This window comes from Pseudomonas corrugata (assembly GCF_001269905.1).
Classification (GTDB): Bacteria; Pseudomonadota; Gammaproteobacteria; order Pseudomonadales; family Pseudomonadaceae; genus Aquipseudomonas; species Aquipseudomonas corrugata.
This window is the reverse complement of sequence record NZ_LHVK01000024.1, coordinates 1-49,181: the sequence shown is the minus strand read 5'-3', so window position 1 is coordinate 49,181 and position 49,181 is coordinate 1. Positions and strand designations below refer to the sequence as shown.

At 59.9% G+C, this 49,181-nt stretch carries 35 protein-coding genes; 20 read left to right on the top strand and 15 right to left on the bottom strand.

The features are described from left to right. The 4 genes from AD665_RS23955 to AD665_RS23940 form a co-directional block, all read right to left on the bottom strand. The coding region (locus AD665_RS23955; protein WP_080996621.1) for a M10 family metallopeptidase C-terminal domain-containing protein at positions 1-3,403 on the bottom strand (3,403 nt) is incomplete at its 3' end. A gap of 118 nt (positions 3,404-3,521) precedes the next feature. Beyond that, positions 3,522-4,835, bottom strand: coding sequence for a TolC family outer membrane protein (locus AD665_RS23950; protein ID WP_053194158.1), 1,314 nt, complete (start codon positions 4,833-4,835; stop codon positions 3,522-3,524). Between the two features lies 1 nt (position 4,836). After that, a complete protein-coding gene (locus AD665_RS23945; RefSeq protein ID WP_024781038.1) occupies positions 4,837-6,156 on the bottom strand; it encodes an HlyD family type I secretion periplasmic adaptor subunit in 1,320 nt (439 codons plus the stop codon). 25 nt (positions 6,157-6,181) lie between these two features. After that, complete coding sequence (locus tag AD665_RS23940) at positions 6,182-7,891, bottom strand: type I secretion system permease/ATPase (RefSeq protein WP_024781039.1); 1,710 nt, start codon at positions 7,889-7,891, stop codon at positions 6,182-6,184. Positions 7,892-8,363: 472 nt separating this feature from the next. Here AD665_RS23940 and AD665_RS23935 point away from each other — a divergent pair, with 472 nt between their 5' ends. From AD665_RS23935 to AD665_RS23920, 4 genes are all read left to right on the top strand, one after another. Next, positions 8,364-9,128: a substrate-binding periplasmic protein gene (locus tag AD665_RS23935; protein WP_024781040.1), complete on the top strand. Its 765-nt coding sequence runs from the start codon at positions 8,364-8,366 to the stop codon at positions 9,126-9,128. A 239-nt stretch (positions 9,129-9,367) separates the two neighbouring features. Continuing rightward, positions 9,368-10,621 carry a multidrug efflux RND transporter periplasmic adaptor subunit MexE gene (gene mexE, locus AD665_RS23930; protein ID WP_024781041.1) on the top strand — a complete coding sequence of 418 codons (1,254 nt, stop codon included), beginning with the start codon at positions 9,368-9,370 and terminating at the stop codon, positions 10,619-10,621. 15 nt (positions 10,622-10,636) lie between these two features. Then, on the top strand, positions 10,637-13,816 hold the full coding sequence (locus AD665_RS23925; protein WP_024781042.1) for an efflux RND transporter permease subunit: 3,180 nt from the start codon (positions 10,637-10,639) through the stop codon (positions 13,814-13,816). Further along, complete coding sequence (locus tag AD665_RS23920; RefSeq protein WP_024781043.1) at positions 13,813-15,249, top strand: efflux transporter outer membrane subunit; 1,437 nt, start codon at positions 13,813-13,815, stop codon at positions 15,247-15,249. The genes AD665_RS23925 and AD665_RS23920 overlap by 4 nt, the downstream gene beginning before the upstream one ends. 172 nt (positions 15,250-15,421) lie before the next feature. Here AD665_RS23920 and AD665_RS23915 read toward each other — a convergent pair whose 3' ends face one another. Further along, positions 15,422-15,838 (bottom strand): eS1 family ribosomal protein, encoded by a 417-nt coding sequence (locus tag AD665_RS23915; RefSeq protein ID WP_024781044.1) that lies wholly within the window; start codon positions 15,836-15,838, stop codon positions 15,422-15,424. A gap of 359 nt (positions 15,839-16,197) precedes the next feature. Between AD665_RS23915 and AD665_RS23910 the strand changes: the two genes are divergently transcribed. From AD665_RS23910 to AD665_RS23900, 3 genes are all read left to right on the top strand, one after another. After that, complete coding sequence (locus AD665_RS23910) at positions 16,198-17,256, top strand: tetratricopeptide repeat protein (RefSeq protein WP_024781045.1); 1,059 nt, start codon at positions 16,198-16,200, stop codon at positions 17,254-17,256. Positions 17,257-17,506: 250 nt separating this feature from the next. Continuing rightward, positions 17,507-19,009, top strand: a complete 1,503-nt coding sequence (locus tag AD665_RS23905; RefSeq protein ID WP_024781046.1) for an ATPase domain-containing protein — start codon at positions 17,507-17,509, stop codon at positions 19,007-19,009. Then, complete coding sequence (locus AD665_RS23900) at positions 19,009-20,676, top strand: response regulator (protein WP_392397809.1); 1,668 nt, start codon at positions 19,009-19,011, stop codon at positions 20,674-20,676. Before AD665_RS23905 ends, AD665_RS23900 begins: the two co-directional genes overlap by 1 nt. Before the next feature lie 193 nt (positions 20,677-20,869). Here AD665_RS23900 and AD665_RS23895 read toward each other — a convergent pair whose 3' ends face one another. The 5 genes from AD665_RS23895 to AD665_RS23875 are packed head-to-tail and all read right to left on the bottom strand — an operon-like array spanning position 20,870 to position 27,413. Then, positions 20,870-21,247 (bottom strand): response regulator, encoded by a 378-nt coding sequence (locus tag AD665_RS23895; protein ID WP_024781048.1) that lies wholly within the window; start codon positions 21,245-21,247, stop codon positions 20,870-20,872. Then, positions 21,240-22,520, bottom strand: a complete 1,281-nt coding sequence (locus tag AD665_RS23890) for a hybrid sensor histidine kinase/response regulator (RefSeq protein ID WP_053194156.1) — start codon at positions 22,518-22,520, stop codon at positions 21,240-21,242. The genes AD665_RS23895 and AD665_RS23890 overlap by 8 nt, the downstream gene beginning before the upstream one ends. A 5-nt stretch (positions 22,521-22,525) precedes the next feature. After that, positions 22,526-23,113 carry a chemotaxis protein CheB gene (locus AD665_RS23885; protein ID WP_053194154.1) on the bottom strand — a complete coding sequence of 196 codons (588 nt, stop codon included), beginning with the start codon at positions 23,111-23,113 and terminating at the stop codon, positions 22,526-22,528. Further along, positions 23,110-23,925 carry a CheR family methyltransferase gene (locus AD665_RS23880; RefSeq protein ID WP_053194153.1) on the bottom strand — a complete coding sequence of 272 codons (816 nt, stop codon included), beginning with the start codon at positions 23,923-23,925 and terminating at the stop codon, positions 23,110-23,112. The genes AD665_RS23885 and AD665_RS23880 overlap by 4 nt, the downstream gene beginning before the upstream one ends. After that, on the bottom strand, positions 23,925-27,413 hold the full coding sequence (locus tag AD665_RS23875; protein WP_053194152.1) for a response regulator: 3,489 nt from the start codon (positions 27,411-27,413) through the stop codon (positions 23,925-23,927). The genes AD665_RS23880 and AD665_RS23875 overlap by 1 nt, the downstream gene beginning before the upstream one ends. A 256-nt stretch (positions 27,414-27,669) precedes the next feature. Here AD665_RS23875 and AD665_RS23870 point away from each other — a divergent pair, with 256 nt between their 5' ends. From AD665_RS23870 to AD665_RS23825, 10 genes are all read left to right on the top strand, one after another. Continuing rightward, a complete protein-coding gene (locus tag AD665_RS23870; RefSeq protein ID WP_024781053.1) occupies positions 27,670-28,041 on the top strand; it encodes a response regulator in 372 nt (123 codons plus the stop codon). Positions 28,042-28,118: 77 nt separating this feature from the next. Continuing rightward, a complete protein-coding gene (locus AD665_RS23865) occupies positions 28,119-29,420 on the top strand; it encodes a glycosyltransferase (protein ID WP_053194150.1) in 1,302 nt (433 codons plus the stop codon). Between the two features lie 115 nt (positions 29,421-29,535). Continuing rightward, positions 29,536-30,441: an AraC family transcriptional regulator gene (locus AD665_RS23860; protein ID WP_024781055.1), complete on the top strand. Its 906-nt coding sequence runs from the start codon at positions 29,536-29,538 to the stop codon at positions 30,439-30,441. Positions 30,442-30,780: 339 nt separating this feature from the next. After that, positions 30,781-32,091, top strand: a complete 1,311-nt coding sequence (locus AD665_RS23855) for an ABC transporter substrate-binding protein (protein WP_024781056.1) — start codon at positions 30,781-30,783, stop codon at positions 32,089-32,091. 177 nt (positions 32,092-32,268) lie between these two features. Continuing rightward, positions 32,269-33,201 (top strand): carbohydrate ABC transporter permease, encoded by a 933-nt coding sequence (locus AD665_RS23850; RefSeq protein WP_024781057.1) that lies wholly within the window; start codon positions 32,269-32,271, stop codon positions 33,199-33,201. Positions 33,202-33,211: 10 nt separating this feature from the next. Next, a complete protein-coding gene (locus tag AD665_RS23845) occupies positions 33,212-34,042 on the top strand; it encodes a carbohydrate ABC transporter permease (RefSeq protein ID WP_024781058.1) in 831 nt (276 codons plus the stop codon). Between the two features lie 98 nt (positions 34,043-34,140). Further along, on the top strand, positions 34,141-35,244 hold the full coding sequence (locus AD665_RS23840) for an ABC transporter ATP-binding protein (RefSeq protein ID WP_024781059.1): 1,104 nt from the start codon (positions 34,141-34,143) through the stop codon (positions 35,242-35,244). 15 nt (positions 35,245-35,259) lie between these two features. Beyond that, entirely contained in the window at positions 35,260-36,735 is a 1,476-nt protein-coding gene (locus AD665_RS23835; RefSeq protein WP_053194146.1) for a mannitol dehydrogenase family protein, read from the top strand. Positions 36,736-36,864: 129 nt separating this feature from the next. Then, positions 36,865-38,352 carry a xylulokinase gene (gene xylB / locus AD665_RS23830; protein ID WP_024781061.1) on the top strand — a complete coding sequence of 496 codons (1,488 nt, stop codon included), beginning with the start codon at positions 36,865-36,867 and terminating at the stop codon, positions 38,350-38,352. 12 nt (positions 38,353-38,364) lie between these two features. After that, the gene (locus AD665_RS23825; RefSeq protein ID WP_024781062.1) at positions 38,365-39,303 is read left to right on the top strand and encodes a carbohydrate kinase family protein; all 939 of its coding nucleotides are present in this window, start codon (positions 38,365-38,367) and stop codon (positions 39,301-39,303) included. A 104-nt stretch (positions 39,304-39,407) separates the two neighbouring features. Here AD665_RS23825 and AD665_RS23820 read toward each other — a convergent pair whose 3' ends face one another. The 4 genes from AD665_RS23820 to AD665_RS23805 all read right to left on the bottom strand — a co-directional run bounded on the left by AD665_RS23820 (position 39,408) and on the right by AD665_RS23805 (position 42,917). Further along, positions 39,408-39,686 carry a DUF1652 domain-containing protein gene (locus AD665_RS23820; RefSeq protein WP_024781063.1) on the bottom strand — a complete coding sequence of 93 codons (279 nt, stop codon included), beginning with the start codon at positions 39,684-39,686 and terminating at the stop codon, positions 39,408-39,410. A 385-nt stretch (positions 39,687-40,071) separates the two neighbouring features. Continuing rightward, positions 40,072-41,079, bottom strand: a complete 1,008-nt coding sequence (ilvA, locus tag AD665_RS23815) for a threonine ammonia-lyase, biosynthetic (RefSeq protein ID WP_080996620.1) — start codon at positions 41,077-41,079, stop codon at positions 40,072-40,074. A 314-nt stretch (positions 41,080-41,393) separates the two neighbouring features. Next, positions 41,394-42,542, bottom strand: a complete 1,149-nt coding sequence (locus tag AD665_RS23810; RefSeq protein ID WP_024781064.1) for a PQQ-dependent sugar dehydrogenase — start codon at positions 42,540-42,542, stop codon at positions 41,394-41,396. 33 nt (positions 42,543-42,575) lie between these two features. Beyond that, entirely contained in the window at positions 42,576-42,917 is a 342-nt protein-coding gene (locus AD665_RS23805; RefSeq protein WP_024781065.1) for a hypothetical protein, read from the bottom strand. A gap of 309 nt (positions 42,918-43,226) precedes the next feature. Here AD665_RS23805 and ku point away from each other — a divergent pair, with 309 nt between their 5' ends. Together ku and ligD are read left to right on the top strand one after the other, a co-directional pair. Beyond that, entirely contained in the window at positions 43,227-44,117 is an 891-nt protein-coding gene (ku, locus tag AD665_RS23800) for a non-homologous end joining protein Ku (RefSeq protein WP_024781066.1), read from the top strand. Between the two features lie 33 nt (positions 44,118-44,150). Then, positions 44,151-46,109: a DNA ligase D gene (gene ligD, locus AD665_RS23795; RefSeq protein WP_053194144.1), complete on the top strand. Its 1,959-nt coding sequence runs from the start codon at positions 44,151-44,153 to the stop codon at positions 46,107-46,109. A gap of 32 nt (positions 46,110-46,141) precedes the next feature. Here ligD and lpxO read toward each other — a convergent pair whose 3' ends face one another. Next, on the bottom strand, positions 46,142-47,041 hold the full coding sequence (gene lpxO / locus AD665_RS23790) for a lipid A hydroxylase LpxO (protein ID WP_024781068.1): 900 nt from the start codon (positions 47,039-47,041) through the stop codon (positions 46,142-46,144). A gap of 402 nt (positions 47,042-47,443) precedes the next feature. On the opposite strand from lpxO, the gene AD665_RS23785 reads away from it, so the two are divergent. After that, positions 47,444-49,030 carry an ABC-F family ATPase gene (locus AD665_RS23785; RefSeq protein ID WP_024781069.1) on the top strand — a complete coding sequence of 529 codons (1,587 nt, stop codon included), beginning with the start codon at positions 47,444-47,446 and terminating at the stop codon, positions 49,028-49,030. Positions 49,031-49,181 lie beyond the last annotated feature (151 nt).

Sequence of the window (49,181 nt, the reverse complement as noted above, 5' to 3'; positions counted from 1 at the left end):
CATTGCCAGTGCCGTCGATATTGCCGGTGCCGCTGAGCGTCAGGATTTCGAGATTGGTACCGAGGGCGTAGCTGATGGACGACAGGACGCTGTCGATTTCGGTGAGCGACGCACCGGCCTCGGTGACCGTGTCACCGATATTATCGACCACGTAGGTATCGTTGCCTGCCGCGCCAATCATCGTATCCGCACCGCCCAGGCCATTGAGCACGTTGGCGGCGGCATTGCCGATCAGCACGTTATCCAAGGCGTTGCCGGCTCCATTGATTGCGGCAACACCCGTCAGCGTGAGGTTTTCCAGATTGGCGCCCAGGGTCCAGCTCACCGACGAACGCACGGTATCGATTTCGCTGTCCAGGGTACTGGTTTCGCTGACGATGTCCTTGAGGTTGTCGACGATATACGTGTCGTTGCCGGTACCGCCGATCAAGGTATCGGCTCCCGCGCCGCCGTCCAGGATGTCCGCACCGTCCAGGCCATTCAACACGTTGGCGGCACTGTTGCCGACCAGGCTGTTGTCCGAGGCGTTACCGACAAGGTTGATGGCGCCAATGCCGAGCAACTGACCGTCCTCGACGTTGGCCGACAGGGTATGACTGACCGACGTGCGTACCAGATCGCGGCCTTCGCCGGCGAGCTCGGTGACCGTGTCACCGAGGTTATCGACAAGATAGGTGTCATTCCCGGCGCCGCCGATCAGGGTGTCCCGCCCGGCTCCGCCATTGAGCACGTTGTTGCCGGCGTTGCCGATCAATACGTTGCCCAGAGCGTTACCGGTGCCGTTGACGGCGGCGTTGCCAGTCAGCGTGAGGTTTTCCAGGTTGGCGCCCAGGGTCCAACTCACCGAGGAGCGCACGGTATCGATTTCACTCGCCAGGGTGCTGGTTTCGCTGACGACATCCTTGAGGTTGTCGACCACGTAGGTGTCGTTACCGGCCCCACCGATGAGGGTGTCGATACCCAGGCCACCGTCCAGCACGTTGGCGCCGGCGTTACCGGTGATTCGATTGTTCAGGGCATTGCCGGTGCCGTCGATATTGCCGGTGCCGCTGAGCGTCAGGATTTCGAGATTGGTACCGAGGGCGTAGCTGATGGACGACAGGACGCTGTCGATTTCGGTGAGCGATGCACCGGCCTCGGTGACCGTGTCACCGATATTATCGACCACGTAGGTATCGTTGCCTGCCCCGCCAATCATGGTATCCGCACCGCCCAGGCCATTGAGCACGTTGGCGGCGGCATTGCCGATCAGCACGTTGTCCAGTGCGTTGCCGATACCATTGATAGCGGCGGTACCGATCAGCGAGAGGTTTTCCAGATTGGCGCCCAGGGTCCAGCTCACCGACGAACGCACGGTATCGATTTCGCTGTCCAGGGTACTGGTTTCGCTGACGATGTCCTTCAGGTTGTCGACGATATACGTGTCGTTGCCGGTACCGCCGATCAAGGTATCGGCACCCGCGCCGCCGTCCAGCACGTTGTTTCCGGTGTTGCCGGTCAGCACATTGTTCAGTGCGTTGCCAGTGCCGTTAATAGCGGCTACGCCAGTCTGCGTGAGGTTTTCCAGATTCGCGCCCAAAGTCCAAGTGACCGAAGAACGCACGGTGTCGATTTCGCTGGCCAGGGTACTGGTTTCGCTGATGAGGTCCTGCAGGTTGTCGACTACATAGGTATCGTTGCCGGTGCCGCCAATGAGGGTGTCAATGCCAGCGCCGCCATCCAGGGTGTTTGCACCCGAGTTACCGATAAGGCGGTTGTTCAACGCGTTGCCGGTTGCATTGATAGAGGCTACACCTGTCAGCGTGAGGTTTTCCAGGTTACTGCCCAAGGTGTAGCTAACCGATGAAAAGACGCTGTCGACTTCCGTTAGCGACGTACCATCCTCTGTGATCGTGTCCCCGATGGCGTCGACCACATAGGTATCGTTGCCTGCCCCGCCAATCATCGTATCCGCACCGCCCAGGCCATTGAGCACGTTGGCGGCGGCGTTGCCAATCAGCACGTTGCTCAAGCCGTTGCCGGTGCCATTGATGAGGGCGGTGCCGGTCAGCGTGAGGTTTTCCAGGTTGGCGCCCAGCGTCCAGCTCACCGAAGAACGCACGGTATCAACTTCACTGCCCGGGGTACTGGTTTCGCTGACTATATCCTTCAGATTATCAACGACGTAAATGTCATTGCCGGTCCCACCGATCAGAGTATCAGCACCCGCTCCGCCATCCAGCACGTTATCGCCGGAGTTACCGGTCAGCACGTTGCTCAGCGCATTGCCTGTCCCGTTGAGGTTATCACTACCGGTCAGCGTAAGATTTTCCAGGTTTGCACCGAGAGTCCAGCTTACCGAAGAACGCACGGTGTCGATTTCGCTGGCCAGGGCACTGGTCTCGCTGACAACATCCGCCAGGTTATCGACCACATAGGTATCGTTGCCTGCACCGCCGATCATCGTATCCTTGCCGGCAAGTCCATTCAGGACGTTACCCAGCGCATTACCTATCAGGGTGTCGTCATTGGCTGAGCCGACTGCGTTTTCGATCTTGGCCCCATACGCTATCGCCAGCCCTTCATTGAAAGCCTTCTGGTCGCTATCCAGGAACGCCTGGCCGATCTTGCTGAACTGCCCCTCATTCAGGTTGATACGGACTGCTTCCGCCTGATTGCTGGCATCGATCGTGTCATTGCCACCTGCGTCCCAGATGGTTTCGAAAACCGACTGGTCAGTTGCCCAGCTATAGGTGTTATTACCGGTCTGCCACTGGGTGTTGGCGCCATAGAGCCTCTGGATGGCGGCAATATCCAACAGCATGGGCGTGGTCGGCTCGTAGGAGTAAGCGTTGGTGTAGCTCATGATCGTGTAACGAACATCATCGTACTGCGTAGCGAGTACCGTGGAGTTCGTCAGGCCCTGGGAAAACGGATGCTTCAAACCCAGCGCATGGCCGATCTCATGCATGAAGGTCAAGTAGTCGTAGGAGCCTTGGACTGGATTCGGATCATTCGTCACTGAACCGATCCAGACATCACCGGCGGCGGCGCTTCGACCAGGGAAATAACCCCAGGCTGCCGTGTCGGTGTCCATGTCCCCATACCCGCCGAATCGCAAGTCACCGACGTTGATGAAGCTTTCGTTGACCTCGGTGAATTTGATGTTGGCCACCGAACTCCATTCAGCAAGTGCGCTGACAATGGCGGTTTTCTGCGCCGGGTCCAGGACATAGCCGGACTGATACTCGTTGAAGTCGCTATAAAAACGAGAGAAATAGGAGTTGGTGGTCATGAAACTGTACGTCAGAGACGTAGTAGACGCACCGTGAGTCCAATAGGTGCCATAGATCAAACTGTCGACTTGCGCATTGCCCGTCAGACTTGCCGATGAAACAGATGAATAACCAAGTGGGCTGGGCATGCAAAGCTTCCTGTATGCAAATCCGCGGCCTTTCCTGGGATGCGGCCGCTGCAGAGATCACGGTATTGGAAAATGGCAGCATTGATATCACCCTGATATCAATAGTGCAATTCTGACGCTATTTTCTTGGCGCAACAAGCCATTCATTGGCTTGACGAATATCCCCGTCCCCCAATCTCCCGCTCCAACGATGCAATACAAGCAGACTGGTGACGAAGCGGTACTGGGACTGATAGAAATCACGTCGTGCGCGAAACTCTTCCTTGATGCTGTCCAGGACATCCACGGCATTCTTGACGCCATATCCGAAGGCTTTCTCCGTGGCCGTCCGTGATTTCTCAGCGGACTCCAGCGCGTGGCGCGTTGCCTTGATCCGGCTGAGTTCGGCCGACATCCCGAGATAGGCGGTGCGGGTTTCCTTGATCACCTGGCGCCGCAAGGCTTCCAGTTCTTGCTGGGCGACTTCCTTGTCGCTTTCGGACGTCGATACCCGGGCACTGGTGGATCCGCCGCTGTAGAGCGGCATCTGCAAATCAAGGGAAGCGACAAGGTTGTCCGAGCGCGGCGTCACCGCTCCCTCATAACCGATATCGCTGCGTTGCGCTGTCAGGTTAAGACCCAGGCGGGGCAGATGGCCGGCCCTGGCTTCGCCGATAGCCGCCTCGGCGGCACGGATACTGTGCTCACGGGCATGCAGTGCCGGGTTGCTGTCGAGTGCCGTCTGCACCCAATAGTCCGGGGCTTGCGCCGGCAGACTGAAGGCAGGGTTGTCGCCGATACGCTTGAAGGGCTCCTGGACATCACGCCCCACCAATTCGGAAATGGCTTCCCGACTGACCTGGACTTTGTTGCCGGCCTCGATCTCATCCGCCTTCAGCGCATCCACTCGCGCCTCGAGGTCAAGGGTATCAGTCACCATCGCCATCTGCCGCGCATACAGCGCATTGACGCGCTTGAGGTTTCGCTCGGTTGCGTCCAGCTCGCTGCGCACCAGGGACAGTTCGTCCTCCGCCGCGAGCACGGCGAAATAGCGCTCGGACAGGTCGATGCTGGACTGCACCTGGGTATCGTCGGATTCGTATTCGCTCTGTCGGGCCAGTTCTACGTACTTCTGGTAACTGCGCCAGACCTGCGGGTCGTATATCACCTGGCTGAGCGCCACGGCCATGCGCTTGCCGTTGTACTGGATACGGCTCAGGTCGTCGTCACGCCGACCGCGATTGACGCTGCCGCTGGCATTGAGCTGTGGCAGCAACTGGCCAAAGGCCGCACGCTCGTTGCCCTTCCCGCTGTGGATACGGGCTTGCGCCCGCAGAATACGCGGATCGGTACCCTGCGCCTCCTGATGGAGCTGCCACAGGTCTATATACGTGTCGTCGGCAATGGCGCCAAGGGGCATGACAAGCAGACAAAACGCGATCAGGAACTTCATGTCAGTCCTCGATCAACGAACGGGCGAACGCATTGCTCGCAGGCTGCATCAAGTACTGCAACAGCGTCCGCTCTCCGGTATTGATCAGCACCTCGACCGGCATGCCCGGCACCAGGATCAGGCCGCCCAGCGCCTGACGCTCCTTCTCGGTCATGGCCACCCGGGCCAGGTAGTACGGCATACCAGTGTCCTTGTTAACCAGGCGATCAGCAGATATTTGCACCAGTTGCCCTTCGACGACCGGCGTAGTGCTGTTCTTGAACGCACTGAAACGAATGTTCGCCAACTTGCCCACTGCGATGCGATCAATATCCATTGGTGAAACCTGCGCCTCGACGATCAGCTCTTCGTTGGCCGGGACGATATCGAGCAGCGCTGTGCCTGGACTGACCACCGCGCCCAAGGTGTGAACGGTCATACCCATGACCATGCCCGACTCGGGTGCGAGGATATCAGTGCGTTGATCACGGTCCTGCAGGGTTGCCAGCCGTTCGCGCAGTTCGAACACTTTGGTGCGGGCATCACCCAGCAGGCCTGCAACTTCGCTGGCGAAAGTCTTTTTCAGTTGCAGTATCTTCAGTGTCGCCTCGTCGACATTGACCCGCGCCTGGGCGATCTGGGACTGAGTTTCGGCTATTTCAGTCTGCAATCGGGAGAGACTGCGCTCCTGCTCACGCAACCGCTGCTTGTCCACGTAGCCTTCGGCGAGTAGCGCTCGCAAGTCGACGATTTCGTCCTGATAGGATGCCGCCAGCACCTGCTTGCTGGCGATGATGGTCTTGAACCCGCGAATCTGCTCTTCGATTTGTCCGATAGTCTTTTCCTGCAGGCTGATTTCACCCTGCAACGAATTCCGTCGAGCCTGAAAGATTCGTGCTTCGCTGTCGCGAGCCTCACGCACTCGCGGATCAGTGGGATCCAGGGTTGGCACGGCTGCCGGCTCGGACAGTGCGTCCCGCTCAGCCTCCAGTCGGGCCTGCAACTCGAGCGCAGCGATCAACTGGCTGCGCATGGCTTCCATCTCCGAGCGCGCCTGGGTGTTGTCGAGCACCAGCAACACATCACCGGCATTCACCCGGTCGCCGTCATGAACGCGCAGCTCGCGCACGATGCCACCTTCAAGATGTTGTACGGTCTTGCGATAGCTCTTGACCGTGACCACGCCCGGCGCCAACGCGGCACTGCCGAGCGGCGCCAGACTGGCCCAGCCTCCGAACAGACCGAACGTCACCAACAACATGAGGTAGCCGATGCGCCGTGCCGGTAAATCATCGATCGGTAGCGCGGACATGTGGGCGGATGAGTGCTGACTGTTCTGCATGAAAGTTTTTATCCGCTGCTTACGATTAAATCACGGTGGCCGGGGGAACTGCGGACGCAACGCCCTGCAATCGCGCCAGGACCTTGTCCCGTGGGCCGAACAGACTCAGTTCGCCCTGATTGAGCACCAGCAGTTTGTCCACCTGGGCCAGCACCCCGGAGCGATGGGTAATGACAAATACCGTGGCCCGGCTCTGCCTGAGTTTGCGCAGGGCCTCGGCGAGCATTTTTTCGCCGGCGTCATCCAAGTTCGAGTTGGGCTCGTCGAGGACCACCAGACGCGGTTCGCCATACAAGGCACGGGCCAGGCCAACGCGTTGACGCTGGCCACCGGATAATCCGCCGCCATTGGCACCGATCACGGTGTCGTAGCCCTCGGGCAATTGCAGCACCAGCTCGTGCACGCCGGCCATGCGCGCGGCAGCGACCACCGCAGGCGCGTTTGCCGGGCCGAAACGCGAGATGTTCTGGCTGATGGTGCCCTCAAACAATTCGATGTCCTGGGGCAAATAGCCGATGTACTGACCCAGTTCATCGCGACGCCATTGGCTGATGTCCGCATCGTCCAGGCGCACGGTACCGGCCTGGCTTGGCCAGATCCCCAGCAGTGCCCGGGCCAGCGTAGATTTCCCCGCACCGCTGGGGCCAATGATGCCCACCACCTCCCCCGCGGCAACCTGGAAGTCCAGGCCGCGAATGATCGGTTTGCGAGCGTCGGGGGCACCGACTGACAACCCTTCGACACGAATTGCCCCGTGCGGCGCAGGCAGTGGCATGCGTTCGGGATCTACAGCAACCTTGACCAGCAATTCGTGGAGCCGGGCATATTGCGAACGCGCCCCGAGAAAGCCTTTCCATACGCCGATCAGTTGGTCGATGGGCGCCAACGCTCGCCCCAGCAAAATGGAACCGGCAATCATCAGCCCGGGCGAAATCTGGTGGGTGATCGTCAAATAGGCGCCCAGGCCCAACACCAGGGACTGGACAATCTGACGGAATGTCCTGGATACCGCCGCAATGGTTGCACCGCGATCACTGGCCAGGCTTTGCAGGACCAGGACCCCGTGGACCCGCCGGCTCCAATGCTCACGCAGGCTTGCAAGCATGCCCATGGATTCGACCACTTCGGCATTGCGCAAACTCTTGTTTATGAAGGCGGTGGCCGTCATCTGTTCGCGGTTCGCGGCCTGCAACGGTGAGCGCGTGAGTTTCTCGTTGACGAACGCCAACGCCCCCAGCAACAACGCGCTCAATACCCCCATCCAACCGTACCAGGGATGGAACATGAACATGACGCCCAGGTAGATCGGAATCCAGGGCGCATCGAAAAAAGCAAACAGCCCGTTACCGGTCAGGAACTGACGCAAGCCGCTCAGATCGCTCAACGGCTGGGCCGAAGCGTTCATACCGCAGGTCGTGAGTGCCTGCTTGAAGCTGGCGTCGAACAGACGCTGCCCAAGCAACGAGTCCAGGCGCGTACTGACTCGCACCATGATCCGTGAGCGCACCCACTCCAGGCCGCCCATCGTGGTCATCAATAACAACATGATCAGGGTCAGCATCAACAGTGTCGACAGGCTCGCGCTGCCGACCGCACGGTCATACACCTGCAGCATGTAGAAAGATGGAACCAGCATCAGCAAATTGACGAAAAAACTGAAAAAACCGACGGCAAGAAAACTGCCCTTGCAGAGGGCAAGGGCGCTATCCAGCTCGGTCCTGGGATGGGCTGACATGGTTCATTACCTGAGGTCGGCTTGGGAGCCAGCCGGCGAAAATCGTAGTAGACGCTGGCGCATGAACGCCTTGAGGGAGCGTCGGCAGGCAGCTCTGAAGCGCCCGCACGGTTTGAACTGCCAGCGTTGTATCGGCAAGGATATGCGGTTCTGAAGTGGGAAAGTTGCAAATGCCTAGATGATCCGCGACGACCGCAGCGTTGCTTTCCGGATTGTCGGATACACGATCGTCCACCCCCTTCCGCCAACCCGGAATCAAAACGCAAGGCCTCTCGCGGCCAAATGATCTATACCTTCAGAGCAACCATTAAGGTCGAGGCAATAAACAGCAGGATGTGCGGATGAAACGATCGCGGCGGGTCTATCTTCGGGAACGCCGCATCGAATGATTCATAATCAGCGCAACGCTGTTTCACGACGCCGGCCCCACGTAGAATGCCGCACCTACTTTTCAATGCCTGAAGTATCGATCATGAGCCGGATCATCTGCGTGTTGAATATTCGTTCAAGAGCACTTTCCCGGTTATGCCTGTTGTTATCATTGCTGCTCGCGCCCACCGCCCACGGCGAGCCCAGACCGATTGAACTGCACATCCTCGACGCGCCCCCCCTGACCTTCGTCAACGATCCCAGAGGCTATGGCATCGTTGGCGATATCGCCGTGCAGGCCATGACCAAGGCGGGTTACGCAGTGCACATCCGTGTGCTGCCCTGGGCCAGGGCACAAAAACATGTCAGCGAGGAGCGGGATCGCCTGATTGCCCCCCTGTCACGCATCCCCAGTCGTGAAGACCGCTTCACCTGGATAGCCTCTGTCATGCCGATGGACCGGGCTTTCTTCAGCCTCGAGCGACAAGTGAGCAGTTTTGCCGAAGCCAAGGAAACCTACCAGAAAATCGGCGTCGGCCTGGGCAGTGCCCAGGAAGATATTCTGCGCGCCGAGGGATTCAGGGATGATCAGATCCATCGACTGACCATTGGCGACAATCCCGCACAGATGCTCCTGATGGGGCGCATCGATGCCTGGTTCAACGGCGTTCCGGAAAGCCGTTACATCTGGCCGAAGGTATCCAAGCGAAAGCTGCTCATGAGTCCGGTCAACAGTCACGCCGACCTTTACCTGGCCTGTTCGAAGCAATGCTCTGCCAAAATGGTCGAGGCTTTGCGCGACGCCGTTGAAGCGCTGCGCGAGGACGGTACCATCGACCGGGTGCATGACCTCTATCTGCCACGGTAGGAGCTGCCGAAGGCTGCGATCCTTTGATCTTGATCTTGATTCTTCGCCTTGCGACTCAATCGTCGGGGACAAGATCGCAGCCTTCGGCAGCTCCTACAGAGCCATAGATCCGCAGCTGGGCAGTTTTTGATCGCCTTATATCATTCCGAATGATAGTTACCTTTGCTTCATTCGATTCGTTCCCCCGCACCCGGCCACGCATCATCCGCCCATCTCAATACAATTGGCGGATGCTATCCATGGACCATTCACTTTCAAAACTACGTTTTCCCCTCGCACTGTTGGCAGTGCTGGTGATAAGCGCCTGTGGCAAGACACCTGATACGGCAGCGTCCATGCCGGCCGCCAAAGTCAGTGTGGCCAAGGTACTGGAGCAGCCGGTCAACGAATGGGACGAATTCACCGGACGCCTCGAAGCACCGGAAACCGTCGAGATTCGTCCACGGGTATCGGGGCAGATCGACGATGTGGCGTTCACCGAAGGTGCGCTGGTCAAGAAAGGCGATCTGCTGTTCCAGATCGACCCTCGCCCCTTCCAGGCTGAGGTGCGTCGTCTCGAAGCCCAACTGGCCCAGGCACGCGCCACCGCCACCCGCAGCGAGAATGAAGCCCAGCGTGGCGAACGCCTGCGCCAGAGCAATGCCATCTCCGCCGAACTGGCGGATTCGCGTACCAGCGCCGCCCAGGAAGCCCGTGCCGCCGCCGCGGCGATCCAGGCGCAACTGGATCTGGCCAAACTGAACCTGAGCTTCACGCGGGTCACTTCGCCCATCAGTGGTCGTGTCAGCCGCGCTGAAATCACCGCAGGCAACCTGGTAACCGCCGATGTGACTGCACTCACCAGCGTGGTTTCCACCGACAAGGTCTACGCCTACTTCGACGCTGACGAACGTGTCTTCCTCAAATACACCCAACTCGCCCGCCAGGGCCAGCGCGGCCAGGCCACGCCGGTCTACATGGGCCTGTCCAACGAGGAAGGCAACCCGCACCAGGGCCAGATGAACTTCATCGACAACCAGGTCAACCCGCAGACCGGTACCATCCGTGGTCGCGCCGTGTTCGACAACAAGGACGGCGCCTACACCCCAGGCCTGTATGCCCGTCTGAAGCTGGTGGGCAGCGGCACCTACTCCGCCGTGCTGATCAACGATGAAGCCGTAGGCACCGACCTGGGCAAGAAATTCGTGCTGGTGATGGACGCTGACAACAAGCCAGCGTATCGCCCCGTCGAGCTGGGGCCGAAGATCGAAGGCCTGCGCATCGTGCGTAGCGGCCTTAGCAAGGACGACACCATCATCGTCAAAGGGCTGCAACGGGTTCGCCCAGGGGCACCGGTCACGCCTGAAACCGTGCCGATGGCCAGCGAACAGACCCTCGCCGCTCTGGCTCAACAACGCAAAGCGCTCGAAGCCAGCAACCTGCCCCAGGTCGCGCCGTCCAAGGCGACGTCCACTGTGGCGGGAAAGCTGGCCACTGCGACCCCACGCGGTTAAGGAACTGAACTCAAGATGAAATTTTCCCAGTTCTTCATTTCACGGCCGATCTTTGCAGCGGTGCTTTCGCTGCTGATCCTGATCGCCGGCGCCATCTCGCTGTTCCAATTGCCGATCAGCGAATACCCCGAAGTCGTGCCGCCTACGGTGGTCGTGCGGGCCAACTTCCCTGGCGCCAACCCGAAGGTCATCGGTGAAACCGTGGCTGCGCCCCTGGAGCAAGCCATCACCGGCATCGAGAACATGCTGTACATGTCCTCGCAATCCACCGCTGACGGCAAGATCACCCTGACCATCACCTTTGCCCTGGGCACCGACCTGGACAACGCCCAGGTTCAGGTGCAGAACCGTGTCACCCGGACCGAGCCCAAGCTCCCGGAAGAAGTGACCCGGATCGGCATCACGGTGGACAAGGCGTCGCCCGACCTGACCATGGTCGTGCACTTGACCTCGCCGGACAAACGCTACGACATGCTCTACCTGTCCAACTACGCCCTGCTCAACATCAAGGATGAGCTGGCGCGCCTGGGCGGCGTGGGTGATGTGCAACTGTTCGGCATGGGCGACTACTCCCTGCGGGTCTGGCTGGACCCGAACAAGACCGCTTCGCGCAACCTGACCGCCACCGACGTGGTCACCGCCATCCGCGAGCAGAACCGTCAGGTTGCGGCTGGTGCCCTGGGTGCGCCACCGGCGCCGAATGCCCAGGCTTTCCAGCTCTCGATCAATACCCAGGGTCGCCTGGTGACTGAGGAAGAGTTCGAGAACATCATTATCCGTTCCGGCGCCAACGGTGAAATCACCCGTTTGAAAGACATTGCGCGAGTGGAGTTGGGTTCCAGCCAGTACGCGCTGCGGTCGTTGCTCGACAACCAGCCGGCGGTGGCGATCCCGATCTTCCAGCGTCCAGGCTCCAACGCCATCCAGATCTCCAACGACGTCCATGCCAAGATGGACGAGCTGAAGAAGAACTTCCCGGCGGGAATGGACTACAGCATCGTCTATGACCCGACGATCTTCGTTCGCGGCTCCATCGAGGCGGTGGTCCACACCCTGTTCGAAGCGCTGATCCTCGTGGTACTGGTAGTGATCCTGTTCCTGCAGACCTGGCGTGCCTCGATCATCCCGCTGGTGGCCGTGCCAGTGTCGTTGATCGGTACGTTCGCCGTGATGCACCTGTTCGGCTTCTCGCTGAACGCGCTTTCGCTGTTCGGGTTGGTGTTGGCCATCGGTATCGTGGTGGACGACGCCATCGTCGTGGTGGAAAACGTCGAACGGAACATCGGCCTCGGCCTCACTCCGGTGGAAGCGACCAAGCGCGCCATGGGCGAAGTGACCGGCCCGATCATCGCCACCGCACTGGTGCTCTGCGCGGTCTTCGTTCCGGCGGCCTTCATCAGTGGCTTGACCGGGCAGTTCTATAAGCAGTTCGCATTGACCATCGCCATTTCCACCGTGATCTCGGCATTCAACTCCCTGACCCTGTCGCCGGCCTTGGCCGCGGTACTGCTCAAGAGCCATGACGCCCCCAAGGACCGCTTCTCCAAGTTCCTTGATGCACTGTTGGGCAGTTGGCTGTTCCGCCCGTTCAACCGTTTCTTCGACCGGGCCAGCCACAGCTACGTGGGCGCTGTAGGCCGCGTGATCCGCAGCAGCGGCATCGCCCTGTTCGTCTACGCGGGCCTGATGGCGTTGACCTTCTTCGGCTTCACCAATACCCCGACTGGCTTCGTACCCGGCCAGGACAAGCAATACCTGGTGGCCTTCGCCCAACTGCCGGATGCCGCGAGCCTGGACCGCACCGAGGACGTGATCAAGCGCATGTCCGACCTGGCGCTCAAGCAACCGGGCGTTCAAAGCGCGGTGGCCTTCCCTGGCCTGTCGATCAACGGCTTCACCAACAGCCCGAACGCCGGCATCGTGTTCGTGACGCTCAAGCCCTTCGACGAGCGCAAGGACCCGAGCCAGTCGGCCGGTGCCATTGCTGGCGCCTTGAACGGCCAGTTCGCAAACATCCAGGAAGCCTACATGGCGATCTTCCCGCCGCCGCCGGTACAGGGCCTGGGCACGATCGGTGGCTTCCGCCTGCAAATCGAAGACCGGGGCAACCTGGGCTACGACGAGCTGTACAAGGAAACCATGAACATCATCACCAAGAGCCGCAGCGTGCCTGAGCTGGCCGGGCTGTTCACCAGCTACACCGTGAACGTGCCCCAGGTCGATGCCGCCATCGACCGGGAAAAAGCCAAGACCCACGGCGTGGCCATCAGCGACATCTTCGACACCCTGCAGATCTACCTGGGTTCGCTGTATGCCAACGACTTCAACCGTTTCGGCCGTACCTACCAGGTCAACGTCCAGGCCGAGCAGCAATTCCGCCTCGAGTCGGACCAGATCGGCCAACTCAAGGTGCGCAACAACCGTGGCGAGATGATCCCGCTGGCAACCTTCATCAAGGTCAGCGACTCCTCGGGACCGGACCGCGTGATGCACTACAACGGCTTCATCACCGCTGAAATCAATGGTGCCGCCGCTCCAGGCTACAGCTCCGGCCAGGCCGAGCAAGCCATCGAGAAGCTGCTCAAGGAAGAATTGCCCAACGGCATGACCTACGAGTGGACCGACCTGACCTACCAGCAGATCCTGTCGGGCAATACCGCACTGTTCGTGTTCCCGCTCTGCGTATTGCTGGCGTTCCTGGTACTCGCGGCACAATACGAAAGTTGGAGCCTGCCGCTGGCCGTGATCCTGATCGTACCGATGACTTTGCTGTCCGCCATTACCGGGGTGATTCTGTCCGGTGGCGACAACAACATCTTTACCCAAATCGGCCTGATCGTACTGGTGGGACTTGCCTGCAAGAACGCGATCCTGATCGTCGAGTTCGCCAAGGATAAACAGCTCGAGGGAATGAACCCGCTGGCAGCGGTCCTGGAAGCCTGCCGCCTGCGTCTGCGGCCGATCCTGATGACCTCCGTGGCCTTCATCATGGGTGTGGTGCCCCTGGTGTTCTCCAGCGGTGCCGGTGCGGAAATGCGTCACGCCATGGGTGTCGCGGTGTTCTCGGGCATGCTGGGCGTGACCTTCTTCGGCCTGCTGCTTACCCCCGTGTTCTATGTACTGATCCGTAACTTCGTCGAGCGCAGCGAGGCCCGCAAGGCGGCCCGGGCGTTGAAACTGGAGACGCAACAATGAGCTTGGCAACATTAAGCTTGAAAGTGTTTGTGCCGAGCTTGCTGGTCCTGGCGCTGAGTGCCTGCGCCGTAGGGCCCGACTACAAGGCACCGCAAACCGAGGCGGCGAACATCACCACCGCCACGGACGGCGCCGCCGGCCAGAAGAACTTCGACCGGGCGCGTTTCGAGGGCGTCTGGTGGCAGCAGTTCGAAGATCCGACGCTCAACGCTTTGGTGTCCCGTTCCCTGGAAGGTAACCGCGAGTTGCGCGTCGCCTTCGCTCGTCTGCGGGCGGCCCGGGCCATTCGCGACGACGCCAGCAACGACATCATGCCGACCATCACCAGTCGCGCCAGCAGCAACCTGGGCAAAGGCCAGATTCCGGGTCAGACCACCGACCGGGTCAATACCGAGCGCTACGACCTGGGCCTGGACATGGCCTGGGAAGTGGATCTGTTCGGGCGCATCCAGCGCAACCTGGAAGCCACCGACGCCGATCAGCAGGCCGCCGAGGCTGATCTCTACCAACTGCAGGTGACAATGATCGCCGAACTGGTGGACGCCTACGGCCAACTGCGCGGCGCCCAGCTGCGGGAAAAGATCGCCCTGGCGAACCTGCAGAACCAGCAGGCCTCGCGCAAGATTACCGAAAGCCTGCGCGATGCCGGCGTAGGCGATCAGCTCGACGTGGTCCGTGCCGACGCACGCCTGGCCTCGGTAGAAGCCAGCGTGCCGCAGTTACAGGCCGAGCAGGTGCGTCAGCGCAACCGCATCGCCACCTTGCTGGGTGAGCGTCCGGACAAGTTGAGCGTAGACCTGAGCCCCAAGGATCTGCCGGCCATCGCGAAGGCCCTGCCGATCGGCGACCCGGGACAATTGCTTCAACGTCGCCCGGACATTCTCAGAGCCGAACGGCAGTTGGCAGCGGCCACAGCGCGCATTGGTGTGGCCAAGGCCGACCTGTTTCCACGGGTCAGCCTCAGCGGTTTCCTCGGCTTTACCGCAGGGCGTGGTTCACAAATCGGGTCCTCGGCAGCCAACGCCTGGGCGCTGGGTCCGAGCATTACCTGGGCGGCCTTTGACCTGGGCAGCGTGCGGGCTCGCCTGCGCGGCGCCAATGCCGAGGCCGATGGCGCCCTGGCGACTTACGAACAGCAGGTGCTACTGGCCCTGGAAGAATCCGAGAACGCCTTCAGCGATTACGGCAAACGCCAGCAACGCCTGATTTCGCTGATCCGCCAAAGCGAATCCAGCCGTGCCGCCGCCGACCTGGCCGAAATCCGCTACCGCGAAGGCACCGTGGACTTCCTGGTGCTGCTCGACGCCCAGCGCGAACGCCTCGCCGCCGAAGACACTCAGGCCCAGGCTGAAGTTGACCTGTACCGCGGCATCGTCGCGATCTACAAGGCCCTGGGCGGCGGCTGGCAGCCTGAAACCGTCGCCAGCAACTGACCGACCGTTCACACCGAGCCCCTTTGGTTGACCGCAATCAACCAATTTTTTGCCCCGCGTTCATTTGGACGCGGGGCTTTTTTGTCTGGCTGATAGCGCCCGAAGATAATGAGCTCACCTTGCAAGTCTCAAGAGTGTCCGCTTGGCTTGCAACATCACCCTATAAATTGATTTACGTGTTACCAGGAACGGTAACGTCGAAAGTTCCCTTCAAGATCTTCGTCTCGTTGAATGGAGCAATCAATTCAAACTCACCGACGGCGTGCAAATTGGCCTCATCCCATTTGCATACGACTCTCCCTCCTGTCGCTGTCCCCTGCGAAGCACCGAACCGTATCCAACTTCGAACGTAAGGCGATGGCAAGATAATCTCTTTTTTCTGAAGGCCGTCGCGCATGACAGACACCTCAATGAACTGAGTTATGCCGTACTCGCCGTCATTCAAGGCGAATATCATATATACGTTTCCATGCTCAAACTCCCCTCTGATATCAGTGAACTTCAGATTCTCTAATGTAGCGAATGCAAAACCCGCTCCCTTCTTTGCAGCATGCTCGACACTTCTATCCGTTTCCGATGCGCTCTTCATGTCAACTCCTGTCAATCCAATGATTAAAATTGTCCCTACCAGACTTACCAGCAACAACTGACGAGACCGATGCCTCAACGACCCTCGATAACGGGCCGTTAGTCTTGCAAATTCATTCGAGCACACGACAGCGCAACACAAACACTGTCAGATCTGACAGCGGTTTATATTAATTCGACATAACCCATACTGACTGGCATACCATCTTCACAGGCCAGCCAACAAATCAACCTCGTAGATCCGACGCCATCGCGAGCAAGCCTGCTCCACAGGGTTCAATCCATAGTTCAGGGTTTGACTCAGGCCCTCACCTGACCGAAGCTTGCGACATTTCAAGCTTCTGGTAATGGATTCCCTGCATGCTCTCGCCTCGCCGTCGCTATCTGCTCCTCAGCCTCTGTGTCCTGTTGTTGATCGGTCTTGTCGCGGCGTGGCTACGCAGCACCACGCCGCAAATCCCCGAAGCGATCAAGCGTGGTTACAGTGAAGCCCTGGAAAGCGCCCGCAACGGACAGCCGGGAGCGGCGCGCAGGCTTTACCAGCAACTCGGGCGTCCGGACCTCTCGCCCAAGCGGCGGGTGTGGCTGCACGCCGAACTGCCCAACTACCCAAGTCCTCAGGCCCTGAAACTGGCGGATGCGGATCTGCACAGCGAATCGGCGGATGTACGTCGGGCGGCCATCGGCAGCATTGCCGGGCTGGTGCCGACGGGGCAGCGCAGTCTGCTGCTGGGGCCGTTGCTTGACGATGACGACCCCAGCGTGCGATTTGCGGCCGTAAATGCGCTGCTGGGACTCTCGCCGGATGACCTTGGCCTGTACTTCGGCGCCATGCAACTGGCCATTGACACTTGGGAACAGCAGCTTCAAGACGGTCCGCAAACCACCGGTTCCTTCTATCAACTCGCCCGCCTTTACCAACACAACGCCGACTTGAAAAAGGCCCAGCAAGCTTTGGAGCAAGCCCTGCGCCTGCAGCCGGACAACCTGCCGGCAGTGGTCATGCAGATCGAAGTGCTCGACAAACTGGGACGGGGCGAAGCCGCGCGACAATTACTCGCAAAACAATTGCAAACCCAACCACAGTCGGCTTACCTGCAACATGCGCTGGGCATGTGGTTGTTGCAACATGGCCAGAGCGAATACGCGGTGCTCGGCCTGGCAAAAGCCGTTGAACTCGAGCCTGACAATCGTCATTACCGTTACGACCTGGCAACCACCCTGCATGCCGAGCAGGAGCTGGAAGCCGCGCAGAAACAGTTGCAGGAAATTGTTCAGCGCTACCCTGCAGACCGCAAGGCTCGGGTGTTGCTGATCAACTACTGGAAGGAAACCGGGCAGTTGCAGAATGTACAGATCCTGCTGGCGAAACTGGAGCAGTTGAACCCCGACGATCCAGTGCTGCAGCAGGGCTTGTAGACGCACTGTAGGCGCTGCCGAGTGCAACGAGGCTGCGATCTTTCCCCAGACAATTGAATCCTGAGCGAACGCCAGCCAATCAAGGTCAAGATCAAAGCCAAGATCAAGAGATCGCAGCCTTCGGCAGCGCCTGCAGAGTTGTACAACTTCACCAGTTTTGTAGCGACAAGTGGAACCGCTATCTCCGCCAAGGGTCAAGTATTCAGACACTTCAACCTGCTTTACTTCCCTGGCCATGAGGGGGCTATTTTTGTCTACATTGAACGAGTTGATCGACGCCAAAGCCGCCACCGGTATCGAAGGACTGGACAATATCCTCTCCGGTGGCTTGTCCCGCGGTCATGTGTTCCTGCTGGAAGGGGAACCTGGCACTGGCAAGACCACGGTCGCGTTGCATTTCCTGTTGGCCGGCGCCCAAGCCGGCGAGCGCTCGTTGTACATCACGCTCTCGGAAACCGAGCGTGAATTGCGTCAAGGCGCGACCTCCCACGGGTGGACGCTGGACGAGAACATCCACATTTTCGAACTGACGCCGCCTGAAAGCCTGCTCAATGCCGAGCATCAGCAAAGCCTGCTGTATTCGTCGGACCTGGAGCTGGGTGAAGCGACGCGGCAGATCTTCGAGGTGGTCGAACAGGTCAAGCCGACCCGGGTCGTACTCGACAGTCTGTCGGAGATCCGCCTGCTGGCGCAGAGCTCCCTGCGCTATCGCCGACAGATCCTGGCGATCAAGCATTACTTCGTGCGCTACGATGCCACCGTCTTGCTGCTCGATGACCTGACCACCGAATCCCTGGACAAGACCGTGCACAGCGTCGCCCACGGGGTAATTCGCCTCGAAGAACTGACACCCAACTATGGCGCCGAACGGCGACGGATCCGGGTGGTCAAGTATCGCGGGCAAAAATACCGCGGCGGCTTTCATGACTTCACCATCATGGGGGACGGTCTTCATGTCTTCCCGCGCCTGGTGGCGGCCGAGCATCGCGGGCAATACCTGCGTCAACAACTGTCCAGTGGCATCGCGGAAATGGATGCCCTGCTGGGTGGAGGTATCGAGACGGGGTCAAGCACCTTGATCCTGGGGCCGGCAGGTACCGGGAAGTCGCTGATTTCGCTGATTTTCGCCGCAGCGGCCGTAGAGCGCGGCGAAAAGGCTGCCCTGTTTATATTTGACGAAGAGCTGGGCCTGCTGTTCGAACGCATGAACAATATCGGCATCGACCTGAAGTCGCTGCAACAAACCGGCAACCTGTTGATCGAACAGGTAGACGCCGCAGAGTTGTCTCCCGGTGAGTTCTCCCATCGGGTACGTCGCTGCGTCGACGAAGGTGACATCAAGACCGTCGTCATCGACAGCATCAACGGCTACCAGGCCGCCATGCCGGAAGAAAACGCTCTGGTACTGCACATGCATGAGCTGTTGCTGTACCTCAATCGCAAGGGCGCAGCGACCTTCATGACCGTCGCGCAACATGGCCTGGTAGGCGACATGCAGGCGCCTGTGGACATTACTTATCTGGCTGACACCGTGATTCTGTTGCGTTATTTCGAAGCGCTGGGCAAGGTCCGACGGGCGATTTCCATCATCAAGAAACGCACCGGCAGCCACGAATCGACGATCCGCGAATATCGCATCAGCGGGCAAGGCATGACGATCGGTGAACCGCTGGAAGCGTTCCAAGGCGTATTGCGTGGAGTACCGACCTATATGGGAGCGGACCATCCACTGCTCAGGGATGAGCTCCAGTGATGTTGTTCGAGCCCCTGTCGGAGCGGGCACTGATCCTCGCACCGCTGGGGCGGGACAGCCAGATCGCCATGATGATCCTCAACGAAGCCGGGTTCACCGGCCTCATTTGTCGTCATCTGGGGCAATTGTGCGAAGAGCTCGAACATGGCGCCGGCCTGCTGGTCATCTCGTCGGAAGCCTTGGTGGGGCCGGACCTGGAGGCGTTGTTCCTGCAGATTGAGCAACAACCGGCCTGGTCCGACCTTCCCATCGTCCTTTTGACCCATCACGGTGGTCCTGAACAGAACCCGGCGGCACGTATCGGCATGCAACTGGGCAACGTAACGTTCCTGGAACGTCCTTTCCATCCAGTAACCCTGGTCAGCCTGGTCACCACCGCCTTGCGTGGTCGACGAAGGCAATACGAGGCTCGGGAACGCCTGATCGATCTGAGCAACAGTGAGCTGCGCCTGCAAAACACTCTCGAAACCCTTGAACAGCAGGTAGAAGAGCGCACCGCTCAACTGCGCCACAATGAAGAAGCCTTGCGCCAATCGCAGAAGATGGAAGCGGTCGGCCAACTGACTGGCGGCATCGCCCACGACTTCAACAACATGCTGACCGGGATCATCGGCAGCCTTGAACTGCTGCGCAGGCGCCTGGCCCGGGGTCGCACCGAAGACCTGGACAGCCTGATCGACCTGGGCGTGACCTCGGCCAACCGCGCAGCCGGCCTGACCCATCGCCTGCTGGCGTTCTCCCGACGCCAGTCGCTGGATTCCAAGGCCGTGCAGATGAACACGCTGGTACTGTCCATGGGGGAGCTGCTTCAGCGCAGCCTCAATGAAAGCATCCGGCTGGACATGCGGTTGGACGAGCAGCTCTGGATCGCCGAGGCCGATCCCAACCAATTGGAAAGTGCCCTGCTCAACCTCGTACTCAACGCGCGAGATGCCATGCCGGAAGGCGGAATGCTGGTGGTGCGCACGCTCAACAAGCATCTGGATGCCGGCTTCACTGACGCGTACACCAACCTCGAACCCGGCGACTATGTAGTACTGAGCGTGCAGGATAGCGGGTGCGGCATGCCCGAGTCGGTCATCAATCGCGCGTTCGATCCATTTTTCACCACCAAACCCATCGGCCAGGGCACTGGACTGGGCCTGTCGATGATCTATGGATTCAGCAAGCAATCACGTGGCCACGTGGCAATCGACAGCGATGTCGGCAAAGGCACTACTGTCAATCTCTATCTGCCACGTTTCCTGGGCGAAGAAACCCCCGAGTCGTCAGTCGACAAGCAGCATGCGGCCCCGGCACAGGCCGGCGAGACCGTGTTGATCGTCGAAGACGATCCGGCAGTGCGAGTACTGGTCAGCTCGGTACTGGGCGAACTGGGTTATACCTTCCTTGAAGCCAGCGACGCCAACGGTGCGGTGCCGATTCTCCAGTCAGGCCAGCGCATCGATCTGCTGATCAGCGACGTGGGGTTGCCGGGCATGAATGGCCGGCAACTGGCGGAAGTCGGCCGGCAGATCCGCCCGGACCTGCGGGTGCTGTTCATCACCGGCTACGCCGAACACGCGGCAGTACGCGGAGGCTTTCTCGACCAGGGCATGCAAATGATCACGAAGCCCTTCACGTTTGACCTGTTGACGGCCAAGGTTCGGGAGATGATCGGGGCCTGAAGTACATCCCTGTGGGAGCAAGCCCGCTCCCACACCGGGTATGACGTTGACGCTGAATCTATGGACGCCACAGAAATGGTGGGAGCGGGCTTGCTCGCGAAAGCGGCTGTACCTTCACCACAGCGGCAAGCTGGACCATCGCATTTGCGAGCAGGCTCGCTCCCACAGGGATCCAGGGGTGAATTCAAGAACGTCAGGACAACATCGAGCGCATGATGCCTTGCAGTTCGTCCAGGTCGAACGGTTTTTCAAGGATCGGCGCCTGGCGGGTGATGGGGCTGTCGGTGTCGCGCACTTCCTGGGCATAACCGCTGATGAAGATCACTTTCAGATCCGGACGCAACCTGACTGCGGGTTCAGCGATCTGCACCCCGGAAATGCCGCCCGGCAGGCGGAAGTCGGTAATCATCATGTCCAGGTGGGGTTTGCTTGCCAGGACTTCGAATGCCTTTTCGCCATTCTCGGCCTGCAGCACCCGATAGCCCTCGCCTGACAGATAGGCGGACAATATCATCATGATCGACTCGTCATCCTCGACGAGCAGTACAACATCTTGCGCATCTTCACTCATGAGAAGCCTTCGTTCGATCAATAGCTGCTGATACGACCGTAGGGCCATTCAGAGGTTGCGTCAATGCAACGTTTTTCGGAAGGACGGCGCCCTGCAAGGGCAGGCAAACGCGGAACAACGCGCCTTCGTTGATTCGACTGTCGACCGTGATGGTTCCCCCATGGGCGGTGACGATCTGCTCGGAGATGAACAAGCCCAGGCCCAAGCCGGAGGCAACCGCCTTGGAGGTCACCCGCTCGAACTGCTGGAAGATGCGTTTCTGGTTCTCCTCGCTGATACCGATGCCGCGGTCCTGGACCTCTACGCAGGCATGCTCGAGCGTCTTGTAGACGCGTACATCGATCGGGCTCTTGCCCCCATAGCGCAATGCATTGGTCAGCAGGTTCGACACCACCTGCTCGATCCGAAATTCATCCCACAGTCCCTCCACCAAAGGCTCGGCGGAGTAGTTCAACGCGGATTCGGCAGCCACGATCTGCGGCTGGAAATTGCGCAGCAGGTTTTCCACCAAGGCCGAGAGGTTGAAACGGGTCGGGCGGATGGACAACTTGCCGGTACGAATGCGCGACACATCCAGCATGTCCTCAATCAGCCGGATCAGGCTCTTGATCTGCCGCTCGTCGCGCTCGACCATCGCCTTCACCTTATCCAGGCTGAACGCTGCGGCATTGTCCCGGGCCAAGTGCATCTTGCGCAGTTGTGTTTCGAGAATCAGGCCGTTAAGGGGCGTGCGCACTTCGTGGGCGACGATCGACATGAAATCGTCGCGCATCCGCACCGCCTGCTCTAGTTCGTTGCGGGTGGCCTGCAATTGCTGGAGGAGCACTTCCTGTTCCCGACGGCTCTGTTCCAGGGCGACGACCTGCTCCTTCACCGCCCTCTTCTGACGATGGAGCTCCACGAACACATTGACCTTGCTCTTGACCGCATGGGTGTCCAGTGGCTTGTGCAGGAAGTCCACCGCACCGTTTTCATAGCCGGTAAAGGCATAGTTGCGCTCACGGCCGGCGGCGCTGACAAAAATGATCGGAATGCTACGGGTCTTCTCCGTCCCCCGCATAAGCTCGGCCAGTTCGAAGCCGTTCATGTCCGGCATCTGTACGTCGATGATGGCCAGGGCAAAGTCATGTAGCAACAACAGGGACAACGCCTGATCAGCTGACTGAGCCTTGTAGACCTTGCGGTCGTCACCCTTGATCAGGGCCTCCAGTGCCAACAGATTCTCCGGCAGATCATCGACGACCAGCAGTTTGGCTTGAATATCTCGTGGCATGTGGTTCATTCCAGCCCAGCCAACAATCGGCCGATGCCTTGCAAAGTGAGGATATGGTCGGGCTCGTGCAGAGCCAGCGCGGCTTCCGGCATGGTCGAAACCTGGGCTTCGGCGGGGTCTTGGACGACGGTGATGCCACCCAGTTCCTTGACCCTGGCCAAGCCTCGGGCGCCGTCGTCGTTAGCCCCGGTCAGTACGATTGCCAGCAGGTTCGAGCCATAGACGTCGGCGGCCGATTCGAACAACACATCGATGGAGGGCCGCGAATGGTGCACCGGTTCCTCCAGACTCAACGACAGGCTGCGATCGGCCTCGACCGACAAATGGTAGCCTGGCGCGGCGACATACAGAGTGCCGGGCCGGATGTCCTGTTTGTCCCGAGCCTCTTCTACCGGTATCGCCAGACGATGATCAAGGACTTGGGCCAACTGACTGTAGCGCTCGTTGGGCAGATGCAGCACCAGCAGGACAGGCAAACGGAAACCTTTGCGCAGGGGGCCGAACAGTCTGAGCAGGGCCTCCACGCCGCCGGCGGATGCCCCAATGGCGATGGCTTCTATTGCGGATCCGGAGCTGTCGGTTGTCTGGTTCATAGCTTGCGATAGATCCGTTCCTGTTTGACCAACGGCTCGAATTGCTTGCCGAATATCGAGAAGTCCAGCGTCTCCTTGCTGCCCAGCACAAGGAAACCACGGTGACACAGGGACTCATGGAACAGCCCGAACGCACGATCTTGCAGCTTTTTATTGAAATATATCAATACATTACGACAAGAAATTAATTGAGTTTCTGAAAAGACGCTATCCGTCGCAAGACTGTGATCGGCAAAGGTCACATTCTCACGCAGAGTCTTGTCGAACATCGCGTAATCGTAGGCGGCGGTGTAGTAATCGGCAAACGATCGCCGCCCCCCGGCCAGCTGATAGTTCTGGGTATAGGCCCTCACGTTCTCCAAGGCAAAAATGCCCTGCTTGGCCTTCTCCAGCGACCTGGGATTGATGTCGGTGGCGTAGATGAGCGTGCGGTCCAACAGGCCCTCTTCACGCAGCAGAATCGCCATGGAATAGACCTCCTCCCCCGTACTGCAACCGGCGATCCAGATCTTGAGCGACGGATAGGTCCTGAGCAGCGGAACCACTTCCTGGCGAATCGCCAGGAAGTGTGTGGGGTCGCGGAACATCTCACTGACGGGGATCGTCAACAGCTGCAACAATTGCATGAACATGCCCGGGTCGTGCAGCACACGTTCCTGGAGCGCCGAGATGGTCCGGCACTCGAACTGGCTCAGCGCATGATGGACCCGGCGCTTGATGGACGCGCCGGAGTAATCCCTGAAATCGTAGCTGTACTTGAGGTAGATCGCGTCGATCAGCAAACGCAGTTCAATGTCGGTGTCTCTTTCCACTAAATTCTTTCCATATTCGGCAACCACACGCGAATCAGCGAAAACAGACGATCGAGGTCGATCGGTTTGGCCAGGTAATCGTTGGAACCGGCGGCGATGCAACGCTCCTGATCATCCTTCATGGCCTTGGCCGTCACGGCAATGATCGGCAACTTGCGCCAGCGCGGGTCCTTGCGGATACGCGTGGTTGCTTCGAAACCGTCCATTTCCGGCATCATCACGTCCATCAGCACCAGGTCGATGTCTTCAACTTCATTGAGGCGCTCGATCGCTTCGTAGCCGTTACGGCCAATGACCACGACCGCCCCTTTTGCCTCCAGGGCGCTGGTCAGTGCAAATATGTTGCGCACATCGTCGTCCACCAACAGCACCTTGCGGCCTTCGAACACCTTGTCCCGGCTGCGGGCTGTCTTGAGCATCCGCTGCCTTTCATGGGACAACCGGGATTCGACTTTGTGCAAAAAGAGTGTCACCTCGTCCAGCAGTCGTTCTGGTGAGCGGGCGCCTTTGATGATGATCGAGCGCGAATACCTGCGCAGTTCTGCCTCTTCATCGCGGGTCAGATTGCGTCCGGTGTAGACAATCACCGGCGGAAATGAACAGATCTCTTCGGTGGACATGCGCTTGAGCAGGTCATTGCCCAACATGTCCGGCAGCTTCAGGTCGATGACCATGCAGTCGTAGACATTGCTCCGCAGCAGATCCAAGGCCTGCTGGGCCAGGCCAACAGCGGTGATCTCGATGTCCTCGTCGCCGATCAGGCGGGTAATGCTGTCACGCTGCAGATCATCATCTTCCACCAGCAACACCCGTTTGACCTTCTGGGTCAGCTTGGCTTCCAGGCGAGCGAACACGTCCTTGAGTTCTTCACGGGTGGTCGGCTTGACCGCATAGCCGATGGCACCCATGTGCATCGCGGCTTCGACACGGTCTTCGACGGAAATCACGTGCACCGGGATATGCCGGGTCTCGGCCTGCTCCTTGAGCCGCTGCAACACCGTCAGCCCGGAATGATCGGGCAAGCGCATGTCCAGCAGGATCGCATCGGGGCCCAGTTGCAAGGCCAGGTCAAAGCCTTCATCGGCACCGTGGGCGACCAGGCATTGGTAACCCAATTCATGGGCGAGGTCGAAAAGGATCCGCGCGAACTTGGGCTCATCTTCGATCACCAGGATGCAACGGCCGTTGAACGGCGCCTTGTCCCGGTCATCGGCGAAGCTGGCAATGGGGGCCTCCACCTGGGCAACCAGCGGTGCCGAGGTGGCTGCCGGCGCATTGGTCACGGAGGCTGGCACAGCGGCTGTTGGTGTGAAGGTCCGCGGCTCCACCGGAGTCTCCCCGGGCTCGACATAATACTCAGGCAACACCAGCGTGAACACACTGCCCTGCCCCGGCGCACTGGAGACGGAGATCGAGCCGCCCAGCAAGGTTGCCAGGTCCCGGGAGATCGAAAGCCCCAGGCCAGTACCGCCGTAACGGCGATTGGTAGTGCCGTCGGCCTGGCGAAATGCCTCGAAGATGCTTTGCTGCTGTTCGGGGGAGATGCCAATACCCGAATCCCGCACCAGGAAGGCAATGCCTGAACCCGGCTGGCCGGCCACGGAAAGGCTCACGGTACCTTGTTCGGTGAACTTCACTGCGTTGGACAACAGGTTCTTGAGGACCTGCTCCAGACGCTGGCGGTCGGTGTACAGCATCGCTGGCGCATCGGGCAGCACCTGGACTTCGAAGCCCAGCCCTTTGTCGGCCGCCAGCGGTTTGAACAGATCGCGCAAGCCTTCCACCAGGCGCGACACGCCGGTATTTTCCGGGCGAACCTCCAGCTTGCCGGCCTCGACCTTGGAAATATCGAGAATGTCGTTGATCAGGTTCAGCAGATCGTTGCCGGCGGAATAGATCGATTCGGCAAACTTGACCTGTTCCTCGCTCAGATTATTCTGCGGATTCTCCGCCAACAGCTTGGACAGGATAAGCGAGCTGTTGAGCGGCGTCCGCAGCTCGTGGGACATGTTGGCGAGGAACTCGGACTTGTACTTGCTCGAACGCTGCAACTCTTCGGCGCGTTCCTGCAATTGGAGCTGGGCCAGGTTCAGCTCGTTGTTCTTCTGGTCCATGGCATCGCGTTGTTCGGCCAACTGTTCGTTGGTCTGTTCCAGTTCCTGTTGTTGGGCCTCCAGGTGAACCTGAGACTCCTTGAGAATGCGCGACTGCTCTTCAAGCTCTTCGTTGGCGGTCTTGAGTTCTTCCTGCTGGACCTGCAGTTCTTCGTTCAACTGCTGGGTCTCCGCCAGTACTTCCTGCAGGCGCTGCCGGTAACGGGCTGCTTCGATGGAGGTGCCGACGTTACCGGCAATCAGTTCCAGCAGTTCGATATCACGCTCGGTCAAGGGACGCAGGAAGCCCAGTTCGATGACGCCATTGATTCGGTCGTCGTCGCTGGTCGGCACCACCACCACACTGTTGGGCAAGCCCTGCCCCAGCCCGGAGCTGACCTTCAGGTAATCGTCGGGGACATGGTCCAGACAAATGAGACGCCCCTGCTGCACGGCCTGGCCGACGATGCCTTCGCCGGCAACGATCACCTGATGCTGTTCGTCGTCCTCCCGGGAAAGACCATAAGTGGCGACCCTTTTGAGCACGCCATTTTCTTCCCGCGCATACAGTGCAGCGACGGCGGTACCAAGGTACTTGGCGCAGAACTGCAGGATGTTGCGCCCCAACAGATTCAGAGTCAGTTGCCCCAGCACCTGCTCGGCCAGTTGGGTCTGACCATTACGCAGCCAAGCCTGTTTCTCCAGGTGCAAGGCACTCTCTTGCTGAGTCCTGAGGCTGGCGCCGTAACTGTTGGACAGGCTCAACAGATCTCGCCTTCCGACATAGGCCAGCAATCCACTGACAGCGGCAACGAACAGCAAATAGAGGGTGATGCTCCAGACTGTGGTAGTCCGTACCTCCTCGTTGCGTGCCGTACGCAACTGCTGCTCGGTTTCGACGATGTCTTCAAAGGTCTTGCGGATTTCATCCGTCAGGCGCTTGCCGCGCCCGGCCTTCACCGCGCCCCGATAATCGCCGCGGCTGCGTTGCAGCTCGATCATGCTCTGGGCGTAATTGGCCCACTCCGTCTGGAGTGCTTGCACCTTGTGCAGCCGCTCGGTCTGGATGGGGTTATCGGCTGTCAATTCCAGCAACGTCTCAAGCGCGACGGCAATACGTGGCCTGGCGATCTCATAGGGGTCAAGGAAGTGCTCGTCCCCACTCAACAGATAACCGCGGATGCCGGTTTCCAGGTCCACACTCAGCTTGATGGCTTCGTTGGCATTACTGATCACCCGATCGCTGTGCCCGACCCATTGGATCACAGACAGCAGATAGGTGATCAGCACGATGAAAAACACCGCACTAAGGGCACCCATGCCCAACGGCAGGCTGATATTGCGGCTCAGGAGTTTGCGGAAACTTTGCTCGTCAACCGAAGACGAAGGAGTCATGGAAAAGGCCTTGGCGAACAGTTGGAAACCATGGAGTTTGCCCGAAATAGATGGGTTGGATCCACATTTCTGACAAAGTCAAAGGTACGGTTCCTACAACGAACGGCCTCGTAGCAAGGAAGCGACTATCCTTGTCAGCTCTTGTACTATAGATCCTTTCTTGTACAGGTTCGGGAACTTGTGTCGCCTCGCTACTTACTCATGCATGAGGCCCCCTTTTCGCCCTTCCCGATTTTATCTTCTGAGAATAATTATTATGTCCACCCCCGCCCCTGTCACCGCCGCCACCGTTCTGGTAGTCGAGGACGACGACATCGTCCGCATGTTGATCGTTGACGTACTGGAAGAACTTGAATACCAGGTACTCGAGGCGAACGGTTGTGAGCAGGCGCTGGACTACCTGCGCAACCTGAGTCAACCGGTCGACCTGATGATGACGGACATAGGCCTGCCGGTGATGGACGGCCGCGAGCTTGCCAGGCAAGCGCGCCTTGTGCGGCCCGGGCTGCCAGTCCTGTTCGCCAGCGGCTATGCGGAAAGCATCGACGTACCGGAAAGCATGGCGGTGATCGGCAAGCCTTTTTCCATCGATCAACTGCGCGACAAGGTCAACAGCATTCTTTCTTGAGCCCAAGCGGATTCTTGGTCACTATCGGCGCCCCGCGCGCCGAGTGCGCCTGATTCATCCCAAGGAAATACCTGCTCATGCCTCATCCCGCCGCCCTCAAGGTCCTGGTTATCGGATATGTCTGGCCCGAGCCGCGTTCATCGGCGGCGGGTGGGCACATCATGCAGATCCTGGAAGCCTTCCTCGGGCAAGGCTGGGACGTCACCTTCAGCAGCCCGGCAAAGCCCGGAGAGAATCGCGCTGACCTGATCGGCCTGGGCATCCGCGAAGTGCCCATCGAGCTCAATAACAGCAGCTTTGATGTGTTCGTCAGCGAACTGGCGCCGGACATCGTCCTGTTCGACCAATTCATGATGGAAGAACAGTTTGGCTGGCGGGTCGAGACGCACTGCCCCGATGCTTTGCGTGTGTTGGAGACTTCCGATTTGCAAAGCCTGCGTCACGCCCGGCATCAGCGCCTCAAAGACCGTTTGAAAGCCGACGACGCGTCCCAGGACTTCAGCGATCTTTTCACGCCAAACCTGCCCGAAGCATTCCAACTGATGGCGGATACCGATATGGCGAAGCGCGAGATCGCGGCCTTGTACCGCTGCGACTTGAACCTGATGGTGTCCGAGGTGGAGATCGAGTTGCTGGTGGAACAGTTCAATGTGCCCCGCAGTCTCTTGCTCTGGTGCCCGTTGATGGTCGACCTGCCGGGCACGCCACCGGTGCGATTCGAAGACCGGGCGCATTTCTTGAGTATCGGCAACTTCCGTCATGCGCCGAACTGGGATGCCGTGCTCTGGATGAAGAATGCCATCTGGCCGCTGATCCGCCAGCAACTGCCTGGCGCGCAACTGCACCTGTACGGCGCCTACACCCCGCCAAAAGCGGCCGCGCTGCACAATCCGGCTCAAGGCTTTCATATCATGAACTGGGCCGAGGACGCCCTGCAGGTAATGTCCGCGGCTCGCATCTGCCTGGCACCACTGCGTTTCGGCGCCGGTATCAAGGGCAAGCTGATCGAAGCCATGCTCTGTGGCACACCAAGCGTCACTACGCCCATCGGCGCCGAAGCCATGCATGGAGAGATGCCGTGGCCTGGGGTTATCAGCCAGAGCGCCGAGGACATCGCCAACGCCGCCGTGCAGCTGTACAGCGACCCGGCACGCTGGAACCAGGCCCGGGATGCCGGCCTGAAGCTGCTGGCGGAGCGTTACCGCAAAGAGATTCATGGCCGGGCGCTGATTGAAAGTATCCAGGCGTGCCGTGCCAACCTGGCGCAACGACGTCGTGACAACTTCATCGGCAGCATGTTGCGCCACCACCAGCACAAGAGCACCCAATACATGTCTCAGTGGATTGAAGAAAAGCACCGCAACCACGCAGCGGTGTAGGTGCCAGCACCACTGATGGCATGAAACCGGGCGACCATCGGCAGACTATTCGGGGTGGCACCTGCCCGGCGAAGGGGGCATTATCCAACGGCAATAACAATAAAAGTGCAGGCCCATGACCCGAACAGCAAGAGTCACCGACCCTTCCTACGAGTTGATGGATGACCATAACGGACTGTCCATCATCTATCGCCAGCACGGCTTTCCCTGCCCGTTGGTGCGCTGGCATTTCCATAAGGAATACGAGTTGCACCTGATCGTCGCCAGTTCCGGCAAGGTGTTCATTGGCGATTACATTGGCAATTTCTACCCGCAGACCCTGTTTCTCACCGGCCCCAATCTGCCCCACAACTGGATCAGCCAGGTGGCCGAGGACGAGGTGGTGCCCAAGCGTGACATGCTGGTGAATTTCACCGACGAATTGTTCGAAAGCGGACATCAGGTATTTGCCGAACTGAAGAGCATCACGCCGCTGCTCGAACGGGCCCGCTATGGCATCGAGTTCCGCTGCAAGCGCACCATCCGCCAGGCAATGATCCTGATGCAGCGCATTGCCGATTCCCAGGGCATGAGCCGCCTGGGGTATTTTTTCATCCTGATGGAGTTGCTGGCGGCCACGGATGACTATCAAGTGCTCTCCGGCGGTGCCTCTTCGCAGATGACCGATGAGCACAGCGTCGACCGTACCAACCGGGCCGTGGACTATATCTTTGCCCATTACGCCCGGGAGTTGCCCCTGGAGGAAGTCGCCGAGCATCTGGGCATGAAACCCACCTACTTCAGCCGGGTGTTCAAGCAGGCAACCGGTCGCTGTTTCATCGAATTCGTCAACCGCCTGCGCATCAGCAAATCCTGCGAACTGCTGGCCGACGGAGACAAACCCGTCACGGATGTGTGTTTCGAGTCGGGCTTCAATAACATCTCGAACTTCAATCGGCGCTTCCAGCAACTCAAGGGCATGACCCCTTCCCATTACCGGCGGCTGGCGGTGCAGCGGCTGACCGAGCAGAACCAGGGCTGAGGCTCTCGAATCATTTCTGTGGCGGGAGTTATGTGGGAGCAAGGCTTGCCCGCGATGCAAGCGCCTCGGTTCTCCAAGAGACCGCGTAATTTTCATCGCGGGCAAGCCTTGCTCCCACAAAGGGGGGCGGGGCGACGTTTCGCTAAATCCCATCGCCACAGGTCATCCTTTCACTGCCGACCTAAGCCCAGTGCAAAAAAGTATCAGCACCAGTGCGACGGATGATTTGTCACGCCGGCCATTGAAGGCTGTAATCAGCGCACATTCTTCCCTTCATCCGGAAGACAAAAAACAATAACTGTCCTTCCGTCGCCGTCCGGCACGGAAAAGGAGTGCGCGATGAAACCTTCGGTAAAAGCTCTGCTTGTCTCCACCTGCATGACCCTCAGCAGCGTCAGTTTTGGCGCACAGACCCTCACCATTGCCACGGTCAACAACAGCGACATGATCCGCATGCAGAAGCTCTCGAAAACCTTCGAGTCGGAGCACCCGGACATCAAGCTGAACTGGGTGGTGCTTGAGGAAAATGTCCTGCGCCAACGCCTGACCACCGACATCGCCACCCAGGGTGGACAGTTCGATGTGCTGACCATCGGCATGTACGAAGCTGCACTCTGGGGCGCCAAGGGTTGGCTGGAGCCGATGAAGGACCTGCCGGCCTCCTACGACCTTGACGACGTCTTCCCTTCAGTGCGTGACGGCCTGTCCGTCAAGGGCTCGCTGTATGCCTTGCCGTTCTATGCCGAAAGCTCGATCACTTATTACCGCACCGACTTGTTCAAGGATGCCGGGCTGACTATGCCCGAACACCCGACCTGGACCCAGATCGGTGAGTTCGCGGAGAAACTCACTGACAAGAGCAAGGAACAATATGGGCTGTGCCTGCGGGGCAAGGCCGGTTGGGGCGAGAACATGGCGCTGATTACCACCCTGGCCAACGGCTACGGAGCACGCTGGTTCGATGAGAAGTGGCAACCGCAATTCAATGGTCCCGAGTGGAAAGACGCGCTGACCTTCTACGTCGACAACATGAAGAAGTCCGGCCCTCCTGGCGCGTCGAGTAACGGCTTCAATGAGAACCTCGCTCTGTTCAACAGCGGCAAGTGCGCGATCTGGGTCGATGCCAGCGTCGCCGGTTCGTTCGTGACCGACAAGACCCAGAGTAAGGTCTCCGATCATGTCGGCTTCACCTTCGCGCCCCATGAAAAAACCGACAAGGGCACCTCCTGGCTGTACTCCTGGTCACTGGCAATCCCGACCAGCTCCAAGGCCAAGGATGCCGCCAAGGTCTTTACCAGCTGGGCGACGTCCAAGGAATACAGCCAACTGGTCGCCAAGACCGATGGCATTGCCAACGTACCGCCAGGCACCCGCACCTCGACCTACAGCGACGAGTACATGAAAGCCGCGCCGTTCGCCAAGGTCACGCTGGAATCGCTGAAAGTCGCCGACCCGAAAGCGCCCACCCTCAAACCGGTGCCTTATATCGGTATCCAGTTGGTAACCATCCCCGAGTTCCAGGCGATCGGTACCCAGGTGGGCAAGTTCTTCTCGGGTGCACTGACCGGCCAGCAGAGTGTTGATCAGGCGTTGACCGCCGCGCAGTCCACCACCGAGCGCGAGATGAAGCGTGCCGGGTATCCCAAGTAACAGCGCCGCTTCCATTTCTGTCGGAGATCCAGTGTGGGAGCGAGCCTGCTCGCGATGACGGTGTGACAGCCACCTCGACGTCGACCGTCAGGACGCTATCGCGAGCGAGCTCGTACCCACAGGGGGATGCTCCCACATTTGGGTTCTTCATAGGCCTGCACAAAACGGTTCAATGCCATGAATACTTCAACGACAACTGCCAAAGCGCCTCTCGACATTGCCGCACCGACGCGCAAGATCCGCCTGGCGAACCCCGGCTGGTTCCTGGTCAGTCCATCGGTAGCCTTGTTGCTGCTATGGATGATCGTGCCCCTGGGCATGACCGTCTATTTCTCGATGATCCGCTACAACCTGCTTTACCCTGGTGAAAACCAGTTCGTCGGCCTGGAGAACTTCACATATTTCCTCACCGACTCGGGCTTCATTCCCGGTGCAACCAATACTTTGTTGCTAGTGGGCAGCGTGCTGCTTATCAGTATTGTGTTCGGGGTTTTGATCAGCGCGTTGCTGGAGGCCAGCGAGTTCTTTGGCCGCGGCATCGTCAGGGTCATGCTGATCTCGCCGTTCTTCATCATGCCCACCGTGGGCGCACTGATCTGGAAGAACCTGATTTTTCACCCGGTCTCGGGAATCCTCGCTTCGGTGTGGAAACTGTTCGGCGCACAGCCGGTGGACTGGTTGGCCCACTACCCGCTGCTGTCGATCATCATCATTGTCAGTTGGCAGTGGCTGCCCTTCGCGATCCTGATTCTGATGACAGCCATGCAGTCCCTCGACCAGGAGCAGAAAGAAGCCGCTCGCCTGGACGGCGCCGGTCCGATCGCGATTTTCTGGCACTTGACCCTGCCCCATCTGGCCCGGCCGATTGCAGTCGTGGTGATGATCGAAACCATTTTCCTGTTGTCGGTGTTCGCCGAAATCTTCACCACCACCAACGGCGGCCCCGGCTACGCCTCGACCAACCTCGCCTACCTGATCTACAACCAGGCGCTGGTGCAGTTCGACGTCGGCATGGCTTCGGCCGGTGGCCTGATTGCCGTGGTGATTGCCAACGTCGCCGCCATCATCCTGATACGGATGATCGGCAAAAACCTCACCGACAAGAACTGAGGCCGCCGCCATGACACTTCAACAATCCCGTCGGCTGCAAAGCCTGCTCCTGGGCACGCTGGCCTGGGCCATCGCGATCCTGATCTTCTTCCCGATCTTCTGGATGGTGCTGACCAGCTTCAAGACTGAAATCGACGCCTTCGCCACGCCGCCGCAGTTCATTTTTGCGCCGACGCTGGAGAACTACCTGCACATCAACGAACGTAGCGACTACTTCAATTTCGCCTGGAATTCGGTGGTCATTTCCTTCAGTGCCACTGCCTTGTGCCTGCTGATCGCGGTACCGGCGGCATACTCCATGGCGTTCTACGAAACCCAACGCACCAAGGGCACCTTGCTGTGGATGCTGTCCACCAAGATGCTTCCGCCGGTGGGCGTGCTGATGCCGATCTACCTGCTGGCCAAGAGCTTTGGCCTGCTGGATACACGCGCTGCGCTGATCATCATCTACACGCTGATCAACTTGCCGATCGTGGTCTGGATGATTTACACCTACTTCAAGGACATTCCCCGCGACATCCTCGAAGCCGCGCGCCTGGACGGTGCCACCCTATGGCAGGAAATGGTTCGCGTGCTGCTGCCGATTGCCAAGGGCGGCCTGGCCTCCACCGTGCTGCTGTCATTGATCCTGTGCTGGAACGAGGCCTTCTGGTCGCTGAACCTTACTTCATCCAAAGCCGCACCACTGACAGCGCTGATCGCTTCCTACTCAAGCCCCGAAGGTTTGTTCTGGGCCAAATTGTCCGCCGTCTCGACCCTGGCCTGCGCGCCGATCCTGATCTTCGGCTGGATCAGCCAGAAGCAATTGGTCCGCGGTTTGTCCTTTGGCGCCGTGAAATGAATTAGCAAAAGATCGCCCTGTAGGAGCTGGCGTAGCCTGCGATCTTTTAATCCTCAAGGCGTCCCCAACCGAATAACGTCAAGTGGAGGCCCATCATCATGGCCAACCTGAAAATCAAGAATCTGCAAAAAGGCTTCGAAGGTTTTTCCATCATCAAGGGCATCGACCTCGAAGTGAATGACCGCGAGTTCGTGGTCTTTGTCGGCCCCTCGGGTTGCGGCAAATCCACCCTGCTGCGGCTGATCGCCGGCCTGGAAGAAGTCAGCGACGGCACCATCGAGCTGGACGGGCGCGACATCACCGAAGTCAGCCCGGCCAAGCGCGATCTGGCGATGGTGTTCCAGACCTACGCCTTGTATCCACACATGAGTGTGCGCAAGAACATGTCCTTCGCCCTCGATCTGGCGGGCGTGCCCAAGGCCGACGTCGAGAAGAAGGTCAACGAAGCGGCGCGCATCCTCGAACTGGGGCCGATGCTCGAACGCAAACCCAAACAGTTGTCCGGTGGCCAGCGCCAGCGAGTGGCAATCGGCCGGGCCATCGTGCGCAACCCGAAAATCTTCCTGTTCGACGAACCGCTGTCCAACCTCGACGCCGCCTTGCGGGTACAGATGCGACTGGAGCTGGCGCGGCTGCACAAGGAACTGCAGGCGACCATGATCTACGTGACCCACGATCAGGTCGAAGCCATGACCCTGGCCGACAAGGTGGTAGTGCTCAACAGCGGGCGCATCGAGCAGGTCGGCTCGCCCCTGGAACTGTACCACCAGCCGGCCAACCTGTTTGTCGCCGGGTTCCTCGGTACGCCGAAAATGGGCTTTCTCAAGGGCAAGATCAGCGCACTCAACGGCCAGGGATGCGAAGTCCAACTGGATGCAGGCACACGCATCCAGCTGCCGGTGAACGGGGCCAGCCTCAACGTCGGCAGCGCGGTCACCTTGGGCATCCGTCCAGAACATCTGAACCTGGCGCAATCCGGCGAATGCACGCTTCAGGTGACTGCCGATGTGAGCGAGCGCCTGGGCAGTGACACCTTCTGTCATGTCAACACCACGTCCGGGGAAGCCTTGACCATGCGGGTTCGCGGCGATCTGGCGAGCCGTTTCGGCGAGCAGTTGAACCTGCACCTGGATGCCCAACACTGCCATTTATTCGATGCTGATGGCGTAGCAGTCACCCGTGCGCTGCGCGCCGCCGCCTGATTACCGAGACTCGTGATGAAACTCAATCGCCAAAACCTGCATAACCTCAAGCCGGAAGTCGCCCTGCCCGCCTATTCCTTGGGCGATATCCGCCAAGGCATCGCCCACATCGGCGTCGGCGGCTTCCATCGGGCCCACCAGGCGTACTACACCAATGCGCTGATGAACACCGGCACCGACCTGGACTGGGGCATTTGCGGCGTCGGGTTGCGGGCCGAAGACCGGCGTGCCCGGGATGACCTGGCCAGCCAGGATTATCTGTTTACCCTGTACGAGCTGGGCGACAACGACGACACCGAAGTCCGCGTGATAGGCGCCATCAACGACATGCTGCTGGCCGAGGACGGCGCCCAGGTACTGATCGACAAACTGGCCGAGCCGCAAATCCGCATCGTTTCGCTGACCATCACCGAGGGCGGCTACTGCATCGACGACAGCAACGGCGAGTTCATGGCCCATCTGCCGCAGATCCAGCACGACCTGGCCCATCCGGACGCTCCAACCACCGTGTTCGGCTTCCTCTGCGCCGCCCTGGCCAGGCGCCGAGCCGCCGGGACACCGGCGTTTACCCTGATGTCCTGCGATAACCTGCCCCACAACGGCGCGGTGGCCCGCAAGGCACTGCTGGCCTTCGCCACGCTGCATAACGCCGAACTGGCGCAGTGGATCGACCACAACGTGGGCTTTCCCAACGCCATGGTCGACCGCATCACGCCCATGACCAGCGCCGCCCATCGCCTGCAACTGCACGACGAACACGGGATCGACGATGCCTGGCCGGTGGTCTGCGAGCCGTTCGTGCAATGGGTGCTGGAAGACAGATTCGTCAACGGGCGCCCGGCCTGGGAAAAGGTCGGCGTTCAGTTCACCGATGACGTTTCACCCTACGAAGAAATGAAGATCAAACTGCTCAACGGCAGCCACCTGGCTTTGACCTACCTGGGGTTTCTCAAAGGCTATCGCTTTGTCCATGAAACCATGAACGACCCGTTGTTCGTGCGTTATATCCGTGCCTATATGGACTTGGACGTGACGCCGCAACTGGCCCCCGTCCCGGGCATCGACCTGAGCGACTACAAGAATACCCTGGTGGAGCGTTTCTCCAATCAGGCCATCGCCGACCAGTTGGAACGGGTATGCTCGGACGGCTCTTCAAAGTTTCCGAAATTCACCGTGCCGACCATCAACCGCCTGATTGCCGACGGTGGCGAAACCCGGCGCGCTGCGCTGGTGGTCGCGGCTTGGGCCGTGTACCTCAAGGGCGTGGACGAGAACGGCGTGAACTACACGATTCCAGATCCACGGGCGGAATTCTGCCAGGCGCTGGTGGCCGATGATGCGCTGGTAACCCAGCGGATGCTGGAAGTCGAGGAGATTTTCGGTACGGCGATCCCGCACTCGGCGGAGTTCGTCGCGGCCTTCGAATGGTGCTGCAACAGCTTGCGCGAGCATGGGGTGACCCGGACACTTGAGCGGGTGCTGGAGGGTTAGGTTGATCGTTCCCACGCTCCGCGTGGGAACGCAGCCAGGGACGCTCCGCGTCCCAAAAGCCGAACGCGGTGCGTCCGTTGAGGCATCCCCACGCAGAGCGTGGGAACGATCTGTCACACGAGGGTTTCTATGGCAAATCAACAGTTGTTCCTGGGTATCGACTGCGGCACCCAAGGCACCAAGGCCCTGATCCTGGATGCGAACAGCGGCCAGGTCCTGGGCCAGGGCGCCGCAGCCCATACCATGATCAGCGGCGCCAACGGCCGGCGTGAACAGGACACCGGGCAATGGATCGACGCGTTCACCCAGGCCACTCATCAAGCCTTGGCCGACGCCGGTGTCGACGGCCAGGCTATTCTCGGCATTGGCGTCTCCGGCCAGCAACATGGCCTGGTGCTGCTGGATGACCAGAACCAGGTGCTGCGCCCGGCCAAGCTCTGGTGCGACACCGAGAGTGCCCCGCAAAACGATCGATTGCTGATGCACCTGGGCGGCGAAAACGGAGCCCTGGAGCGTCTCGGTGTCGCCATCGCCCCAGGCTACACGGTCTCCAAGCTGTTATGGACTCGAGAGCACCATCCGCAGATCTTTGCTCGCATCGCGCACATCCTGTTGCCCCACGACTTCCTGAACCACTGGCTCACCGGTCGTTACTGCAGCGAATACGGCGATGCCTCAGGCACCGGCTACTTCAATGTACGCACCCGTCAGTGGGACCTGCAGCTGCTGCAACACATCGACCCCAGCGGCCGGTTGCAGGCGGCGTTGCCGGAACTGATCGAAGCCAATCAGCCGGTCGGGCGCGTCCTGCCGGCCATTGCCGCACGCCTGGGTATCAACCCCAATGCCGTCGTGGCAAGCGGCGGCGGGGACAACATGATGGGCGCCATCGGCACCGGCAACATCCAGCCCGGCGTGATCACCATGAGCCTGGGTTCCTCCGGCACGGTCTATGCCTATGCCAGCGAGCCCGCCGTCAGCCCCGAGGCGTCGGTAGCGGCCTTCTGCTCCTCCAGCGGCGGCTGGCTACCGCTGATCTGCACCATGAACCTGACCAATGCCACCAGCGCAGTACGCGAGCTGTTCGAGCTGGACATCGAGACCTTCAACGCCCTGGTTGCCCAGGCCCCGATCGGCGCCGAAGGTGTCTGCATGCTGCCGTTCCTCAACGGTGAGCGTGTTCCCGCCCTGCCCCATGCCACCGCCAGCCTGTTGGGCCTGACGACCACCAACCTGAACCGCGCCAATCTGTGCCGGGCCGTGGTCGAAGGCACCACCTTCGGCTTGCGCTATGGCCTGGACCTGCTGCGTGCCACAGGACTCCAGGCGCGGAGCATCCGCTTGATCGGCGGCGGCTCGAAGAGCCCGGTATGGCGGCAGATCGTCGCCGACATCATGGACACCACGGTCATCTGCACTGAACAGAGCGAAGCGGCGGCCCTGGGCGCGGCGATCCAGGCGGCGTGGTGTCATTCCGGAGCGCAACAAGGGCTGGCCGAACTCTGCGAGCGTTGCGTCAAACTCGACCCGGCCAGCGAAACCCGGCCAATCGCTGAGCATGTCGCGGCCGCCCAACAAGCCTATGAAACTTATCGACAACACGTCGCAACCCTTTGAGAGCAGACATCCATGTATCTGGTGTGTGGTGAAGCACTGTTTGATTTCTTCAGCGATAAAGAAGACGGCGGCCCGGCCTCACAGGTCAATTTCAAGGCCATAGCCGGCGGTTCGCCGTTCAATGTGGCGGTGGGGCTGCGGCGCCTGGGGGTGGAATCGGCGCTGTTTGCCGGGCTGTCCACCGACTACCTTGGCCGGCGCTTGCAGCAGGTCCTGCTCAACGAAGGTGTCAGCGCGAAATACCTGCGAGACTTCGACGCTCCGACCACCCTGGCAATGGTCGCCGTGGGCGCAAATGGCTCGCCCCACTACAGTTTTCGTGGCGAAGGCTGTGCGGACCGGCAACTGGGCTTGCAACACTTACCCGAACTGGGCCCTGAAGTGAGTGGCCTGCATTTCGGCTCGTTCTGCCTGGTGGTGCAACCGATTGGCGACACCCTGCTGGCATTGGCGCAGCGCGAAAGCGGCAAGCGCCTGATCAGCCTGGACCCGAACGTGCGACTCAACCCGCAACCGGACATCGAGCTGTGGCGCTCGAGGATTGCGACGCTGGTGCGCTATGCGGACCTGATCAAGGTCAGCGACGAAGACCTGAGCCTGCTCTACCCAGGGCGAGACCCTCAGACGGTGATCGAAGGCTGGCTGGAGCATCGCTGCCAATTGGTCTTTCTGACCCGGGGCGGCCAGGGTGCAACCGTGTTCAGCAGCCATCATGGCAGTTGGTCGATGCCTGCCCAGCCGGTGAAAATTGCCGATACCGTGGGCGCAGGCGACACCTTCCAGGCCGCATTGATTACCTGGCTGGTCGAACAGCAATTGGACTCGGCCGAAGGCCTGCACACCCTGGCCCGGGATCAGATCAACACGATGCTCGACTTCGCCATGCGTGCAGCCGCACTGACCTGCGGCAAGACCGGCCCGGACCTGCCTTACAGGCAGCAGCTCACCTGAGCGGTACGGATTGAGCGTCGTATACAAACAAGTCCCATGGCGAGGGAGCAGTTTCTCTCGCCACGGGACTTGTTTGCTTTCAATAGGTCGGCATTGCCGCTCTGTCAGCGCCCGGTCATCCGGTGCTGCTGATGAAAGTAGTTCCCGGCGCCGTGGTTGTGGTCGAGTTCGGTGCGCAACTCGGCAATCAGGTCGTTGATCGCCCGACAGCCCGTGAGTTTGTTGGCATCGATATTGGATTTGATCAAGGCCACGCGATCGGTTTCATGATCGTCGAAAATCTTGATCGTCATCGTCAGATCGGGTGACAAGGTGCATTGCGAGCGCTTGGGCAACAAACTGCTTTCAATGATATTGCGCATTTCGAGGGCAGATAAAAACATGGCGACTCTCTCCTGTTGAGGCGGCCAATTTATGTTTACGACGACGGAATTTCGTCCGTTTCTTCCCTGTGGACTGAGACTACGAATACCGTGCCGTATGTTCATTCTTGGCGTTCTGATCAAAAAGTCCGGAAGCGAACTCTTGAACCATCTCGCAAAGAACATGCCTGCATTTGCCACATCTTGATTTGATATAAATCAACTACTTGGTGTGCGGGTGTGCCGAACACGTCGTGCAAAATGCAAGAGACAGCGATTTGCTGCTTGCAAACTGCATTCAGAATGCAATCGCTTTATCGCTGTAGAAGGCTAGAGTAGCCCCAATTTGAAAAGGTAGAGCCGGGCATCCGTCGGGTAGTTAAAAAAAGCGATGACAGGTCGTGGGTCATGCTGTTTCGACGGCGGCGCGCTCCGCCACATGGCGCAAACTGTCGAAGTTGATGTTGGCTCCGGAGTCGATGGCAATCAGCGTCTGGCCACGTGCACCGGTGCGAGCGACGTATTGTTTGATGCCTGCCACGGCCAAGGCACCGGATGGCTCGGTGATGGAACGGGTATCGTCATAGATGTCCTTGATCGCAGCGCACAGTTGGTCATCGCTGACAGTCATCACTTCGTCGACGCAAAAGCGGCAGATCTCGAAGCCGTGGGCACCAATCTGCGCCACGGCGACACCATCGGCGAAGGTTCCCACGGTCGGCAGGATGACTCGCTCTGCGGCGGCCATCGCGGCCTGCAGGCAAGCAGAGTGTTGCGATTCCACACCGATGATGCGGACTTCCGGACGCAGGTACTTAACGTAAGCCGCGACCCCGGCTATCAGTCCGCCACCGCCCACCGGGACAAAGATGGCGTCCAGCGCCCCCGCGTGCTGGCGCAGTATTTCCATGGCGACCGTGCCTTGGCCGGCGATGACATCCGGATCATCGAAAGGTGAAACGAACTCTCTACCGGTCTGCCGGGCCAGATCCAGCGCATGCGCCAGGGCGAACGGAAAACTCTCACCGTGCAGCAATGCCTCGGCACCGCGATTGCGTACGCCCAGGACCTTCAATTGCGGCGTGGTTACCGGCATGACGATGCAGGCCGAGATCTCCAGTTCCCGTGCCGCCAGTGCAACGCCCTGGGCATGGTTGCCGGCCGACGCGGTGATGACGCCACGGGCTCGCTGCTCTGGCGTCAACTGCACGAGTTTGTTGTAGGCACCGCGGATCTTGAACGAAAACGTGGGTTGCAGATCCTCACGTTTGAGCAGAATCCTGTTTCCCAGGGTTTCGGACAGTGCAGGAGCCGCTTGCAGTGGTGTGCGCACGGCCAGTTCGTACACCGGCGCGGCGAGGATCTTTTTAACGTAATGCTCCAGCAATGTTTGCTCGGGGCGGGAAGCGGTCATGGCAGTCTCCTGGTTCGAATCGGGCCCAGGAGACAGAAAGAAAAAACCCGCCTCAAGGGCGGGTTGGGTGCAGCCGTCAGCTAGCCCGCCAGATAAGGAATGGCGGTAATAATGCTTGGCTGGCTGCGCAGTACGGTAGAAGTCATGGCTGGAAATTAGCCGGGCGCCGGAGGCAAGTCAATGGCGAATTGTTCTTGGACAGTAAATCCCTGTAGCGAACCAGTGCTGGTGAGGCTGGACGTACCGCCGCTTTCGCGAGCAGGCTCCCACAAATTTCGGCGGGTGACGGCAGGATCCATCTCCCACCGGATGGGTCATTCAAGCCCGACCTTATACAGCGCACCGTCGTTTTCATCCGTCAGGACATACAGGTAACCATCCGGTCCCTGGCGCACATCGCGGATCCGCTCCTGGAGGTCGCCCAGCAGGCGCTCTTCATGCACGACCTGGTCGCCTTCCATCTGCAAACGGATCAGGTTACGGGACACCAGCGCACCGATGAAGACGTTATGCCGCCAAGGCTGGAAACGCTCATGGTCATAGAACGCCATGCCGCTGAGGCCCGGCGAGACTTGCCAGACATGGTGCGGCCCAAGCGTGCCTTCGGCGTGCTTACCCTTGGCCTCCGGAATCGGTGCACCGGAATAGTTGATGCCATGGGTCGCCAGCGGCCAGCCGTAGTTCTTGCCACGCTCGATGATGTTCAGCTCATCGCCGCCCTTGGGTCCGTGCTCGTTTTCCCACAATGTGCCATTCCAGGGGTTGAGCGCGGCCCCTTGGGGATTGCGAAGACCGAAGGCCCAGATTTCGGGACGGACATTCTTCTGACCGACAAAGGGGTTGTCATCCGGCACTTTGCCGTCCGGATAGAGACGCACGACCTTGCCCTGCAGCTTGTCCAGGTCCTGGGCCGTCGGCCGGTCGTTGTTTTCACCCAGGGTGATGAACAGGTAACCCTCCCGGTCGAAGACCAGCCGCGAGCCGAAGTGATTGCCCGTGGAGAGCTTGGGCTGCTGACGGAAAATCACATCGAAGTTCTCCAGGCGCTTCGAATCCTCGGAGAGCTGTCCGCGCCCCACGGCGGTCCCGGCCCTGCCGTCCTTGCCAGCCTCGGAGTAGGACAGGTACACGGTGCGGTCCTGCTTGAAGTCCGGCGACAACACCACGTCCAGCAAGCCGCCCTGGCCATTGGCCCATACCTCAGGAACACCGCTCAATGGCGCCGAGAGCCGACCCTCGGGGCTCACCAGGCGCAAGCTGCCCGATCGCTCCGTGACCAGCATGCCCCGCTGCCCCGGCAGGAATGCCACGGACCAGGGATGTTCCAGGCCCCTGATCACGGTGGTCACTTCCACGCTGCCCTCCTCGCTCTTCAATACCTGGGTTTGCGCGGCCCAGGCCGGCGCGGCAAGGGTCAGGACGGCACTGGCGCAGAGCACGACCTGGAGTGTTTTACGCAACATGCACACTTCCTTCTGTGATGGGAAACAGGACGACTAGCGATTGCTGTCGTTCGGGCTCCTGGGTGGCGTACCGGATTCGATGGTGGGCCTGGGCGAACCCGGCGGCGGCCCCGACCGCGGGTAGCCATTGCCGATGCCGCCGTTTTCCAGGGTTGGCGGGCGAGGCACCGGTACCGTCGGGTAGCGGTGGATCGTCGGGACGTTGGGCTGTGTTCCCTGCATGCTGTTGGGATTGGCCCGACGTATGGGATTGTTATAGGGGTTGTTGTTGCCCGGCAGGTTCTGGGCCACGACCACAGGGCCCTGGCCGGGGGGGGCGGCCTGAACGACAGCGCTCAGCAACAGCGTGGTGATCGCGAGTACTAGCCTGTTCATCGGTACCTCCCCTGCTTTGCGGAAATCGCTCAGGCATTTCGAAAACACGCTACCGCGCAGGTTCACGGTTGTTAAGCGAAATGTCTGGTTGAAGATGTAACGAGGCATCTCTGAGGAAAACCTGCTTGTGAAGGCTATGGGGCCGTCGACATCTGACACATCGCTTTCGCGAGCAGGCTCGCCCACAACCCCCACCCGGGCCTATGCATCGTATCTGTCCTGCCCCACCGCCAGCCGGCGCCCAATGGAAACTTTTTCAACGGCCGGAAGGTCACCAGAGAGAACCATTCACGGCAAGGAAACCGCACCATGGCACGGGCAATCTGGAAAGGCGCAATCAGTTTCGGACTGGTCCACATTCCCGTGGCGCTGGTCTCGGCGACGTCGTCCCAAGGCGTGGATTTTGACTGGCTGGACAAGCGCAGCATGGACCCGGTGGGCTACAAGCGGGTCAACAAGGTCACGGGTAAGGAGGTGACCAAGGAAGACATCGTCAAGGGCGTCGAGTACCAGAAAGGCCAGTACGTGCTGCTCAGCGAGGAGGAAATCCGCTCGGCCCACCCGAAGTCCACCCAGACCATCGATATCTTTTCTTTCGTCGACAGCGAGAAGATCCCGCTGCAGAACATCGATACGCCCTACTTCCTTGCTCCCGACAAGCGTGGCGGCAAAGTCTACGCCTTGCTTCGCGAAACCCTGGTCAAGACCAACAAGGTGGCCCTGGCCCATGTCGTGTTGCATACCCGCCAACACTTGGCGGCCCTGATGCCCCTGGAGTCGGCCCTGGTACTGGTGATGCTGCGCTGGCCGGCAGAGGTGCGTGGACTGGACATCCTGGAACTGGGGGACGAGGTCACCAAACCCAACCTGGTCAAAGGCGAGCTGGAAATGGCCAAGCGCCTGGTGCAAGACATGAGTGCCGACTGGGAACCCCAGGACTATCGGGACAGTTTCCAGGAAAAGATCATGGAGTTGGTGGAAAAGAAAGCCAACGAAGGCCGGCTCGAGGCGGTGGAAACCGACCCTGGCGAAGAACAGCGCAAGACCGCCGATGTCATCGACCTCACCGAGCTGCTCAAGCGCAGCCTGGGCAGCAAGGGCAAATCCGCCGACAAGCCCGCCGCAAAAGCGCCTGCTAAAGCGGCGAAGACCAGTAAGTCCGCCCCCGCAAAAAAAACCACCAAGGCCTCCCGGGGTTAAACCCCGGACGTCAGCGATACAAGGGAATCTGTCATGGCCAAGGCCGATCGTGAATCTGCCCCTACATCCGAAGAAACAGTGAGCAGCCGCCGGGGTCGCAAAGAGCGCCTTCCCGAACGACTGCTGCCGCAACTGGCAACGTCCGTAGAGCAACCGCCCACCGGCGAATGGCGCTATGAAGTCAAGTTCGATGGCTATCGCCTGCTGACGCGCATCGTAAATGCTGAAGTCCGCTTGTTCGGCCGCGACCAAGAGGACTGGACCGAACGCCTGAAATTGCACGCAGAAGCGCTGGCCGAGCTGAACCTGGGAGACAGTTGGCTGGACGGCGACCTGGTTCTGCTGGACGAGACCGGCCAGGCTGACATGGCCGCCCTTCGGGACGCCTTTGAGATCGGTCGCACCGTGGACATGGTTTACGTGCTGTTCGACGCACCGTTTCTCAACGGCGAAGACCTGCGACAAACACCCGTGGAGGAGCGACGCGCGGCGTTGAGAAGCGTCCTCAGGCACCACGGCGGCAAGCGACTGCGCTTCTCCGAAGCCTTCTCTGCCAGCGAAGATGAGATCCTGGAAAGCGCCAGCGCCCTCTCGCTGGACCGTGTGGTCGGCAAGCGTCAGGGCAGCCCTTATGTGTCACGGCGCAGCACCGACTGGGTCAATCTGAAATGCCGGCTGCGCCAAGCCTTCGTGATCGTCGGTTTCACCCGTGCGCAAGACAGGCGCAACGGCTTCGGTGCCTTGTTGCTCGCAGTCAACGACCCTTCGGGCTTGGTGTATGCCGGCCGGGTCAGCAGCGGGCTCAGCCAGGATGAAAGCAAACGATTGTTCGAGCGACTCTCCGCGCAGGAGAGCGCTGTCTCTCCCCTGGCCAAACCAGTCACCCCGACACAGGGTCGCGCCGTGCAGTGGGTCGAGCCTGACCGGGTCTGTGAGATCGAATTCACCGAGTGGACCGCCAGCGGCCTTGTACGCCAGGCCGCTTTCGTGGCGCTGCTCGACGACATGCCAGCGAACAAGGTTATCCGCGAGCACCCTCTGCCGAAAAAAACCAGGGCGCCAGAACCCAAGCGCGGCGGCAAGAACCGCAAGGCAGAAATCGGAGGCGTGAAAATCACCCATCCCGAGCGCGTCATCGACAGCGTCAGTGGTGTGCAAAAAGGTGAACTGGTGCAGTATTACGCGGACATCGCGCCGTGGATCCTGCCCCACCTGAAACAGCGTCCCATCGCGTTGTTGCGGGCACCGGACGGCATCGGCGAAGAACAGTTCTTTCAGAAACACGCTGATCGCCTGGAGATCCCCCATATCAGGCAGCTGGATCCGGGACTGGACCCGGGCCATGCCGCCCTGATGGAAATCGATAGCCTCCAGGCGCTCGTCAGCGCGGCGCAGATGGGTACGGTGGAGCTGCACACCTGGACCGCCACCCATGACCGGATCGAGACGCCGGACCTGTTCGTCCTGGACCTGGACCCCGATCCATCGCTGCCCTGGCAAGTCATGCTCGAGGCCACTCGCGCGACCCTGTCGGTGCTCGATGAGTTGGGCCTGCGGGCATTCCTCAAGACCAGCGGCGGCAAAGGCATGCACATCGTCGTGCCGCTGGCGCGCAGCGAAAGCTGGGATGCCACCAAGGCCTTCGCCAAAGCGATCTCACAGTTCATGACTCGCCAGATGCCGAAAAGGATCACCGCCACCATGGGGCCCAGGAATCGGGTGGGGAAGATATTCGTCGATTACCTGCGTAATGCTCGAGGCGCCAGCACCGTCGCCGCGTACTCGGTACGCGCCAGGCCGGGCCTGCCGGTGTCGGTCCCGGTCGCCAGGGCCGAACTCGACGGCCTGCGCAACGCCCAGCAATGGGATATCCAGACGGCCCTTGAGCGGGCCAGAAGCCTGGGAGCCGACCCATGGGAGGGTTACAGCCATCGCCAACGGATCACCGCCAGGATGTGGGAACAACTGGACGCGGAAAAGCCCGGGGAGTGAACATATGTTCTCGTACAGGGCCAGGCCAGACGTCAGATCCAGATGAACACAGCCAGCAGAGCAGCGAAGAACGCCCATTTCTGGAGGTAATACAGCGTTCGGTTGCGCTTCTTCAGCGCTTTGCCCTGCAAGCGAATCTTGTAGAGCCTGGAGAACGCCCGGTTCAACCCGCCCGTCTTGTCACCGGCGTCGTTCGGCGCGCCGGCAGCGGCCATCACGGTACGGCTGAACCAGCGATTGAAGGCCGTTGCCCAGCGAAACCGCATTGGCCGCTCGACGTCGCAGAACAAAATGATGCGGTTCTGAGAAGTGGTGTTTTCGGCGTAATGGATGAAGGTTTCGTCGAAGACCACCGCCTCGCCATCGCGCCAATGGTAAGCCTCGCCATCGACATTGATATAACAACCCGCATCGTTGGGGGTCTGCAGGCCCAGATGATAACGATAGGACCCCGCATAGGGGTCTCGGTGCCTAACCAGTCTGGAACCTGGCGGCAACTCGGCGAACATCGCCGCCTTGATCGAACCGATACTCTGCACCAGTTCGGTGGTGCGTGGGCACAGCTTCATGGCCGAGGGATGACTGTCGCCGTACCATTTCAGGTAGAAGCGCTTCCAGCCGGTCTTGAAGAACGAATTGAACCCTACGTCGTCGTATTGACTGGAACGCTTGATCGCCCCCGCCTGCAACAGGCTCTGGCCCTCCGCACGGATGTCCTCCCAATGGGCTTGCAGGAGGCTCAGGTCAGGGAAGTCCGCCGGGTTCAGGTACGGCTTGTTGGGCAACTTCGAACACAGGTAAAGCAGGCAGTTGATAGGCGCCAGGAAGGAAGAATGGTCGCTCAGCTGGCGTCCGAGCTTGTGCCGCACACGCCCGCGCAGGTGCACGTAGCCGATGGACAGGATATAGATTGCGGCAATGATGAGTTTCACGAAGTCCATCACACAACGGGAGTGAACAGGTCGCATCCCTGGCCAACCAAGCGGCGAAAGGGATGGCATCTGGAAAGTGGCATTTTAGCCACAGGTTGTAACTGAAAGTTATCCTCATTTGTGAAAAACTGTCTTGCCCGGCCAATACCCTATCGTTAACGCGGTCAGATCAGTACAATCGCCGCCAAATATTGTGCGCCCCCCTTTTGGCCGACACCGTTGACCCGGTTTCGCGCACATCCACTCGGGCTCGGCGCTTCGTATGCTGCTGTCCTCTTATGCCGGATGGACCCTTGCGCCTGCGACCGCGCCGCCTTTGCACGGACGCGGATCGGCGCAGACAGGTACTGAACAGGTACTGCCGCACCCTTAGCTACTCTGAATGTTCCGCAGGATAAACCTTTGATCTCTACAGCTAACATCACGATGCAGTTCGGCGCCAAGCCGCTGTTCGAAAACGTCTCTGTCAAATTCGGCGCGGGTAACCGCTACGGCCTGATCGGCGCCAACGGTTGCGGCAAGTCGACCTTCATGAAGATCCTCGGCGGCGACCTCGAGCCCTCCGGCGGCCAGGTCATGCTCGAGCCGAACGTGCGCCTGGGCAAACTGCGCCAGGACCAGTTCGCCTACGAGCAGTTCACCGTCATCGACACCGTGATCATGGGTCACGAAGAGCTGTGGAAGGTCAAGGCCGAGCGTGATCGCATCTATTCGCTGCCGGAAATGACCGAAGAAGACGGCATGGCCGTGGCCGAGCTGGAAACCGAATTCGCCGAAATGGACGGCTATACTGCCGAATCCCGCGCCGGTGAGCTGTTGCTGGGCCTGGGCATTCCGCTGGAGCAGCATTTCGGCCCGATGACTGAAGTCGCGCCAGGCTGGAAACTGCGGGTATTGCTCGCCCAGGCACTGTTCTCCGATCCGGAAGTGCTGTTGCTCGACGAACCGACCAACCACCTGGACATCAACACCATCCGCTGGCTGGAAAACATTCTCACGGCGCGTAACAGCACCATGATCATCATTTCCCACGACCGGCACTTCCTGAACAGTGTCTGCACCCACATGGCCGACCTGGACTACGGCGAGCTGCGCCTGTTCCCGGGCAACTACGACGAATACATGATCGCAGCGACCCAGTCCCGCGAGCAGTTACTGTCGGACAACGCCAAGAAGAAAGCCCAGATCGCCGAACTGCAGACCTTCGTCAGCCGCTTCTCGGCCAACGCCTCGAAGGCCAAGCAGGCCACCTCCCGTGCCAAGCAGATCGACAAGATCCAGCTCGCCGAGGTCAAGCCATCGAGTCGCGTGAGCCCGTTCATCCGCTTCGAGCAGAACAAGAAACTGCACCGCCAGGCAGTGACCATCGAACGCATGTCCAAGGGCTTCGATGGCAAAACCCTGTTCAAGAATTTCAGCTTCACCGTCGAAGCCGGCGAACGCGTGGCGATCATCGGCCCCAACGGTATCGGCAAGACGACCCTGTTGCGCACCCTGATGGGCGAACTGGCGCCGGATGCCGGTTCGGTCAAGTGGACCGAGAGCGCAGAACTGGGCTATTACGCCCAGGACCATGCCCATGACTTCGCCGATGATGTCAGCCTGTTCGACTGGATGGGCCAGTGGACCCAGGGCGAACAGATGATTCGCGGCACCTTGGGCCGCATGCTGTTTTCCAACGACGAAATCCTCAAGTCAGTCAAAGTCATCTCCGGTGGTGAACAGGGCCGCATGCTGTTCGGCAAGCTGATCCTGCAAAAACCCAACGTACTGGTGATGGACGAACCGACCAACCACTTGGACATGGAATCCATCGAAGCGCTGAACCTGGCGCTGGAGAACTACCCGGGCACGCTGATCTTCGTCAGCCACGACCGAGAGTTCGTCTCGTCCCTGGCCACCCGCATCATCGAGTTGAGCGCAGACGGCGTGGTCGACTTCAGCGGTACTTATGACGACTACCTGCGCAGCCAGGGTGTGATGTTCTAAGAGCAGCTCTGAGCCGCAAGCCGCAAGCCGCAAGTGAAAAGCCCTGTCCAATGTGACAGGGCTTTTTTCATTTCAGGGGCACAAGACCTGTGGGAGCGAGCCTGCTCGCGATGGCGGTGTGTCAGCCGAGATTTTGATCAACCGACGCACC

Coding starts and splice junctions, on each gene's coding strand:
- AD665_RS23840 (WP_024781059.1), top strand. CDS start 34,141: ATGGCCAACCTGAAAATCAAGAATCTGCAAAAAGGCTTCGAAGGTTTT.
- AD665_RS23855 (WP_024781056.1), top strand. CDS start 30,781: ATGAAACCTTCGGTAAAAGCTCTGCTTGTCTCCACCTGCATGACCCTC.
- ku (WP_024781066.1), top strand. CDS start 43,227: ATGGCACGGGCAATCTGGAAAGGCGCAATCAGTTTCGGACTGGTCCAC.
- AD665_RS23940 (WP_024781039.1), bottom strand. CDS start 7,891: ATGTCAGCCCATCCCAGGACCGAGCTGGATAGCGCCCTTGCCCTCTGC.
- AD665_RS23870 (WP_024781053.1), top strand. CDS start 27,670: ATGTCCACCCCCGCCCCTGTCACCGCCGCCACCGTTCTGGTAGTCGAG.
- AD665_RS23810 (WP_024781064.1), bottom strand. CDS start 42,542: ATGTTGCGTAAAACACTCCAGGTCGTGCTCTGCGCCAGTGCCGTCCTG.
- AD665_RS23860 (WP_024781055.1), top strand. CDS start 29,536: ATGACCCGAACAGCAAGAGTCACCGACCCTTCCTACGAGTTGATGGAT.
- AD665_RS23850 (WP_024781057.1), top strand. CDS start 32,269: ATGAATACTTCAACGACAACTGCCAAAGCGCCTCTCGACATTGCCGCA.
- AD665_RS23950 (WP_053194158.1), bottom strand. CDS start 4,835: ATGAAGTTCCTGATCGCGTTTTGTCTGCTTGTCATGCCCCTTGGCGCC.
- AD665_RS23825 (WP_024781062.1), top strand. CDS start 38,365: ATGTATCTGGTGTGTGGTGAAGCACTGTTTGATTTCTTCAGCGATAAA.
- AD665_RS23820 (WP_024781063.1), bottom strand. CDS start 39,686: ATGTTTTTATCTGCCCTCGAAATGCGCAATATCATTGAAAGCAGTTTG.
- AD665_RS23895 (WP_024781048.1), bottom strand. CDS start 21,247: ATGAGTGAAGATGCGCAAGATGTTGTACTGCTCGTCGAGGATGACGAG.
- AD665_RS23910 (WP_024781045.1), top strand. CDS start 16,198: ATGCTCTCGCCTCGCCGTCGCTATCTGCTCCTCAGCCTCTGTGTCCTG.
- AD665_RS23835 (WP_053194146.1), top strand. CDS start 35,260: ATGAAACTCAATCGCCAAAACCTGCATAACCTCAAGCCGGAAGTCGCC.
- AD665_RS23945 (WP_024781038.1), bottom strand. CDS start 6,156: ATGCAGAACAGTCAGCACTCATCCGCCCACATGTCCGCGCTACCGATC.
- ilvA (WP_080996620.1), bottom strand. CDS start 41,079: ATGACCGCTTCCCGCCCCGAGCAAACATTGCTGGAGCATTACGTTAAA.
- AD665_RS23915 (WP_024781044.1), bottom strand. CDS start 15,838: ATGAAGAGCGCATCGGAAACGGATAGAAGTGTCGAGCATGCTGCAAAG.
- AD665_RS23890 (WP_053194156.1), bottom strand. CDS start 22,520: ATGCCACGAGATATTCAAGCCAAACTGCTGGTCGTCGATGATCTGCCG.
- AD665_RS23845 (WP_024781058.1), top strand. CDS start 33,212: ATGACACTTCAACAATCCCGTCGGCTGCAAAGCCTGCTCCTGGGCACG.
- AD665_RS23805 (WP_024781065.1), bottom strand. CDS start 42,917: ATGAACAGGCTAGTACTCGCGATCACCACGCTGTTGCTGAGCGCTGTC.
- AD665_RS23885 (WP_053194154.1), bottom strand. CDS start 23,113: ATGAACCAGACAACCGACAGCTCCGGATCCGCAATAGAAGCCATCGCC.
- AD665_RS23865 (WP_053194150.1), top strand. CDS start 28,119: ATGCCTCATCCCGCCGCCCTCAAGGTCCTGGTTATCGGATATGTCTGG.
- AD665_RS23935 (WP_024781040.1), top strand. CDS start 8,364: ATGAGCCGGATCATCTGCGTGTTGAATATTCGTTCAAGAGCACTTTCC.
- AD665_RS23920 (WP_024781043.1), top strand. CDS start 13,813: ATGAGCTTGGCAACATTAAGCTTGAAAGTGTTTGTGCCGAGCTTGCTG.
- ligD (WP_053194144.1), top strand. CDS start 44,151: ATGGCCAAGGCCGATCGTGAATCTGCCCCTACATCCGAAGAAACAGTG.
- AD665_RS23925 (WP_024781042.1), top strand. CDS start 10,637: ATGAAATTTTCCCAGTTCTTCATTTCACGGCCGATCTTTGCAGCGGTG.
- AD665_RS23875 (WP_053194152.1), bottom strand. CDS start 27,413: ATGACTCCTTCGTCTTCGGTTGACGAGCAAAGTTTCCGCAAACTCCTG.
- xylB (WP_024781061.1), top strand. CDS start 36,865: ATGGCAAATCAACAGTTGTTCCTGGGTATCGACTGCGGCACCCAAGGC.
- AD665_RS23900 (WP_392397809.1), top strand. CDS start 19,009: ATGTTGTTCGAGCCCCTGTCGGAGCGGGCACTGATCCTCGCACCGCTG.
- mexE (WP_024781041.1), top strand. CDS start 9,368: ATGGACCATTCACTTTCAAAACTACGTTTTCCCCTCGCACTGTTGGCA.